Annotated in this window: 44 protein-coding genes and 1 tRNA gene (2 of these 45 cut by a window edge); 26 read left to right on the plus strand and 19 right to left on the minus strand. The window is 39.0% G+C overall.

The annotated features are described in order from the left end of the window. From nuoM to AC2SLT_RS04165, 3 genes are all read left to right on the plus strand, one after another. Window positions 1-1,000, plus strand: the 3' portion of a protein-coding gene (gene nuoM / locus AC2SLT_RS04155; protein WP_486546381.1) for an NADH-quinone oxidoreductase subunit M. The gene continues 803 nt to the left of window position 1, outside the view; the window shows 1,000 of its 1,803 coding nt (coding positions 804-1,803); its start codon lies beyond the left edge, outside the window; its stop codon occupies window positions 998-1,000. Next, complete coding sequence (locus AC2SLT_RS04160; protein ID WP_486546382.1) at window positions 1,000-2,475, plus strand: NADH-quinone oxidoreductase subunit N; 1,476 nt, start codon at window positions 1,000-1,002, stop codon at window positions 2,473-2,475. The genes nuoM and AC2SLT_RS04160 overlap by 1 nt, the downstream gene beginning before the upstream one ends. A gap of 196 nt (window positions 2,476-2,671) precedes the next feature. Then, window positions 2,672-3,490, plus strand: a complete 819-nt coding sequence (locus AC2SLT_RS04165; RefSeq protein ID WP_486546383.1) for a ferredoxin--NADP reductase — start codon at window positions 2,672-2,674, stop codon at window positions 3,488-3,490. 261 nt (window positions 3,491-3,751) lie between these two features. Here AC2SLT_RS04165 and AC2SLT_RS04170 read toward each other — a convergent pair whose 3' ends face one another. The 6 genes from AC2SLT_RS04170 to AC2SLT_RS04195 all read right to left on the minus strand — a co-directional run bounded on the left by AC2SLT_RS04170 (window position 3,752) and on the right by AC2SLT_RS04195 (window position 10,855). Continuing rightward, window positions 3,752-4,528 carry a hypothetical protein gene (locus AC2SLT_RS04170; protein ID WP_486546384.1) on the minus strand — a complete coding sequence of 259 codons (777 nt, stop codon included), beginning with the start codon at window positions 4,526-4,528 and terminating at the stop codon, window positions 3,752-3,754. A gap of 243 nt (window positions 4,529-4,771) precedes the next feature. Next, window positions 4,772-5,590: a MipA/OmpV family protein gene (locus tag AC2SLT_RS04175; protein WP_486546385.1), complete on the minus strand. Its 819-nt coding sequence runs from the start codon at window positions 5,588-5,590 to the stop codon at window positions 4,772-4,774. Window positions 5,591-5,661: 71 nt separating this feature from the next. Next, window positions 5,662-6,408, minus strand: coding sequence for a rhomboid family intramembrane serine protease (locus AC2SLT_RS04180; RefSeq protein WP_486546386.1), 747 nt, complete (start codon window positions 6,406-6,408; stop codon window positions 5,662-5,664). A gap of 315 nt (window positions 6,409-6,723) precedes the next feature. Continuing rightward, entirely contained in the window at window positions 6,724-7,935 is a 1,212-nt protein-coding gene (locus tag AC2SLT_RS04185; RefSeq protein WP_486546387.1) for an alpha-hydroxy acid oxidase, read from the minus strand. A 294-nt stretch (window positions 7,936-8,229) separates the two neighbouring features. Further along, window positions 8,230-9,993, minus strand: a complete 1,764-nt coding sequence (locus AC2SLT_RS04190) for an L-lactate permease (protein ID WP_486546388.1) — start codon at window positions 9,991-9,993, stop codon at window positions 8,230-8,232. 523 nt (window positions 9,994-10,516) lie between these two features. After that, window positions 10,517-10,855, minus strand: a complete 339-nt coding sequence (locus AC2SLT_RS04195; RefSeq protein WP_486546389.1) for a glutaredoxin family protein — start codon at window positions 10,853-10,855, stop codon at window positions 10,517-10,519. Window positions 10,856-11,182: 327 nt separating this feature from the next. Here AC2SLT_RS04195 and mtgA point away from each other — a divergent pair, with 327 nt between their 5' ends. The 5 genes from mtgA to AC2SLT_RS04220 all read left to right on the plus strand — a co-directional run bounded on the left by mtgA (window position 11,183) and on the right by AC2SLT_RS04220 (window position 16,247). Beyond that, window positions 11,183-11,860 (plus strand): monofunctional biosynthetic peptidoglycan transglycosylase, encoded by a 678-nt coding sequence (gene mtgA, locus AC2SLT_RS04200; protein WP_486546390.1) that lies wholly within the window; start codon window positions 11,183-11,185, stop codon window positions 11,858-11,860. 629 nt (window positions 11,861-12,489) lie between these two features. Beyond that, a complete protein-coding gene (gene ppk1 / locus AC2SLT_RS04205; RefSeq protein ID WP_486546391.1) occupies window positions 12,490-14,727 on the plus strand; it encodes a polyphosphate kinase 1 in 2,238 nt (745 codons plus the stop codon). Between the two features lie 364 nt (window positions 14,728-15,091). Continuing rightward, complete coding sequence (locus AC2SLT_RS04210) at window positions 15,092-15,262, plus strand: hypothetical protein (protein ID WP_486546392.1); 171 nt, start codon at window positions 15,092-15,094, stop codon at window positions 15,260-15,262. Window positions 15,263-15,464: 202 nt separating this feature from the next. After that, on the plus strand, window positions 15,465-15,791 hold the full coding sequence (locus tag AC2SLT_RS04215; RefSeq protein ID WP_486546393.1) for a hypothetical protein: 327 nt from the start codon (window positions 15,465-15,467) through the stop codon (window positions 15,789-15,791). 105 nt (window positions 15,792-15,896) lie between these two features. Next, window positions 15,897-16,247 carry a hypothetical protein gene (locus AC2SLT_RS04220; protein ID WP_486546394.1) on the plus strand — a complete coding sequence of 117 codons (351 nt, stop codon included), beginning with the start codon at window positions 15,897-15,899 and terminating at the stop codon, window positions 16,245-16,247. Between the two features lie 129 nt (window positions 16,248-16,376). Here the strand turns inward: AC2SLT_RS04220 and AC2SLT_RS04225 are convergent, their stop codons facing one another. Then, window positions 16,377-17,186, minus strand: a complete 810-nt coding sequence (locus tag AC2SLT_RS04225; protein WP_486546395.1) for a MiaE family protein — start codon at window positions 17,184-17,186, stop codon at window positions 16,377-16,379. A gap of 656 nt (window positions 17,187-17,842) precedes the next feature. On the opposite strand from AC2SLT_RS04225, the gene AC2SLT_RS04230 reads away from it, so the two are divergent. The 11 genes from AC2SLT_RS04230 to ispD all read left to right on the plus strand — a co-directional run bounded on the left by AC2SLT_RS04230 (window position 17,843) and on the right by ispD (window position 32,978). Continuing rightward, a complete protein-coding gene (locus AC2SLT_RS04230; RefSeq protein ID WP_486546396.1) occupies window positions 17,843-20,041 on the plus strand; it encodes a malate synthase G in 2,199 nt (732 codons plus the stop codon). A gap of 517 nt (window positions 20,042-20,558) precedes the next feature. Then, entirely contained in the window at window positions 20,559-21,596 is a 1,038-nt protein-coding gene (locus AC2SLT_RS04235) for a porin (protein ID WP_486546397.1), read from the plus strand. Window positions 21,597-22,068: 472 nt separating this feature from the next. Next, window positions 22,069-23,157 carry a porin gene (locus tag AC2SLT_RS04240; protein ID WP_486546398.1) on the plus strand — a complete coding sequence of 363 codons (1,089 nt, stop codon included), beginning with the start codon at window positions 22,069-22,071 and terminating at the stop codon, window positions 23,155-23,157. 192 nt (window positions 23,158-23,349) lie between these two features. Continuing rightward, window positions 23,350-24,981 (plus strand): CTP synthase, encoded by a 1,632-nt coding sequence (pyrG, locus tag AC2SLT_RS04245; RefSeq protein ID WP_486546399.1) that lies wholly within the window; start codon window positions 23,350-23,352, stop codon window positions 24,979-24,981. Window positions 24,982-25,317: 336 nt separating this feature from the next. Then, window positions 25,318-26,178, plus strand: a complete 861-nt coding sequence (kdsA, locus tag AC2SLT_RS04250) for a 3-deoxy-8-phosphooctulonate synthase (RefSeq protein ID WP_486546400.1) — start codon at window positions 25,318-25,320, stop codon at window positions 26,176-26,178. A 163-nt stretch (window positions 26,179-26,341) separates the two neighbouring features. After that, window positions 26,342-26,593: a hypothetical protein gene (locus AC2SLT_RS04255; protein WP_486546401.1), complete on the plus strand. Its 252-nt coding sequence runs from the start codon at window positions 26,342-26,344 to the stop codon at window positions 26,591-26,593. A gap of 48 nt (window positions 26,594-26,641) precedes the next feature. After that, window positions 26,642-26,866, plus strand: a complete 225-nt coding sequence (locus tag AC2SLT_RS04260; protein ID WP_486546402.1) for a heavy-metal-associated domain-containing protein — start codon at window positions 26,642-26,644, stop codon at window positions 26,864-26,866. 351 nt (window positions 26,867-27,217) lie between these two features. Then, window positions 27,218-29,530 (plus strand): heavy metal translocating P-type ATPase, encoded by a 2,313-nt coding sequence (locus AC2SLT_RS04265; RefSeq protein ID WP_486546584.1) that lies wholly within the window; start codon window positions 27,218-27,220, stop codon window positions 29,528-29,530. Window positions 29,531-30,211: 681 nt separating this feature from the next. Further along, the gene (gene eno, locus AC2SLT_RS04270) at window positions 30,212-31,528 is read left to right on the plus strand and encodes a phosphopyruvate hydratase (RefSeq protein ID WP_486546403.1); all 1,317 of its coding nucleotides are present in this window, start codon (window positions 30,212-30,214) and stop codon (window positions 31,526-31,528) included. Between the two features lie 188 nt (window positions 31,529-31,716). Further along, window positions 31,717-32,070, plus strand: coding sequence for an FtsB family cell division protein (locus AC2SLT_RS04275; RefSeq protein WP_486546404.1), 354 nt, complete (start codon window positions 31,717-31,719; stop codon window positions 32,068-32,070). A 101-nt stretch (window positions 32,071-32,171) separates the two neighbouring features. Next, the gene (ispD, locus tag AC2SLT_RS04280; protein WP_486546405.1) at window positions 32,172-32,978 is read left to right on the plus strand and encodes a 2-C-methyl-D-erythritol 4-phosphate cytidylyltransferase; all 807 of its coding nucleotides are present in this window, start codon (window positions 32,172-32,174) and stop codon (window positions 32,976-32,978) included. Window positions 32,979-33,201: 223 nt separating this feature from the next. On the opposite strand, the gene AC2SLT_RS04285 is transcribed toward ispD, so the two are convergent. From AC2SLT_RS04285 to pyrC, 3 genes are all read right to left on the minus strand, one after another. Next, window positions 33,202-33,277, minus strand: a tRNA-Glu gene (locus AC2SLT_RS04285). Between the two features lie 229 nt (window positions 33,278-33,506). Continuing rightward, a complete protein-coding gene (gene rnt / locus AC2SLT_RS04290) occupies window positions 33,507-34,214 on the minus strand; it encodes a ribonuclease T (RefSeq protein ID WP_486546585.1) in 708 nt (235 codons plus the stop codon). 360 nt (window positions 34,215-34,574) lie between these two features. Next, complete coding sequence (gene pyrC, locus AC2SLT_RS04295; protein ID WP_486546586.1) at window positions 34,575-35,657, minus strand: dihydroorotase; 1,083 nt, start codon at window positions 35,655-35,657, stop codon at window positions 34,575-34,577. A 464-nt stretch (window positions 35,658-36,121) separates the two neighbouring features. Between pyrC and AC2SLT_RS04300 the strand changes: the two genes are divergently transcribed. Beyond that, complete coding sequence (locus tag AC2SLT_RS04300) at window positions 36,122-37,357, plus strand: argininosuccinate synthase (RefSeq protein ID WP_486546406.1); 1,236 nt, start codon at window positions 36,122-36,124, stop codon at window positions 37,355-37,357. 221 nt (window positions 37,358-37,578) lie between these two features. Here the strand turns inward: AC2SLT_RS04300 and accC are convergent, their stop codons facing one another. From accC to AC2SLT_RS04315, 3 genes are all read right to left on the minus strand, one after another. Further along, window positions 37,579-38,928: an acetyl-CoA carboxylase biotin carboxylase subunit gene (accC, locus tag AC2SLT_RS04305; protein ID WP_486546407.1), complete on the minus strand. Its 1,350-nt coding sequence runs from the start codon at window positions 38,926-38,928 to the stop codon at window positions 37,579-37,581. 15 nt (window positions 38,929-38,943) lie between these two features. Beyond that, window positions 38,944-39,363: an acetyl-CoA carboxylase biotin carboxyl carrier protein gene (gene accB, locus AC2SLT_RS04310; RefSeq protein ID WP_486546408.1), complete on the minus strand. Its 420-nt coding sequence runs from the start codon at window positions 39,361-39,363 to the stop codon at window positions 38,944-38,946. Between the two features lie 230 nt (window positions 39,364-39,593). Next, a complete protein-coding gene (locus AC2SLT_RS04315) occupies window positions 39,594-40,952 on the minus strand; it encodes an MATE family efflux transporter (RefSeq protein ID WP_486546409.1) in 1,359 nt (452 codons plus the stop codon). Between the two features lie 223 nt (window positions 40,953-41,175). On the opposite strand from AC2SLT_RS04315, the gene hemW reads away from it, so the two are divergent. The 4 genes from hemW to AC2SLT_RS04335 all read left to right on the plus strand — a co-directional run bounded on the left by hemW (window position 41,176) and on the right by AC2SLT_RS04335 (window position 46,525). Further along, window positions 41,176-42,516, plus strand: a complete 1,341-nt coding sequence (gene hemW, locus AC2SLT_RS04320) for a radical SAM family heme chaperone HemW (protein WP_486546410.1) — start codon at window positions 41,176-41,178, stop codon at window positions 42,514-42,516. A gap of 60 nt (window positions 42,517-42,576) precedes the next feature. Further along, entirely contained in the window at window positions 42,577-44,166 is a 1,590-nt protein-coding gene (glpK, locus tag AC2SLT_RS04325; RefSeq protein WP_486546411.1) for a glycerol kinase GlpK, read from the plus strand. 426 nt (window positions 44,167-44,592) lie between these two features. Then, entirely contained in the window at window positions 44,593-45,618 is a 1,026-nt protein-coding gene (locus AC2SLT_RS04330; RefSeq protein ID WP_486546412.1) for an endonuclease/exonuclease/phosphatase family protein, read from the plus strand. A gap of 217 nt (window positions 45,619-45,835) precedes the next feature. Next, window positions 45,836-46,525, plus strand: coding sequence for a TetR/AcrR family transcriptional regulator (locus tag AC2SLT_RS04335; protein WP_486546413.1), 690 nt, complete (start codon window positions 45,836-45,838; stop codon window positions 46,523-46,525). Window positions 46,526-46,876: 351 nt separating this feature from the next. Here the strand turns inward: AC2SLT_RS04335 and AC2SLT_RS04340 are convergent, their stop codons facing one another. Then, on the minus strand, window positions 46,877-48,847 hold the full coding sequence (locus tag AC2SLT_RS04340) for a TonB-dependent receptor domain-containing protein (RefSeq protein WP_486546414.1): 1,971 nt from the start codon (window positions 48,845-48,847) through the stop codon (window positions 46,877-46,879). Between the two features lie 378 nt (window positions 48,848-49,225). Between AC2SLT_RS04340 and AC2SLT_RS04345 the strand changes: the two genes are divergently transcribed. Beyond that, window positions 49,226-50,926 carry a mechanosensitive ion channel family protein gene (locus AC2SLT_RS04345; protein ID WP_486546415.1) on the plus strand — a complete coding sequence of 567 codons (1,701 nt, stop codon included), beginning with the start codon at window positions 49,226-49,228 and terminating at the stop codon, window positions 50,924-50,926. Between the two features lie 133 nt (window positions 50,927-51,059). On the opposite strand, the gene AC2SLT_RS04350 is transcribed toward AC2SLT_RS04345, so the two are convergent. From AC2SLT_RS04350 to AC2SLT_RS04365, 4 genes are all read right to left on the minus strand, one after another. Then, entirely contained in the window at window positions 51,060-51,791 is a 732-nt protein-coding gene (locus AC2SLT_RS04350; RefSeq protein ID WP_486546416.1) for a Smr/MutS family protein, read from the minus strand. Between the two features lie 73 nt (window positions 51,792-51,864). Continuing rightward, window positions 51,865-52,719, minus strand: a complete 855-nt coding sequence (gene trpC / locus AC2SLT_RS04355; protein WP_486546417.1) for an indole-3-glycerol phosphate synthase TrpC — start codon at window positions 52,717-52,719, stop codon at window positions 51,865-51,867. A gap of 127 nt (window positions 52,720-52,846) precedes the next feature. Continuing rightward, window positions 52,847-53,968 (minus strand): anthranilate phosphoribosyltransferase, encoded by a 1,122-nt coding sequence (trpD, locus tag AC2SLT_RS04360; protein WP_486546418.1) that lies wholly within the window; start codon window positions 53,966-53,968, stop codon window positions 52,847-52,849. Between the two features lie 222 nt (window positions 53,969-54,190). Continuing rightward, a complete protein-coding gene (locus tag AC2SLT_RS04365) occupies window positions 54,191-54,946 on the minus strand; it encodes an anthranilate synthase component II (protein WP_486546419.1) in 756 nt (251 codons plus the stop codon). 648 nt (window positions 54,947-55,594) lie between these two features. Between AC2SLT_RS04365 and glnA the strand changes: the two genes are divergently transcribed. Further along, window positions 55,595-57,004, plus strand: a complete 1,410-nt coding sequence (gene glnA, locus AC2SLT_RS04370) for a type I glutamate--ammonia ligase (RefSeq protein ID WP_486546420.1) — start codon at window positions 55,595-55,597, stop codon at window positions 57,002-57,004. A gap of 236 nt (window positions 57,005-57,240) precedes the next feature. Here glnA and AC2SLT_RS04375 read toward each other — a convergent pair whose 3' ends face one another. Then, window positions 57,241-57,671: the 3' portion of an SIMPL domain-containing protein gene (locus AC2SLT_RS04375; RefSeq protein ID WP_486546421.1), read on the minus strand. The gene runs 301 nt beyond the window's last position; 431 of the gene's 732 nt are visible here — the last part of the coding sequence; its start codon lies beyond the right edge, outside the window — the gene reads right to left on this strand; it ends in the stop codon at window positions 57,241-57,243.

Here is a 57,671-nt window from a genome sequence, read left to right on the forward strand (position 1 = left end):
TGACTTAGCAGGTATTCTGATTAAAACAGCAGCCTATGGTTTGATTCGTTTCGTATTGCCATTTTTCCCAGAGGCCTCTCAACAGTTTGCGCCAATAGCGATGACACTTGGAGCTATCGGTATCTTCTACGGTGCATGGATGGCCTTTGTGCAAACGGATATTAAACGCTTGCTTGCCTATACGAGTATTTCACATATGGGATTTGTGGTATTGGCGATTTACGCAGGTACCTTACTCAGCCTGCAAGGTCTGATGATACAAATGTTAGCGCATGGTCTATCATCAGCGGCGCTATTTATTATGGCAGGGCAGTTATACGAGCGTATGCACACCCGTGAATTACCATTAATGGGCGGCATGTGGGGACAATTCCGTTATTATGCGCCATTTTTAATGTTTTTCTGTGCGGCACTGTTAGGTATTCCTGGTACAGGAAACTTTATCGGTGAGTTTCTAATATTATTAGGATCGTTTGAACAGTATCCGGTATTCGTTGTTATTGCAACCTTTAGCTTAGTATGGGCAGGACTCTATTCATTGATTATTATTTACCGTGCGCTATTTGGGGAAGAAACTGTCCCTAAGTATGCTGTGGTTGCCAATCATTCGAATACGTCAGTAGCAACTCATGATGACAGTGTTGATAGTATGCCAAAACATCATGTGACTAATGAACAACACCCTCACCATCTGCAACCTGCATTAGCCACTTCACTAGATACCGGTGCGGTAAATTCTCATACCTTAAACCCGAGCTATGAGGGTGAAGAGATCCATGATAAGCCAATCAATCTATATGACTTAAATAAACGAGAACTTCTATTACTTTTATTACTAGCCATTGGCTTGGTTTGGCTTGGTTTATTTCCACAGTCAGTGTTGGATACGTCTAGTCATGCGATGCAGTGGATTAATAATGCCTATAACTATCATGAGGTTGTCAATTTTGATGCCACTCAGGCCATACAGTCAACAGTTGTCACAGGGGAGGTTCGTTAATGAATAACGTTATAGAAACGACTTGGCCTGTGTTAATGCCTTTTGCGCCTATTCTGATTGTGGTCGTCACGCTATTGGTTGTTATGCTAGCAATCGCCCTTAAGCGTTCACATTTTTTAACCGGTACATTATCCGTACTTGGATTAAATATCGGCTTATTGGTATTAATAGGTCAGATGCTGGGTTGGTTCGGTGTGCCTGAACAGGTCATAGTCAGCCGCATGTTTATCGTAGATCCTTTTGCCCAGTTTAATATGGTGGTCATCTTTTTATCTTCTTTAGCCTGTTGTACCTTGGCTTATCCATATTTTAGAACCTTTAAAGATCATAAAGAAGAGCTGTACCTGCTGTTATTGTTATCCACTGTCGGTGCGTTACTGATGGTATGTGCGCATAATCTAGCCTCATTCTTTATGAGTCTTGAGCTACTTTCAGTGCCTTTATACGGTATGTTGGCTTATGCCTTTATGCGTGATCGTTCACTAGAATCAGGACTAAAGTATCTGGTCTTATCGGCGACTGCTTCAGCGACCTTACTAATGGGTATGGCGTTCATATATGCTTCAACCGGCACGCTAGAATTTAAAGAAATTGCCTACGTATTATCTGATGTGTTTGAGTCGCCACTGATGATTTTAGGTGCGGCAATGATGACGTTTGCTATTGCTTTTAAATTATCAGCAGCGCCTTTTCATATGTGGACACCCGATGTTTATCACGGTGCGCCTGCACCTGTTGCCACTTATTTGGCCTCAGTCTCAAAAGTGGCAATGATGGCGTTGGCAATTCGATTCTTATTAGACGGTGCCGTGCTTGCGCTGCCTACCGTTAATACGTTACTCATGGTAATTGCCACCTTATCTATCTTATTTGGTAACTTACTGGCTTTACGTCAGACCAATTTGAAACGTCTATTGGGTTATTCTTCTATCGCACACATGGGCTATGTATTAGTCGTTGCTGTTAGTATTGGACCTGGTGCCTACTCAATTACCAATATGTATATGGCGGTATATGCGTTTACTTCTTTAGGTTTGTTTGGTGTGATTACTTTAATGTCTAGCACCTATAAAGAAGCAGGTGAAGCCTCTGAATTAATACATTACCAAGGCCTATTTTGGCGTCGTCCTGTATTAACTGGAGTAATGACAGTGATGCTGCTTTCTATGGCAGGTATTCCGTTAACCGCCGGATTTATCACTAAATTCTTCGCCATCGTAGCGTCTGTCGATGGAAATGAGTGGTTTTTAGCGGCCATGATTATATTAGGTAGTGCGATTGGACTTTATTACTATCTACGGGTTATGTTAACGCTATTTAAACGTCCAACTAAGACCATTGAATTTGATGCGTTGTGGCATTGGGGTATTCAAGTTGGCGGCTTGATGGTCATACTAGTGACCCTGATCGTATTATATGTCGGTGTATTACCTAACGACTTTATTAATATGGCAACACGAGCTATTATCTGGTAATTTAGACAATTTAATTTGCTAGATACAGTTTTCTAAATACAATTCTTTAAGTTCAGTACGTTAAGTTCAGTTCGTTAAATACAGTAAGATGAGTTACTTAGTGTGATATGTTATGCTTGTAAGGCTAATGCTTTACAAGCATTTTTTTTAATTTTATATAAAAGGTATTAAACCATTATCGGGCGGATTATAATTTATGACGGACAATTCTGACACTATTCAAAAGGTACGGGTACTAGATAAAAAGACGTGGACGCCCACTTTATTTAGCTTCACTGTCACGCGTCCAGAAAGCTTTAAATTTACAGCAGGTCAATTTGTACGTTTAGGGGTTAATCCAAGTCGATTAAAATATTATGAAGACCGTACTTTAGAGGTACCTGATGAGGATATTTTTCGAGCATACTCTATCGTATCGTCACCCTATGATGAGACATTAGAGTTTTTCTCTATTGTCATACCAGATGGTGCATTTACATCGCAGTTGCAACATCTGCAAGAAGGTGATGAGTTATTATTAAATACAACGCCCTTTGGTTTTTTAACCTTAGCGCGTTATCAAGAGCCATTGCCTAAAGACTTATGGTTACTCGCAACAGGGACAGGTCTGGCACCTTTCTTATCCATGCTCCAAGATTTAAAAACTTGGGAGGACTATAAGCATATCATTTTGGCTTATAGTGCCCGCAATCAACAAGAGCTTGCTTATGTCGAACGAATTAAAGCGTTGGAAGCAGACTTTGGCAGTCTAGTGGACAATCCTGCTAAACTGACCTTTATACCAATTATCACCCGTGAGGCAGTTGAGGGCACATTAAATCAACGACTGCCTAAATTATTATTAAACGGTGAGTTAGAACGTGTGGCCGGTGAGGCACTAGATGTCGATCACTCGCATGTGATGCTATGCGGCAATCCAGATATGGTAGAGGACACAAAAGAGACGCTAAAACAAATGGGTCTGGTTATGAATAGGCGCGGGGTAGGTAATATCGCGGTCGAAAACTACTGGTAGCCTGTTTTATAGTCAAGACTAAATTTTAATGAGTAATAGTGGTAGCGTGTGGTGAAACCAAACGTAATCCACGGATTTTTAGATGCTGTTAGTTTAGTTCAGGACACATAACCAGAAAGCCCCTAAATTTAGGGGCTTTTTTGGTATAACGGTGGTTTGCGTGAGCTTATGTGATGACCCTTCAGCAGCTTTAAGTAGCTAATGGTACCAGACAGTTCTAGCTAGTTCTAATCAATTCTTACCAGTTCTAACAATCCAGAGCTATTCCTGACTGGGGTTGATCGCATCGCTAATTGGATTGGTCGGACCTTTCATTAACTCAGGAACATCATCTGGTGTAATAATGTCTTCTACACCACTATTGTTTAATAAATCACGCACATTAACCTTAGTTTTTAAAACCATTAGTTCTTCTTCTACTAAGCCATAGTTTACCTGCACCTTGTGTAAGGTGCTGATAATCTTTTTATTACGCTTTAACCAACGGTTTATATCCAAGTAGATAATATTGTCTTTCGGACGTGCAATATTGATTTTACTTAAAATAAAGCCTAAAGGGTCTTTATGTAAAACACTATGGTAAAACCAAATGGCAAGCTTAACACCTTGACGCTTTAAAAAAGACTCACAATGAAGCTTAAGTACATCGGTATTGGTTTGCTGAGCAAAGACGAAGCGTTGAACATCTCTATCAATTTGAACATGAACTAAACCAAAGTTACTGGCAACTTCAGCATAGATACCGGCAGCTTCTATGGTACAAAACAGCCGAAACCAATCATCATGAAGCTCGACTCTGATCTCAAGTATCTGACTGACATTATCAGTGACAAACTTCTTTAAGGCCGCATTCACCTGATCCTGACTGACGGGTATCGAAAATTCATCATCCACCGAGTCTGCCGTTTTATTATATACAGACTTTATTTTACCAGTGATACTAGACCATAAATCGGTGATACTAAAAGTAGAATTATCATCAATATCTGCATAAGAGGGTTCTGCTGTATCAATTAAAGATTGTTGAGTTGATTGCACACATATTCCTCGAATTATCAAAGTTCCAATATAAGCCAAAGATTTAAAAGTATCGAACTTAAAATATTAGACTTAAAAGTATTATACTTAAAAGCGGGAAGGCGACTAGATTAGCAGTTTTTGGTAAATAGTATATAGGGGATACCTAGCGCTTATCCATTATAAAATTTGCCCTTTTAAACGCTACCTTTTTTAAAGGGTATCAGCCTGTCTTAGAGCTAAACAGTATTAAACTAAATAGTGTTAAAACTTATATAGCACGCCTAAAGTCGTCCGATAATCAACATCATCATCAACCATAGGACTGTCTTTTTGTTCATCAGATAAGAAGTTAACACTTTGTCCTAAAAATACATCCCAATCATTATTGATGGTATAAGTACCATTGACACTGATGTAAGGACTTACACTTGAGTCAGGTTTATATTGAGCGACGCCTGATTTAGCGGCTTCTTTTTGGCTAACCCCATAATAATATTCATTATAATTCTTATCTACCCATTCAAGTCCAACACTTGGGTAAATCGTCCATTTACCGGGTGTTAAACGACCTATATAGGTTAATTTAGCAACGGTTCCGTCACTACGCCCAGAAATATCAGTTGCGATCTGTCCCCTAAAGCCACCAACAGAGGTACGACGTAAATAACTGGCACCAATAAGGGCTGACCACTTTCTTTCGTCTAATAGTTCTAAATTACCCTCGGCATCATCTGGATCAAAGTCTCTACCGGCAGGCTGTATAAAACCTGCTATCTCATTGGTGTTATCATTGACAAGGTAACCGCCTAGTTGGCTACCACGGGCGTATACCTTGTTATTGTCATAAAATAAACTTGGCATCACCGTAACGTCATCGTCTATATCGTAAGCACTTTTGTTAGCAATAACATTGATACCTAAGCTAAGGCCAGTTTTATCAACAGCACTGTGGTTAGCAATACCAGTTTCAGGGGCAACGGTGCTTTGAGCATGGGCAACGGGAGAGAAAATAGTGATCATTCCCAATAATATAGGGCTTAACAGCACAGTCCGTTTTATAGCGTGGTTAAATAGGTTCATAATAAACTCGATAGTTAGTTAAAAGGGGTTAAAGGTATTTTGCCATTAAAAATCATTAAAAATCATTAAATTCAATATAGCCCTATTTGCAGATGTAAGTCTAGCCATAATTTATAAAATAACCCTGCGACGATAGCAAAGAGTAGCCAAGGTATCGTTTTGAACAAAGGTTTGTCCGATGTAGAAAAGCGGTACCCTAAACTGATCCCAATTGCCAATATACCACCGGTTATCGCACCACCAATATGCCCGGCGTTATCTATACCGGGTACTGCAAAGCCATATACTAAGGTTAACGCTAAGACAAAAGCTAAACGTTTTAATTGAAGCTGAACCCCTTTAACAGGCAGGCGGTGAACATAAATTCTTAACAGCTCCGTTACTAATAGCGCCATACCAATGCCCATGATGCCACCAGAAGCCCCAGCTGATATACCAGGTGCTCCATTATGGTGAAAGACTTGCCACCATGTCACATAATTATTTAATAAATTACCGCCTATTGCGGATAACAAAAATAATAGCAAAAAATTAAGAGAACCTAAATTTCTTTCAGCCACTTGTCCGAAGAAATACATCGCAAAACAATTAAATAATAGGTGCATCAAGCCGATATGTAAAAAGGCACTGCTAACCAACCGCCACGGTTCGTAGCCTAAACTAAAAGGTAGCGCATTCGCTCCCCATTTAAGGAGGGAGTCTACACTGGGCTGGTTGACATCGACACCGGTGGCAACTTGGATCACAAATAGCCCTATAAAGCTAAATAGTAATAAGGTTGTCACGGGCGCAACTCGGAACAAATTTTGAATAGTCATAGTGTCGTTAAGTGGCACAAAGTAGCGCTATTTTAACATAGGAAGGGTCTGGTTTAATGTAGAGGCGTATAAATGAGACAATTAAAGGAACATACAAGAGGCTAAAAAAAGGATAGGTCTAATACTTTTTAGGATATAGACATAATAATAATTAAAACTAGACCTAAAAAAGTCTCAAATTAATAAGGGTTTCAGAACTCATCTAAAACCCTTATTAGCTATCGTTAGGGATACCGTGGTTACTAATACGGTTAATACTGTCGCCTTATAATTTGTCGGCAATTAAATTTATTAAAGTGCCAGCGTTTTAAAGTATTAGCCCCAGCGTATGGCTGGTGTATAGGGTAATGATGATTTTAAATTCTCAAAAGTTCCCTTGACTAAGATGTCATCCGTCACGTCATTAATATTGGTATGACCGCAAAACGCCATAGTAACATCACACTCTTTATAAAGAATTTCTAGAGCGCGGCGCACCCCATCCTCACCATAAGCACCAAGGCCATATAAAAAGGCACGACCTATCATAGTACCTTTAGCACCTAGCGCCATGGCCTTTAATACATCTTGACCCGATCGAATACCGCTATCAAGCCAGATTTCGATGTTACTATTCTCACTTTTAACGGCTTGAACGATATCGGCTAAACAAGCAATAGAGGAGGGGGCGCCATCTAATTGACGACCACCATGGTTTGAAATCACCATAGCGTCAGCACCACTTCGAGCCGCCTTGATGGCATCTTCAGGCTCCATAATACCTTTAATAATCAGCTTACCGCCCCACAAATCTTTGATGTCGGCAACGTCGTTCCAGCTTAAGCTAGGATCAAACTGCTCAGCAGTCCACGACGATAAGGACGAAAGATCACCCACACCTTTTGCATGACCAACAATATTGCCAAAAGTGCGACGTTTTGCGCCCAGCATATTAAAGCACCATTCAGGTTTGGTCATTAAATTCAAAATGTTGGCGAGCGTCGGCTTTGGCGGCGCCGATAGACCGTTTTTGATGTCTTTATGTCGCTGTCCTAACACTTGAAGATCAGCGGTTAATATAAGCGCAGAACAATTGGCCTGTTTGGCACGGGTGATAAGATTTACCATAAATTCTTTGTCACGCATGACGTATAGCTGAAACCAAAAAGGGTGATTGGTATATTCTGCGACGTCTTCTATTGAGTTAATGCTCATTGTCGACAAAGAGAAGGGAATACCGAAATCTTTAGCGGCTTTGGCAGCATGCATCTCGCCATTAGCCCACATCATACCGGTGAATCCCGTTGGGGCAATGGCAACGGGCATACTGACGTCTTCACCGATCATTTTAGTCGCTAAACTTCGATTGTCCATATCGACTAATACACGTTGACGTAGCTTAATACGATCGAAGTCCGTTTCATTATTGCGATAAGTGGTTTGAGTCCATGAGCCTGAGTCTACATAGTCATAAAACATACGCGGTACTTTACGCTCCGCTACCACTCTTAAGTCTTCAATTTCGGTAATTTTCGTTAAGTCTTTCATCTCATTACTCATATTATAGAATGTACACAATAGGAATGATTACTTGCCAAGGCGGTATACTATTAAACCTTTTTATTTTAACAATCTTATTTTAATAATCTCATTTAAAAAGTATTATTTAAACAGCCTCATTGAACTAGGTCTTAGAAGCGGTATTAACAACCTACAAATGGTTATTTTTGCCTGAAATTAGGATTAAATAGAATGACTATTTAACCCAATGTTGTCCCGTATTGACTTATTCAAACTAAAAACTTTCTAACTTTATCTTATTAATACAGCGTCTGTTTTAGACTAAGCCCTAGGTAGCGCAGGCTTGCTGGTTAAAGACATCGTCAACAAAAATAATAGCGGCCACGCAATCGCCAATATCCACCACAACAATCCACCAAATATAACTGCCATACCTAGGAAGCCGGCTTGCACCACATAATAGATCATAGCGACCAGTGTCTTTCGAATGACAAAGCCTTCTTTATTAATCAGTCCAACGACCGCACAAGCTGCGACCACGTTATGCACAGATATCATATTACCCGCCGCACCACCAATGGCTTGTAAAGCCACAACTTGAGCGGCCAAATCTGGACCAAGCCCAATTTGACTGGCTGTTGACCATTGAAAATATGAAAACATCATATTACTAACGGTATTTGAGCCCGCTATAAACGCACCCATAGCCCCAATCCAAGGCGATACTAGAGGCCAAGTTTGTGCAAAGGCGTCACCCGCACTTTCAGCTAATAGGATGGGCATAGCAGGTAAGCTAGTCGCTAAATCTGTGGCAGAACCTGAATTGATAAATACTTGTACCATCGGTACGGAAAGAAGTAGCGCAGGGGCAGCTGCGACCATTGTCTTAGCGGAACTCGACCAGCTACGTTTGATAGAGCTTTTATCCATTTTATAGATAAAAATACAAAGTAGGGAGGTAATGATTAAAATAGTACCTGGCGAGTATAAAAGCTGTATCTTACTTGAAATACTACTGCCATAAAGATTCGCAAAGTTAATGGTAGCCATATCACCAACCAAAAAGTCTTTTAATGGTGCAATGACACGACTAAGAATGAGTAAGACAATGACAATGGCATAGGGAGCAAAAGCTCTTAGCGTTGAGAATCTAGGGGCAATACTATCATCAAAGGTTTCTTTCGCCAATGTACCGAGCCATTCTTTATCCCAGTGCTCTCTCGGACCAAAGTCAAAAATCTCTTTTGGCATTAAGAAACCACGTTTGGTCAAGGGCACGACGATCAGTAGTCCAATGAAGCCGCCGACCAAGGAGGGAAATTCAGGACCTAAATATTTTGCCACTAAAAAGTAGGGGACTGTAAAGCAAATACCGGCAAATAGGGCGAAAGGCCAGATTTTAAGACCTTCAATAAATGAGCGTTTTTCACCAAAGAAACGGGTTAGAAAAGCACTAAGAATAAGTGGAATTAGCACACCTATTAGGGCATGAAACAGACCGACATTAGCGGTAATCTGCAATAAATAATCAGCCACAGAAGTGGGCTTAATAGATTGGGCTAAGTCTTGTTTATTATCAATACCAGACCAAACACCGACTAATAAGGGCGTACCTACTGCTCCGAAAGACACAGGCGTCGATTGTATGATCAACACGACCATCACACAAGCCATCGCGGGAAAACCAAGCGCTAATAGCAGTGGCGCGCCTACCGCAGAAGGTGTACCAAACCCAGATGAACCTTCAACTAATGAACAAAATAGCCAAGCGACAATGATAGCTTGCACCCGCCTATCAGGTGATATATCCATAAAGCCGCGACGTATGGCAATGACAGCACCGCTCTCTTTTAGGGTATTGAGGAGTAATATTGCTGAAAAGACAATAAACAAAATAGTGAGTGCGACTATGATGCCATTTGTCGTTGCCGCTGCCACTTGAGCGAAGTCAGTGTTCCAAACAAATAATGCCAGTAGGGCGGTTACAATATAGGAGGCTGCCATCGCATATTTGGCAGGTAGTCTCATGACTATTAATAATATAAATACCACCAGAATTGGTGTTAATGCTAGAAAAGTGAACATAAATATCCTTATTACGAGTTACCACCCTTATAACATCCATGTATAAGGTCAAAAAACAGTCTTAAATTTTAATTAATAGGATTAACGCAAAATTAAAGATGCGCGACAAGGACACCTTAATTTCTTGAGTTTGCATGAGAGACGGCTGTTATAAAGACTTCCTAATTTATCCCCAGTTAGGCTAAACCCAATTGCTTTTAATCTAGTTGTTTTTAATAATGAATACTAGTTTTTATAAAAAGTTTGCTTTCATTAAATTATAGCTATTGCGTCATTCCTTTAATACAGACTTAAAACCTATACATGCATTTTAGGGCTAACTCTATTATGTACTTCTGATTTAAAATTTAAGTCCGCATTATACTTATAAGATTTAAGAATATATACAAAAACTTTTAGTTTTTATTAAAGTGTTTAATGAAATATATAAAAATGACTTTAAAATCATACAGTTTTTCATGTATATAATTATCTAAATTTATTTTAAACTTAAATATTATGAATAATAAAATCATAAACATCGCTATTGCTCGGCTAACTTTTGTAAATCTAGCATAGAAAAAGGATAGTTAAGTTGCTGAGTAGGTGTCAATATGACGGGTATAACGGTGGCAAACTGTGCCATAAGACTATCATCGAAATCTGCAATATCAATGTGCTGCACGGATACAGGACAAACCCTTAAAAATAGCCTAAGCATTTTTTCAACATCATCGCAAAGATGGCAGCCAGACGTACCCAATAACCACCAAGCTTGTGGATCAATATCTTTATATTTCGAAGATGTCGAAAAGGTAGAATGCTGTGATGTCGATTGCAGTTGATGCTTAATCAATTGTCGAATCGTTTTAATATCTGTCACAAATGCCATCCTAAATTGGTCTATAAGTTGTTTATCATTTAAGAGCTGAGGTTAGGGGCTGCTGAAGGCTCTAAAAAAACCAAATATATACCCCGTTCTCAACTCATTAGAACTCATTGTGGGCTGGTGCTTTTAGCCCAGCAAATCAAGACCTTTAATCAAAAAATGCTGGGAAAAAGCCACAGCCTACGTTTAGCGTTGAGAATGGGATAATTTATCGATCAAATTTAGGGGAAAAGTAAGCCCTAGTTCAAAAGAGCGCTACCAGTCGCCTGTAAGTTAGTTTATCATTGATTTAATTTAAAACTCTAGCTAGGTCACAATATTATGGCAGTATTATCAACCCTACTTAAGCGTTTAATATTTTCTCTTATCATCCTTGTGGTTATGTTTTATTTGACTGTCGCAGGCTTATTAGTGGTTTGGAAAACACAGCCTATCGAAAACAGTATGTTTATGGTAGCGCATCGTCTAGGTGGCGGCACTGTGACGCAAACTTGGGTTGAATACGGTGATATTGCTAAGTCAGCTAAGCAGGCAGCTATTGCTAGTGAAGATGCAGCTTTTATCAGTCACAATGGATTTGATATGAAAGGTATCGAAGCGGCTATGGAGAAAAATGAGACTTCAGGTAGTGTCTCCGCTGGCGGATCGACCATCACTCAGCAACTCGCAAAAAACTTATTTTTAACCTCACACCGCTCTTATGTGCGAAAAGGCATCGAAGCCACTATTACCTTAATAATAGAAGCGATGTGGGATAAGCAGCGTATCTTAACGGCTTATCTTAATGTGGCAGAGTTTGGAGACGGTATATACGGCATTGAGGCTGCCGCTGAACATTATTTTAATAAGCCTGCCAGTAAGCTTAATCGTAATGAATCTGCTCTTCTGATCAGCATGCTAACCAATCCAAAATATTATGAAGATCATATGGGCGCAAAGCGGTTACGCAATAAGCAGCATATTATTATGCGCCGGATGAGCAGTGCGGTTATACCTTAGGGGTTGTTGATAGTTTATTCACCCTAATGTTGCACTATTAGCCTTTTAAATTCATTAAAATTAGGGTTTGATTGAGCCCGTCAGTGATCTCATCATCACAGCATTACCGCATTCTTTTAATTTTATAGAAAGCTTTTGGATCGACTAAGATTGCCTTATTTATATTTACTTTATGTAGTGAACAATCAAAAGATCCTGACTATTTTAACTAAATGAACTAATTTCTAGCAAATTTCATGGAATTGAAAGCTTTATGAGTTATAACAGAGTATGACGGAAACTTTAAGTACTCAATAAAGCAGGCGTTAAAAAGATCAACTTGATTTAAAGACTTAACATCAAAAGACAAATGAATCAATTAATAGATAATGAGAAAATAGCTAATGTGAAGTTGTTGATTAAAGGTCAACAATTTTGAGGTTTTTAATTTTAGGATAATAATTTAAAGGATATTAATAAAACGTTGCTCGCTAAAACAGACGCAACGAATGATTCATAGTTTAATCGCGTTATATAGGCGACACCCTATTGTGACTTGAACGGTTATCACGTTAGTTCAGTTTTAAAACATCTATAAATTCTTAATCTATCTACTCTATTATCATCATAATAAGGATCTAAACATAATTATGACTAATACAACGACCCCCTCTAAATCGACTACTAAAGCATCTCAAAAAGACCAAACACCATCAAATGATCGCCCAAAACAGAGTAGTACGAATAAAGAATCAAATAATGCTGAGGGTCAGCTCACTACTATCGATTGGCAACGTTATGATGACGGCACTTATTCATCAAATAGCTATATTAATCGCGAATTGTCTTGGCTACAGTTTCACATCAGAGTCTTGTCTCAAGCTACGAACCCTATTCATCCCTTATTAGAAAGATTGTTCTTTTTAATTATATTTTCCTCTAATATGGATGAATTTTTTGAGATACGTGTCGCAGGAGTAATGCAACACTTAAATCACGGCAATATCTCTGATAAACCTGACAAAATGCGTCCCAGTGAGGTGTTGCAAGAGATATCAGATGTGGCGCATAAGGCCATTGATGAACAATACCGTATCTTAAATGAAGACATTCTACCGGCGCTAGCGAAAGAAGATATCCGCTATTTAAAACGCAGTGAGCTAAATGCAAAACAGGCTCAGTGGATGAAAGAGTACTTCATCGATCAAGTCATGCCAGTACTGACCCCAATCAGTATTGACCCTGCTCATCCCTTTCCACGACTGGTCAATAAAAGCCTAAATTTCATTGTCAGCTTAGAGGGTAAAGATGCCTTTGGTCGTGATATTAACTTGGCTATTGTGCCCGCACCTCGAAGCCTACCTCGTGTGATTCGCTTACCCGATGAGCTAACGGGTGGTAAAAATCATCATATTATGTTGTCTGCAGTGATACATGAGCATGTCGGCAAGCTATTCCCAGGTATGTCAGTGACCGGTTGCCATCAGTTCCGATTAACCCGTAATGCCGATCTTGAGTTAGCAGATGATGTCGAAGATATAGCAAAAGCATTAGAGGGAGAGCTAGACAATCGCCGTTTTGGTGACAAGGTGCGTCTTGAAGTCACGACCAATTGTCCCCCTGACATAAGTAAGTATCTACTAGAAGAGTTCGAGCTACATGACAATCAGCTTTATCGAGTCAATGGACCTGTCAATTTAACACGTCTATTGTTTGATTTTGATATACCGAAGCTTCGCTATCAGCCCTTTAATCATGTTGTTCCAAAACCCTTTAGACGAGAATCGTTCGAAAATGGCGAGAGTATGTTCTCCGTGATTCGTCGTGGAGATGTCTTAGTTCATCATCCTTTTGAGTCGTTTAATCCTGTTGTCAATATCATCTGGCAAGCGGCTAATGATCCTAAAGTACTTGCGATCAAACAAACCTTGTACCGTTCAGGCAAAAACTCTGAAATTGTCAAAGCGCTTGCAGAAGCAGCACGAAATGGTAAAGAGGTAACTGCTATTATTGAGCTACGTGCTCGTTTTGATGAGGCGTCCAATATAGAAGTGGCCAACTTCTTGCAGGAGGCTGGAGCAGTAGTGGTATACGGTATTGTTGGCTATAAGACTCATGCCAAGTTGATGCTTATCGTGCGTCGTGAAGACAATAAGATTCGTCGTTATGTACACTTAGGTACAGGAAACTATCATGAAGGTAATGCCAAAGCCTATACGGATTATGGTTTGTTTACGGCAGATCCTGATATCTCTGAGGATGTGCATAAGATTTTCCAAGAGCTTACAGGGATGGGTAAAGCGGCAAATGTGAATAAGCTTCTTCATGCGCCTTTTACCTTACATAACCAATTAATGAGCTTTATTGATGATGAAATTAAGCACGCTAAAGCAGGCAGAAAAGCGCATATCATTGTAAAATGTAACGCTTTAACTGAGCGTCACTTGATAGACAAGTTATATGATGCTTCGCAAGCTGGTGTCAAAATTGAATTAATTTTACGCTCTATGAGCTGTCTTCGTCCTCAAGTAAAAGGGTTATCAGAAAATATCACGGTACGATCGGTGGTGGGTCGATTTTTAGAACATACCCGTGTTTACTACTTCTTTAATGACGGTGAGGAACGGCTGTATTGTGGTAGTGCCGACTGGATGAGTCGTAACTTATTCCACCGGGTTGAAGTTGCCTTCCCTGTTGAAGATCCTAAGCTTTTTAAACGGGTATATAAAGATGGTTTAATCAGCTATCTTAAAGATAATGTTCAAGCTTGGGAGCTACGTGGGGATGGTAATTGGGACCCAGTCAAGCCAAAAGAAGGCGAAGCACCCTTTATCGCTCAAGATTATCTACTACAAAAGATAAATGGCGTATCTGACTTAAAATCTTAGTACTATCCTCAAATTACTAACTAATTTATTCATTAAAAAAGCAACTTTGATTTACAAAGTTGCTTTTTTTTCAACATTTTTAAACACAACGCTACGAGTCAATAATACTTTAAGCCGTATTAAGCCGTTACTATAAGATAAACATCTCAGAACGACTGTTAATAAAACGGCTATTAATAAAACGGTTAAAACAAATAAGGCGATTAAATGGTGTTTGAATAAAAATTTGAATTAATTGACAATCAACATCTATGAATTATAGTTGTTTTTATTACTGTTGGGTTTATTACTATAAATCTAATGACATTAAATATTACTTTAATAGTCATAAAAACTTAATATCACCGAATATAAGGAGTCAATAATGAGTACTAATAAATCTGAAGTTGAACAAGCCGCCGAAGAGGTTAATCCAAGTGAAGTGAATGAAAACTTACAGCAAAATAATGTGAATACTAAAGATACACAAGCTGAAAATCTTTCAGAGGACGAAAAGACGCCTTTTATTGACAATGATTTACGTACAGATAAATAGCTTAAGCTAAAAAGAATAACCACCAGCTTGTTTAAACAGCCATGAGCTAACATAAACAGCCATGTGAAGATATGATCTGGTAGATTTAATTAAAATAATTGGTTTAGTCAAAAGATTATAATTAAATTCTTAGTCCTTAGCTTTTAGTCATTTAATTTATAGTCATGGTTTGAATTCTTAGGATAATTAATAGGGAATAAGTATGTCGATTAATAAAACAATAAAAGTAGAAAATGCTCGCGAACAAGTCGTGGCTGATGATCGTAATCAATCTGTGGGAAGAGTTGAAGATGACAATATTCCCTCTATTGATAAAAGTCATTCAACACAAAGTGATGAAGGCGAGAAAGGAGATTACGAAGGTCGCAAACATCAACCGGACATTGATGGTCCCCAACAGGACTCTCAAGAAACGGATGATGTCTATGCAGATAACCGTGAGTCAGACAGCGAGCTACCTCCTGCTGGAAAAAATGTTGGCGATTTAAATGCATTTGATCTAGGCCGTCATGATAAAGAGTCAAAATAAAGAATAGTTATATATATTTACCTGATTAACTCTCTGATTTATTTGCGATAAAACGGTTTGTTTGATCATAAATGAATATCACTAAATTTAGCTTAAGGACAATGTATGCAAACCAAAGATCCTAATCTTAAGAAAACCCCTAAACACACAACGGCTGATAACACGGTCGGTCATGATAAAATGACTGAGACTGTCGATACGCACACTTATGAAAATAAAGGGACAACTACTTTAGATAAAGAGGTGATGGATTCTAAGCATGTCAAAGACGGTGATAATCCTGCACGCCAACCTGATAGACGAGATCAGCAAGGTGAAACTCCCTTTGATGGGAATGTGAATGCTGCTAATGCAGAAACGAATGAAAACCCTCAAAGTGATGAAATTACTGATATGAATCGCTATGCAACCGTTGATAATGCTCAAACGAGAGTCTTAAATGAAGATTTGAAGTAGTTGTCCTTCATTTGCTGCAACTGACTCTTTATAAGTTCAATATACTATTGATAAAATAAGGTCTACTGGGTCAGTAGACCTTATTTTATTAGTTAACGTAAAACTATAATAATAATATAATGGCTGAAATTACATGGCGGGCACGCCACTATGAAAACGGAGTTCTGTATCAGGACTGGTTATCAACTCAGCTTCTACTTCTCTAAAAAAGGCAATTCGCTCGTCGACATTCAGCGTTTCTGGATTGTGATTGATACTGCCGTTAGTCGCTTGACGTAATGACTCAAAGTCTAGAGGGATAATTTTACCGTTATCAGAAATCTCTTTATTAGGCTGATTATCAAGACTCCGATCATTATCATGACTGTGGTTTGGTTCTAAAGAGCGGGCGAGAGCGATATAGTCCTCATAGTGTCTGCTTTCAGATTTTAAAAGATAGCGGTAGTATTTAGCAAGACGCTCATCGTCTATCACCTCACTTAATGCGGCAAATCTCTCACAGGATCGTGCTTCAATAAACGCACCGATAATGAGTATATCTATCATGGCAGCGGGCTCATAAGTCCGTTTATGTTTTATCATACCTTTTGCATAGCGGCTCGCCGTTAAGTGACGCCATTGCTGTCCTCGCTCTTGCATAATTTCGACCACTTGCTCGTAATGAAGCATCTCTTCCCGAATCAGCTGTGCCAGTTTTAACTGTAAATCTTGATGAAACTCATAGCGAAAAATTAAATTCATCGCAGTACCTGCCGCTTTTTTCTCACAGTTGGCATGATCTTGAAGAAGGGTAGGGATATCCTTGATCGCAGCATCTACCCAGCTTTTTGGCGTCTTAGCGCCCAAAAACGCCAAAATGTGGGAGATGTCAGTTTTAGCCGGTGCGCTTATGGTATTGGTTTTATCGTGGAATAAGTCATCATTCATGGCGGTACTCATGGTTATCTATAAGTTATAGAGTGCATTAATAGCATTACTTTAAAACTGCTTAAGTTATCGAATAAGCCTTAAAACACAAAATAGTATGTATTAATTCAAAACAGCTAAAATAAAACAGCTCAGTTAAAACAAGTATTTTAACAAAACTAGAGCCAAAGCAGGATTTAGTTATCCTACTAAGACCATTATCATGGTAATACGTTTACGAGCTTGGACGTGACCCATAATCATGACGAATTGGTGTTAATGCTAAAGTTTAGGTCTTTTATTTTAAATATTGGCTTTCCAAATAATAAATGTTTATCAACAACATCAAGTGATAAAAGACCAAACATTTTTTTATGAAATGGCAGTTTCTTGTTTATTTTTATCATTGATAGTAGTATGAACGGTGCTAATCCAAACGTGAATTATCAGTTAGTTGTCACTCATCAATTTAGTGATAATATTGACTTAATTCAAAAGGAAATACTTTTCAATACATCACTTTATTCTAATAACAACTTATTTCATTTAAAGCGTTTTAAATTTCTTTTACATTTGATAGCCATTAGTTGGGCTATTAATATCTATGACTAAATTAATAATAATGTCATTTATACTTTATCAACCTTCATTAACCCTTATTAACCCTTATTAAAAAAGGAACATATGATATGAGTAATAATATTAATAACAATCAAAACCGCGTTGAAAAAGGCATCCTTGCTATTGATAGCCAGTTGTATAATTTTATTGAAAATGAGGTATTACCTCGTGTTGGCGTAGAGTCTGATACCTATTGGTCAAACTTTGCGGATATCGTTAAAAAGTTTACACCACGTAATAAAGCATTATTGGCTAAGCGTGATGAATTACAAGCTAAAATCGACCAGTGGCATTTAGACAATCCTGCCAAAGACGGCGAGATCGACTATCCCAAATATAAGCAATTTTTAAAAGATATCGGCTATCTATTGCCAGAAGGCGATGATTTCGAAGTATCTACCGAAAATGTCGATGCTGAAATTGCCAGTATCCCAGGCCCACAGCTAGTAGTCCCAGTACGTAATGCGCGCTATGCATTAAATGCTGCTAATGCCCGTTGGGGTAGCTTTTATGATGCCTTATATGGTACTGATATGATTGATACCGCTGATGGCAAAGATAAGGGCAGTAGCTACAATCCTAAACGGGGTGCCGAAGTTGTTGCTTATGCAAAAGCGTTCTTAGATGAGCATTTTGGATTAGAGCAGGGCAGTTTCACCGATGTCACTGGCTTTAGTGTAGAAGAGGGGGCTCTTAAGGTCGCTCAGGGTGATAAGTCGACGTCATTAGCTAACACGGAGCAGTTCGTTGGCTATGTGGGTGAAGCGTCAAATCCCACGGGTATTTTGCTTAAAAATAACAACCTACATGTCGAAATCCAAATTGATGCCAGTCATCCTGTCGGTAAAGATGACCCTGCCCACATTAAAGACGTGTTATTAGAGTCTGCTATAACGGCGATTCAGGACAATGAAGATTCTGTTGCCGCTGTTGATGCTGAAGAGAAGGTTGAAGCTTATCATAACTGGTTTGGGTTGATGAATGGTGATTTAACAGAGACTTTCTACAAAGGGGATAAAAAACTAACGCGTAAGCTTAACCCAGACCGTGAATATACTACCCCAGAAGGTGGTAAGCTGGTATTGCCTGGCCGCGCGCTGTTGTTGACGCGTAATGTGGGTCATTTGATGCAAAATCCTGCAATCTTAGTTGATTTAGGTGAGGGTCAAGAAGAGATCTTTGAGGGTATCATGGATGCGTTAATCACGCCGCTATTAACCCTAAATGATATTAAAGGCAAAAATGAGCTATCAAACTCTCGTGAAGGTTCAATGTATATCGTTAAGCCTAAGATGCACGGACCTGAAGAGGTTAAGTTTGCCGATGATTTATTTGCGGCAGTTGAAGATGCCCTAAGCTTACCGCGTAATACGCTTAAAATCGGTATTATGGATGAAGAGCGTCGCACGACTATCAATCTGAAAGAGAGTATTCGTCAAGCCAAAGAGCGCGTTATCTTTATCAATACAGGTTTCTTAGACCGTACGGGTGATGAAATTCACACCAGTATGAATGCTGGACCTTTCGTCCGCAAAGGCGATATGAAGTCGCAAGCTTGGCAGCCGGCTTACGAGCAATGGAACGTCGATATTGGTATTGAAACAGGTCTCATCGGACGTGCTCAAATCGGTAAAGGCATGTGGGCTAAACCGGATGAAATGAAAGAGATGGTAGATACCAAGTCTAATCACCCTAAAGCTGGGGCAACCACGGCTTGGGTACCATCACCAACGGGCGCTACGCTTCATAGTATCCACTATCATCAAGTCAACGTACCTGAAGTGCAAGAAAGCTTCAAAGGTCGTGCTCGTGCAAGCTTAGATGACATTCTAACGATACCATTAGCGAAAGACACAAACTGGACAGATGAGGAGAAGCGCCAAGAGCTTGAGAACAATGCTCAAGGTATTTTAGGGTATGTCGTGCGCTGGGTAGATCAAGGAGTTGGCTGTTCTAAAGTACCCGATATCAATAATATTGGCTTGATGGAAGATAGAGCCACGCTACGTATATCAAGTCAACACATTGCAAACTGGTTACATCATGGCGTAGTGACTGAAGAGCAAGTCATGGATGCCTTAAAGCGCATGGCTAAAGTCGTTGATGAGCAAAATGCTGGTGACTCAAGCTATATGCCTATGGCCAATAACTTTGATCACTCTATTGCTTTCCAAGCCGCTAAAGATCTTATTTTCAAAGGTCGTGAGCAGCCAAGTGGCTATACTGAACCCTTGTTGCACCAAGCACGTCTAAAGTTAAAAGCTTAACATTATAGCTTATAGCCTTATTGTCTGATGGTTATTGATAAGGCTCTATAGTCAGTTAATCGTTATTAAGAAGATAATGAATGACGACTATTAACCTAAAGTTTATGCTTTATTATGCCCTACTAAATAATATATTTAGTGGGGCTTTTATTTGAAGGTTCAGCAACATAGGAAATATGAGATGTTGAAACCTTATCTAAAGTTTCTAAATAAGTGTTGCAAATTATTTCATAGTTGTTATGATGATTTGCATAGTATGAATTTAGTAACACTATTTTTCTAAAAAGTAATTAATTATATCTATATGTAATAGTTCATTTATAAGAATAGTTTGACTAGAACTGACGGTTTAATTTTACACTGAATATATATTTAATCCGTTTATCAAGCATGCTGAGGATAGATGAGTTTTAGTGATCTCAAACATAGTGTTTTATATGCTAGAGAGTATTGAAATTTAATCATTGAAGATCGTTAGGATAACGATTAATAACTTAATAGTAAAAGGACTATTACTATGAAAAAACTACTGTTAGCATCTGCTATTGCTGCTGTATCTATTACTGCGACTCATGCTGCACCGACAATTTATGGTAAAGCGTATGTGACTACTGACTATGTCGATGCTGAAGATACCAATGGTGATGACTCAGACTCTCTACAAATAAACTCTAATTATTCTCGTATTGGCTTCAAGGGTTCTGAAGCTATGACAGATAGTACAGATGTTATTTACCAACTAGAGTATCAAATTGACATTGATAATGACGCTGGATTTGGGTTTAAAAATCGCGATACGTATCTCGGTCTTAGTAATGATAATTACGGTCAGCTTCGCTTAGGTCATCAACATTCGACGCTTCAGCACATTAATAATGTAACCGTTGGGACGGGATTCTGGGACAGAGGTTTCACAATGATGGCAGACAGTCGCCGTGTTAAAAACTCTGCTATGTGGCATTCACCACAATTACAGTCTCTTCCAGTAAAAGTTTATGCCATGTACGGTGCCGATGAGAATTTTGTTGATAGCAATGGTGATCGAAACAATGGCTATGGTGTCGCAGCAATGTATAATGCGGGCAGCGGATTTACCTTAGGTCTAGCTTACGATAAAGACTTAAATATTAATGCTGATATTGCTACTGGTATAGATCCCATAACAGGTGATCCTTTGATAGCTGGATTTTATGGTGGAGAGGTAATGCGCGGAACGGCTACCTATGATATGTCTAATATGTCTGGTTTACCGCTCAAACTTGGAGGCTTATACCAAGTCTCAGATTATGATGGTCAAGATGACGATGAAAAGGCATTTGCGATAAGTGCTACGATGGGTCTAATGGGTTTTGCAAAGCCAGCTGAAGTATATGCGCAGTATATCAATACCACGGACTATAAAGGCTATAAAGATGTAGACGGCGATCAAATAGTAGTAGGTGGTAAATACAAGTATCAACCAAACATGATTATGCACCTATATGCAGGTAAAGAAGATATTGATAAATTTAGTGATATTACTGCTATAGGTGGCGGGTTAGAATATTTATTCTAAACTTTTGAATTTATCGAGTATTAAAAACCCTCTTCACAAGTGGGTTTTTTTATACAAGAATGAAATTTATTAGAAAATGTAATAAATATAAGATTTGTAGCTAATCATGAAGCTTAGTTTGATTCATTAATTAAGAAAAAATAAATATAAAGTATTAAATAAATGTTGCAAATTATTTCAAAGTTGATATCCTTATGAATGAGGTATGAGTTTGGTGAATTGTGTAACAGATTTCTATGCATTATTGTTGTATATAATTTCTTTTTAAAAAAAGTTGTTATATAAAATTCAGAAAGTTTGTTTTAAACAATTTAATAGAACTGTAACAATAAATTGCCATACTGCAATCAAATCTGATTGATAGTTAAATCAGGAAATTCTCAACGAAAAACTGGTCTTTTGACTAATCATCCAATGGGCGTTAGCTTTTTAGGGCAGCCCATAACTAAAATTGTAAAGTGGAGAACCACCCATGAAAAAACTACTTTTAGCATCAGCCATCGCTGCTCTATCTGTATCAGCTGCTAACGCTGCACCGACCGTATATGGTAAAATCTTTATGACAGCTGATTATGTCGATGAAGAGTTTGATTCATCGATCGCCGGTGTAGCTGATTATAATGAAGATGGTGTTCAAATTAACTCAAATGGTTCACGCATTGGATTTAAAGGCTCTGAGCCAATGACTGCTAATACCGACGTTGTTTATAAACTTGAGTATGGTATTGACGTAGATGCTGATGACGACAAAACGTTTAAAAACCGTGATACGTATCTAGGTGTTAAAAACAATGCTTTTGGTGAGTTCCGTGCCGGTCACAACCAGTCTACTACTGACTACATTAACAACGTAATCGTAAATGAAGGTTTTTGGGACAACTTAGGCACAACTAAGCTTGATGATGAGCAACAAGTTGCTGCTTTAAATATGGCTGACAGTGGTCGTATCGAAAACTCTATAGTTTGGATTGCACCTAAGTATGCAGACCTTCCAATTGAGTTTGCTGCTATGTACGGTAACGACGATAGCATCGGTAATAGTGATAGTGGTTGGGGTGCTTCGTTAATGTTTGACCAAGGCACTGGTTATACACTAGGTGTGGCTTATGATAAAGATTTAAACATCCGTGACAGCTTTGAAGTTGAAGATGCTAATGGTAATGTTATTGATGAAGAATTCATAGGTGGTGAAATCATTCGTGGTACTGCTACTGTTGATCTAGCTAAATTTAATACTGGTTTACCATTGACGTTAGGCGCTTTATATCAAGAAGCTGATTATGATTACGATAATTCTGAGAAAGAAAAAGGCTTTGTCGTAAGCGCTTCTATGGGCTTAACTAACTTCAACAAGCCAGCTACTGTGTATGCTCAGTACAATAACACTTCTAACCTTTATGGTGTTGACGATTTAGATTCTGATCAAATCGTTGTAGGTGGTAAGTATTACTATCAAAATAACATGATCATGCACGGTTATGTTGGTCAAAATGATGCAGATTACAATGGTGATGATGCCAAGGTATTTGCTGTTGGTGGTGGTCTAGAATATAAATTCTAATTTGAATATATATTAGATCATTATTCTTAAAAGCTCATTCCTTAGGGGATGAGCTTTTTTTATTGACTGTTATTTAATTTTACCCAATAAGCTCAAATAGGACTTAATAAAAAGTCAACCCTATAAATTTACACTCAAATTTAGTAAAATCTCTTTTTACCAACTGGCGACAGCCACATTAAGATAAAAATTATGACTAAATTTATATTTGTGACCGGTGGGGTAGTGTCCTCACTTGGAAAAGGTATTACTGCAGCCTCATTAGCAGCCATATTAGAAGCCCGTGGCTTAAATGTTACCATGACTAAAATGGATCCTTATATCAATGTTGATCCAGGTACCATGAGCCCTTTCCAACATGGGGAAGTATTCGTTACCGAAGACGGGGCAGAAACAGATTTAGACCTTGGTTATTATGAGCGCTTTTTACGCCACTCTAAAATGAGTAAAACCAATAATTTTACCAGTGGTCGTATCTATCAAACTGTCCTCAATAAAGAACGTCGTGGTGATTACCTAGGGGGTACAGTACAGGTTATCCCTCATATTACTGATGAGATCAAATATCGTATCCGCGCTAGTGGTGAAGGCTATGATATTGCCATTATTGAAATCGGCGGCACCGTTGGCGATATCGAATCACTCCCCTTTATGGAAGCAGTGCGTCAATTGCAAGTTGAGCTTGGTCGTAACCATGCGATGCTAATACATTTGACTTTAGTACCTTATATCTCAAGTGCCGGTGAAACTAAGACTAAGCCTACACAGCACTCAGTTAAAGAGCTTCGTTCTATTGGATTGCAACCCGATGTGTTAATTTGTCGCTCAGAACATGCCATTGGTGAAGACAACCGCCGAAAAATTGCTTTATTTACCAATGTCGAAGAGCGTGCCGTAATTACCTGTGAAGATGCTGAAACGATTTATCAGATACCTCGTACCTTATATGAGCAAGATTTGGATGACATCGTTTGTGAGCGATTTGGCATCGATGCGCCAGAAGCGGATTTAAGTGATTGGGATGCTGTCGTTGACAGCTTACTCAATGCTGAGGGTAACGTTACTGTAGCCCTTGTCGGTAAATATGTTGAGCTTCCAGATGCGTATAAATCAATTAATGAGGCGTTGCTTCATGCCGGTATCACTCACAAAACGCATGTTGAAATAGATTATATCGATGCCGAAGCATTAGAAACGGATGACCGCTTAATGGACCGCGTGCAACAAGCGGATGCCATATTGGTCCCAGGTGGATTTGGGGAACGCGGTAAACTAGGTAAGATGCGTGCCATTACCTATGCCCGTGAACAAAAAGTACCCTACTTAGGTATTTGTTTGGGAATGCAATTGGCGGTGATTGAGTATGCGACGAATGTTTTAGGTCTAGAAGCGAACTCGACTGAGTTTGATCGCAAGGCAGCTGAGCCTATCATTGGTCTGATTACTGAATGGTTAGATGAAAGAGGAGAGCTGCAAATACGTAGCGATGAGTCGGACTTAGGTGGCACTATGCGCTTAGGCAGTCAAAAAGCAGAACTGGTACAAGGCACTAAATTGCACCAAATCTATGGTTCTACCTTAATAAAGGAACGTCATCGCCACCGTTATGAGATGAATAATCGCTATATAGAGCCTTTAGAGTCAGCAGGTATGATGATTTCTGGATATTCTGCGAAGCAGCACTTAGTTGAGTCTGTTGAGTTACCAGAGCATCCTTGGTTTATTGCGGTACAGTTCCATCCTGAATTTACCAGCTCACCACGTGCCGGTCATCCTTTGTTTGCAAGCTTTGTCAAAGCAGCAATCGATAAGAAAAACGTTTAATAAGTAGCTTTTATAGTATTGACTTACCTATTCAAAATTTTTTGAGTATTAAATATGAAGCGTTTTAAAAGAGGTTGGGTTATCCCAACCTTTTTTGTATTATTAATAGATACTTACGGTGTTTTATTTAATTAAACACATAGTTAGTTACAATTATTCAAGCCAGTTTGTATCATTTGTCGTTTAAAAATTAAGTATAGTTTTTCATGTGTTAACAGAATAAAGCCTAAACATCTTCAGGGCTTCTTCATAAATTCAATATTTCAATGTCGATGACAACTCGATATAATTTTGAAGATGCATCGATCCCAATATTAAAACAACTAAGAGAAAAGTATGAGTGAATTCATCAAAGCACAATCTCATTTAAAACTTAACGATATACACATCGGTAATGATAAGCCATTTGTATTGTTTGGTGGCATGAATGTCTTAGAGTCCAAGGAGTTGGCCTTTGAGATTGCAGAGCAATATATTGATATTTGTGAACGACTGGGTATTGGCTATGTGTTTAAGGCCAGCTTTGATAAAGCCAACCGCTCAAGCCTGCACTCTTATCGTGGCCCCGGTCTTGAAAAAGGGGTGGACTGGTTGGGTCAAATTAAAGAGAAATTCAATGTACCCATCATTACAGACGTCCACGAACCCTATCAAGCACAACCTGTAGCAGAAGTGGCCGATATTATTCAATTACCCGCGTTTTTAAGTCGTCAAACGGACTTAGTACAAGCTATGGCAAAAACAGGCGCTATTATCAATATTAAAAAAGCTCAGTTTTTGGCACCGCATGAGATGCATCATATTATCAATAAATGCCTAGAGGCGGGTAATGACAAACTGATATTGTGTGAGCGAGGAACGGCGTTTGGTTACAATAATTTAATAGTAGATATGCTGGGCTTTGATACTATGAAGAAAATGGAAGTTCCTGTTTTCTTTGATGTTACTCATAGTTTACAGCAGCCTGGGGCACGAAGTGATAGCGCTGGCGGCAGACGAGAACAAATTACGACGCTTGCACGTGCAGGTATGGCTACGGGACTTGCCGGACTATTCTTAGAGGCGCATCCTAATCCAGATCAAGCCAAATGTGATGGCCCATGTGCACTAAGAACTAGTCAACTAGAGCCTTTCTTAGCACAGTTAAAACAAATTGATGACCTAGTTAAGGGCTTTAGTGAACTAGATACTCATTAAACAAGATAGTTACTAACAGTTAGGTTTAAAAGTTAAGATTAAACGTTAGGAGTAAAAGAGAGAATGAAAAATAGGGGCTATTGAATACTCAAACGACTGTCTTAAAACTTAAAACATACACGGTAAAAAACATACAAGGTAGAAAACATAAAGGGTAACAGGTATGGCGGTACAACAGGTTCAGTTTAATTTTGAAAATATTGATGATCAGCAGGGTATAGAAAGTATTATGACCGCTTTACTTAATATTGATGGAGTGAGCAGTGTTGAACTCATGACAGATAAAAACACCGGTCTGGTCAAGTATGAAGATACTGATACCTCCTTCCATGCGATCAAAGCGGCAGTGAATACGGTAGATTATGTAACACAGCCCTTTCCAGAAGATGCGCCACAGAACCCAGATAACGAGTAACAACTAAAGTGTTAGTTTTCATAAATTTAAATGAACAAGGAGGATAGAATGACCACTGAAACGCGTACTATTAGTGTATTAGGTATGACTTGCGGAGGCTGTGTTAAAAGTGTCGATAATGCCGTCTCGCAGCTCAATGGTGTCCAAAGCATTGACGTTGATCTTAATGGCAATAAAGCAACTGTTACCTACGATACTGACGCTACCTCAATAGAGAGTATTATGGAAGCTATTGAAGATGCCGGTTTTGACGCTAGCGCAGATCAGCTTTAATAAACGGCTAATCTGGATTAACGAATAAGTTTAACCCATACGTTTAACCCATAAACTTAGCTTAATTGATTAATTATTGCGTTAATATATCAACCTAAAGCCAGCTTGCAAGCTGGTTTTTTGTTATATTAATCTTCAAATATCAGCTAAAACGCATTATTTATATAGGCTGGAAATCCCTATCTCCTGTCCCCATAGACATAATATAAATAACATTATCTAAAATTATTAGTATTCTCATGCCAATCTAAACTAGGTGATCCTATGTCAGCGCAGCACGCTCCAACCCACAATGACAAACCTAAAATAGCACCTGACTCCTTAAAAACAACCCAATTTCAAATTGAAGGGATGTCTTGTCAAGCGTGTGCTACGCGTATAGAAAAAGTGCTGAACAAAAAACCAGCTATCGATTCGGCTAGCGTGAGTTTCGCAGGAGAAACGCTAAATGTCGCCTATGATGGGACACAGGTCAATGAAGATCAAATTAGTGAGTGGGTAACTAAAACCGGATTTACCGCACTACCTTTGTTAGATAACCAAATATCCCAGCCTCAAGATAAAGCCATGGATTGGCGTTTATTGCTGATTTGGCTGTGTTTAATTCCTTTTTTGATTGGGATGGCGGGTATGTTGTTTGGACAAGGTATGCACTGGATGCCCCCCTTGTGGATACAGTTTATTTTGGCCACCATCGTACAGTTTGGATTGGCAGGGCCTTTTTATCGCAGTGCTTGGGCATCGGTAAAAGGTGGCTTGGCCAATATGGACGTATTGGTTGTCATCGGTACGTTTACCATTTGGGCATACTCTACCTTCGTATGGTTACAAAGTTTAGGGGTTCATTTTGCTGATAGCAGCACCTTTGCATTAAGTCTCACTGATATCATCAATCATCATGGTGTCCATGTCCCCGTCTACTTTGAAGCTGGGGTTATGATTATTGGCTTTGTGAAACTGGGTAAGTACCTCGAGCACCGTACTAAAAAACATAGTCTAAACAGTATCAATATGCTGCTTGAGCTGACACCAACCACCGTTGAACGACTCATCAGTAGCCCTAAAGTTAGTAGCTCTGATAGTAACCCTGATACTAACCATAATAGTAACCATAATAGTAACCAAAAAGTAAGTGACCTTGAAACGAACGGTCATAAAGAGAAGGCTTCTAAGTCACAACATAAGTCACTCAATAATGTTGAGCAAGTTAACTTAGAAGATGTTCATAAAGGTGACATCTTGCGGGCTAAGCAAGGATCTCGTATCGCAACCGATGGGGTAGTGATATCAGGTGAAGGCTGGTGTGATGAAAGTCACTTAACAGGCGAGTCGGTACCTGTCAGTAAGGCAGTGGGTGATATCGTATTGGCGGGTGCTATGGTGGATAATGGCAGTTTAAATTATAAAGTGACCGCTACCGGAAGTGAAACGCAGCTTAGTGATATGGTCAAAGCACTGAGTGAGGCGCAAGGTAGTAAGGCTAACTTAGCACGCTTAGCGGATAAGGTTGCAGCCGTATTCGTACCGGTTGTCGTTACGATTGCGCTGATAACTTTTGGTTTGACTTGGTGGATAACCGGTAATACAGATGCCGCTATATTGCATGCGGTTTCTGTATTGGTCATCGCTTGTCCTTGTGCGCTTGGGTTAGCCACACCCGCTGCAATTATGGCGGGCATGGGAGTAGCTGCGCGTCACGGGGTATGGTTTAAAGATGCCCAAAGCCTTGAGGTCGCAGGGAGTGTCGATACGGTTGTATTTGATAAAACAGGAACATTAACCAAAGGTAAACCGCATATTGTCGATGAAATGATGGTTAATAAAACCATCATTAATGATGATGTGTTGCAATTAGCGGCCAGTGTAGAAGCACATGCCAGTCATCCTCTTGCGACAGCAGTGGTTAATGAGGCGAAGGCCAAAGGACTGACATTATTAGAGGCCACAAAAGTGGACGTCGTTGCGGGTATGGGTATCCAAGCAGAGGTGGCTGACTTTGGGACAGTCAAGGTTGGGACACCAGAATTCGTTGGCCTGAACCTTCCGAAAAAGTTACCTAAAGTTTGGAAAATAGCCAGTACTATTGCTGTCAGTGTAGAGGGTATCCCCCTTGGTATATTTGCTTTAGCAGATGAGCTAAAAGAAGAAAGTCCGCAAGCCGTTCAAGCGCTTCAAGACGATGGCTTGGAAGTCGTATTACTTAGTGGTGACAAACCTTCTGTGGTTGAGCAAGTGGCAAAGCAGTTGAATATCGATGTGGCAGATGGTCATTTAAAACCTCGGGATAAAGCACAGTGGATTGAGGCTCATCAAGCGGTAGGTCACAAAGTGGCTATGGTGGGCGATGGTGTCAATGATGCCCCAGCAATGGCGACTGCTTATGCCAGCTTTGCGATGCTTGATGGCACAGAGGTTGCTAAGCATAGTGCCTCTGCTCGCTTAATGGGTGATTCGATCATGCAGGTTCATTCGGGGGTAGATATAGCCCGCGCCACTGTACGTAATATTAAACAAAATCTATTTTTTGCGTTTATTTATAACTGTTTGGGTATTCCATTAGCAGCGTTTGGTTTCTTAAATCCGATGTTAGCTGCTGCCGCTATGGCATTAAGCTCAATTTCAGTCCTTATGAATGCATTACGTTTAACCCGTTATAAAGTATAATAGATTGACGCTGTATCAAATAACGTGATATTTAATTATTTAGGATTTAATTTTTAAGAGGTAACCTCAAAATTTATACTGAGAGTCATTATTTAGACTCATTACTTAGACTCGTCATCTAGAAATAGTACAGATGCTTACTACAATAGAGAACTTTAATTACCGATTACGAAGTTAGTTTTTTAACGTTTTAGTACAAGGTCATAAGTTTTTAATAGAGACTTTTAAAATTTAAATCAATAGAGCGGAAGCTCCCAAGAAATTGCCAAAATATGCTATGATTATGCTCTGATTCAATTGGCGGTATCTGTCATTTTTGTCACATCATAGGCTCTATTAATTAGACCCTATAATAAGATCCTATTTATAATTTCCATACTAGGGTCTGTTGAACATTCAAATATTAGGACTGCTGATAGCTAAAATTGTTCCAAACTAGGCGTAAACCGACGATAATGTCTAGACCTTAGCTAGGTTTATAACGACGTTTGGGGCAATTTTAGCATCAGCCCTGCGGGGCAGAGCTGTTTTTTGTCAATATATTGCGAAATTTTTTAACTTAGGATGACTAAGCGTCAAAAATTTCCCTGCATATTGCCTAAAAAACAGCCTCTGCCAGTTCCACATTTGAATGTTCAATAGACCCTAAAGACTACTCATTCAAAGAGGCTTGTAGACGCTATGTACGCAGAAGAATTTAATAATGCAACTGAAATTCAAGACATCCGTGCTCGTGAGATTTTAGACTCACGTGGTAACCCTACCATAGAAGCGGATGTGGTATTAGCGGATGGCTCTATGGGTCGTGCCGCCGCACCTAGTGGCGCTTCTACAGGCTCTCGTGAAGCATTAGAATTACGCGATGGCGACAAATCACGCTATATGGGTAAAGGGGTCAAAAAAGCGGTTGCAAATGTCAACAGTCAGATTAGGACTGCTTTAATTGAAAGCGATGCCATTGATCAACAGGCTATTGATGATAAATTAATTGAATTAGACGGTACTGAGAATAAAGATAACCTAGGTGCAAATGCGATGCTAGCAGTATCATTAGCAACCGCAAAAGCTGCGGCAGTATCGCAAAATATCCCATTACACCAGTATATCGCCAATCTACGTAATCAAACCTCTTTAACCATGCCAGTACCCATGATGAACATCTTAAATGGTGGCGAACATGCGGATAATACGGTTGACATTCAAGAGTTTATGATTGAACCAACGGGCTTTAGCAGTTTCTCTGAAGCCTTACGGGCCGGTGTCGAGATTTTCCACAGTTTAAAATCTGTCTTAAAATCTCAAGGTCTAAATACAGCAGTGGGTGATGAGGGCGGCTTTGCCCCCAACCTTCGTAGTAATGAAGAAGCCATTACAGTGATACTACACGCTATCGAGAAAGTAGGCTACACAGCAGGTAAAGATATTCATCTTGCATTAGACTGTGCTGCTAGTGAGTTTTATAACAATGGTCAGTATATTCTAGCGGGTGAGGGGAATAAGACCTTTGATAGCCAAGGATTTTCTGATTACCTCGTTAAGCTAACTGAGCAGTATCCCATTATCTCTATTGAAGATGGTTTAGATGAGTCAGATTGGGAGGGTTGGGCTTATTTGACCAGTAAGATCGGCAAAAAAGTTCAGTTAGTTGGTGATGATTTGTTTGTTACTAATCCTGCTATTTTACAAGAAGGTATTGATAAAAATATAGCCAATGCCATCTTAATTAAGTTCAACCAAATTGGTACGTTATCAGAGACTTTGGATGCCATCTATTTGGCTAAAAAGAATGGGTATGCCACCGTTATCTCACACCGTTCAGGTGAGACTGAGGACAGCACCATTGCAGATTTGGCAGTAGGAACAGCAGCGGGTCAAATCAAAACTGGATCTTTGTGTCGCTCAGACCGTGTTGCTAAATACAACCAACTATTACGTATTGAACAACAAGTTCGTGCCAGCTACCGTGGTGGTGACGAGTTTATCGGACTGCGCGGTTAATAGCGTTTAGTCAATAAAAACACTGAGCTGATTGCTTGGCTCAGTGTTTTTTATGTTTTTAAGGTATATTATTATTGTTGAGATTGGCATAATATATTTTAAAATGCTAGTTATAAAGATCTCTTTATCTGAATAGAAAAAGTCATTATCTTAGCCCATACTCATTCGTCATTATCATAAGTCTTACTATGAAATATTTTAGCCAATTCATGTTGTTTTTAATTGCAATTTCAATTTTGTTGGGATTGCAATATCAATATTGGATGGGCAAAAGTGGACGTGCTAGCTTGGATGCGTTGCATGCTCAGATTGATGCTCAACAGCAGCTTAATGATAAAAAACTTAATGATAATAAGGTACTCCGTGCCGATGTCAATGATCTTAAAACAGGGTTAGAGGCAGTAGAAGAGCATGCACGTTTGGACTTAGGGCTAATAAAACCGGGTGAGACATTTGTCCAATTATCTACCGCCCCTGTGACTCATACGACTCAGTCAGAAGCTCCTATCAATCCTGATGATGCCATTGAAAGTGTGCCATAGTCTAAAAAATCAGTTTTATTCCTCTTTTAATAATTCCTTGAACGAATTGGATAGTAGCAATATCCAAACTTTAACCTGATAATTCATTCATTAAGTAATTTATGGTTTCTATAACTAGTAATCTTAACGGTCTCAGTAAAGATCTAAGTAAAGATCTAAGTAAAGATCATAGTACTGAAAATCTTACAAAAGACGTCTCTGATAATGCCCTAAATCATTTTCCGCATGTCTATAGCATGGTAGTGGCAGCCGGAAAGGGTAGTCGCTTTGGTGCATCGATACCTAAACAATATACTCAAATTCATAATAAAACTATCTTAGAGTGGACTGTCTCAGCATTGAGTCAAAGTCGCCATATCAATGACTTGTTTTTAGTCATTGCAAAAGAGGATAGCTATGCAAAGGGTCTAAGCTTTACATTACCGATTCATTTTGTAGAAGGGGGTGCTGAGCGCTGGCATTCGGTGCGGGCAGGTGTCGAGGCTATCCTAAGTGCAGGTGCTAAAGCTGATGACTTGATACTGATTCACGACGCGGCTCGACCTTGTGTGCTCAGGCCACATATCGATGCCGTTATTGAGGTGGCTAAACAGACTGAGTTTGGGGCTATCTTAGGTGTGCCTGTGGCGGATACTCTAAAAAAGGTAGATGAAAACCTAACTATTAATACCACGGTGGATAGAAGTGGACTGTGGCAGGCACAAACACCACAGGTATTTAGAACGGGCACGCTTTATAAGATGTTGCAACAAATTGCAGAACAAGGGCTGATGATAACCGATGAAGCCAGCGCATTTGAGATCCTAGGCTATCCTATCCAAATGGTACAAAGTAGCCGTCTAAATTTAAAACTCACTTATGCTGAAGATTTGTCATTGATTCACACTATTTTAAGTAGTCGCGACTGACATCCTAAGCAAAACTAACCCAAAAAATATAATAAAAAAAAGCCTGATTCGTTAGAATCAGGCTTTTTTAATATAAGCAGTATCAACTGGATAACGCTTAAAATACCTTTTCTATAAAATAACCTATCTTTGTCAGTCTCGCTGGACCTACTTTTTGTAGGGTTTGCAGCCGTCTTCTTCGATAGGTTAATTTCAAGATTTGGTATAAGATATCACAAATTAGTGGTATCCCGTAGGGGATTCGAACCCCTGTTACCGCCGTGAAAGGGCGGGGTCCTAGGCCTCTAGACGAACGGGACACAGACCACTTCGACCGCTTTCACCGTTAATGTCGAAGTGGTGCGTATTCTAATAATAAAGGATAGACGTGTCAACCTTTTTATTAAAATTATTTGAAATAAATTAAGAAACTAGCAACAGATTTATAATTAGTGCTATTCGGAAAATAATTTAACCTCATACTAAGCGTAAAATGAGAGTTATGATGGATAACAACCTGATCTCGTTCTGATAATGCTTCACTCAAGATTATTCTGCAATCGCATTAGCTTCTGAGTTTTGCTCTTGGCTTTCTAATAACGAGCTTTTTAACATAGGGTAACTGTTGAGAATATGGCAGAATAACTCGGCAGTCTTTTGGGTATCATACAGTGCGGAATGAGCTTCTGAACCACTAAAGTCAATACCCGCTTCTTTGCAAGCACGTGCCAGTACAGTTTGTCCAAACGCTAGGGCGGATAAGCTGACCGTATCAAGTACTGAGAACTGATGGAAGGGATTGTGGTTCTTGCTGTTGGTTCGCTCGATAGCGGCATTTAAGAATGATAAATCAAAATGCGCATTATGACCGACCAAAATACATTTTTGGCAGCCATTGTCCTTACGCACTTCTTTTAGTGCTTTAAATATACGGCGAAGGGCTGGTTTTTCTTCTTCAGCTATGGCTTTTCTTAATGGGTTGTTCGGATCAATGCCAGTAAATTCTAACGCACGCGGTTCAAGATTGGCACCTTCAAAAGGTTGAAGATGCGCGTTTAGTGGCTCACCTGGATAAAACGTGCCGTGTGCATCCATTAAAATAGGAATACAGGCAATTTCCAATAGTGCATCGGTTGCCGCATTAAAGCCTGCGGTTTCTACATCGACGACGACAGGTAAGAATTTACGAAATCGATCGACCAGTTTTATAACAGGTTGTTCGGCAAATCCATCGGCTGGTGTGTCAGCTTTTGAAATACTAGACTCAGTGTTAGCTTCATTCGCTTTAGGCGTATTTAATAAATCAGTTCTCGACTTAATTTCTTTATCATCAGAGACTAGAATAGTGGAATCGCCTACTTTTGTGTCGATTTCAGAGGTATGATTAGGGTTCATATCATAGTTCGCATCAGTGTTCTCTTTATTATTCAGATCACTATCATTTATATTTTTATTACTAGGAGTCATTTTAGAGTCAGGCATAGATCAGATATCGCATTATAAAAATAAGTGAGAACTAAGATAGGTTAGAGTATTAGTACTCACTCGTTTAAACCAAAGTTAGAAAATTAGCATTCAACTAATATTTTAGTATATCAATAGTTGTTCCATTTAAAGCTACTGTGTTATAGACCAAGGAATCGTTTCTCCAGCCATTAAAGGCGTTAAAGTTTGATCAGTCATATAGCGATAGCTTTCAGGGACTTGCATCGGTTCATTAACCAAAGTAATGGTGTCTTCATTAATAGGTAAGCCATAAAACTTAGCCCCAAAATGACTGGCAAACCCTTCAAGTTTCTCAATCTTACCCACACTATCAAAAGCGGTTGCATATAGAGGAAGGGCGATTGATGCAGAATAACACCCCGCACAGCCGCAAGCATTTTCTTTGGCATGAGTGGCATGGGGCGCTGAGTCGGTGCCTAAGAAGAATTTAGGATTACCACTGGTAGCAACATCCAACAGTACTTTTTGATGTTGCTGACGTTTCAAAATAGGTAAACAATAAAAATGAGGTTTTATACCACCTACCAGTAAGTCATTTCGATTAAATAGTAAATGTTGAGGGGTAATAGTGGCCGCTACCAACTCATTTTGAGACAGTACAAAGTCAGCGGCGTCCCCTGTAGTAATGTGCTCGACCACAATCTTAAGTTCAGGAAATTGTCGAACCATATTATTGAGCGTGGTATCAATAAACTGCTTCTCACGATCAAATATATCAATATGAGAGTCTGTCACCTCACCATGGATGAGTAACGGCAATCCATGCTTCTGTAGCGCATCAAAGACGTCAGCTCGTGAGGCTAAATTGGTAACGCCATCATCTGAGTTAGTAGTCGCTCCAGCAGGGTAGAGTTTCACAGCTTGCACAATACCAGTTTCGGCAGCTAGTTTGATATCTTCGGCAGTGGTAGTGTCTGTCAAATACAAAGTCATACGTGGATTGAACGCGTCTTTATATTTATTCTCAATATTGGCGTGTTGCAACGCATCCAAAATACGCTGGCGGTAGGCAAGTGCCTCAGTCGCATTTTTAACAGGAGGAACCAAATTTGGCATACATATAACACGGCTAAAGCTTTTAGCAGCATGTGCCACAGTCGTACTTAAAGAGGCACCATCTCGCAGATGAATATGCCAGTCATCAGGACGAGAAATGGTGATCTGCTTAACGGGGCTTGATTGTTGAGTCGTCATTGGCATAGTTGATTTTTTAAGATTTGGAGTGTTATCAGTCATAGTGAACAGCCATTATTTAAAAATTTTTTAGTTGGAACTTTATTAATGTCTGGCAAAATTAAGGTGTTGTGATTAAAGGATTATTTTTAAAAAATTAAGTATGCTAATAATAACAGGTTTTAGTGCTTAAATCGGTTATTCAACCCCATATTTGCTAAAATGACGATACAAAACGACAACGGGTGACTTGTTCAGCGAATAAGATGCTATCATTTGATAAGAGCCATAATGAAACGACCTGTAATAGGCTTTTGTTGCAACTTTAAATAGTGTAAACTGAAATGTTTAATGCTAAATGTCATTTAGATTGTCATTTGTGCTTTATATTAGCCACAATAATACATTTAATAAACTATAAAAGATCCTAAACCTTTTATTTTATACACTAATTGACTCACTCATATATTAATAAAGGATGTACTATGTCGATAGAGAATAAAGACAATATTAACAAAATTGTTTTGGCATACTCAGGCGGTCTAGATACCTCAATTATCGCTAAATGGTTGCAAGATACCTATGATGCTGAGGTCATTACCTTCACCGCAGATATTGGTCAAGGTGAAGAGGTTGAGCCTGCACGCGCTAAGGCACAGGCTATGGGTATCAAACATATTCATATTGAAGATTTACGTGCTGAATTTGCGCGTGATTATGTATTCCCAATGTTCCGTGCAAATGCCATCTATGAAGGTGAGTATCTACTAGGCACCTCTATTGCTCGTCCTTTGATTGCAAAACGGTTAGTAGAGATTGCAAAAGAGCACAATGCAGATGCTATCAGTCATGGAGCCACTGGTAAAGGAAATGATCAAGTCAGATTTGAGTTAGGTGCTATTGCCTTAGCGCCAGAGGTCAAGACAATTGCGCCTTGGCGTGAATGGGACTTATCAAGCCGTGAAAGCTTAATGCAATATGCCAAAGAGCATAATATCCCCATTGATTTTGCCGCCAATAAGAAGAAATCTCCTTACTCAATGGATGCCAACTTACTGCACATATCTTATGAGGGTGATATTCTAGAAGATCCTTATACTGAAGCGGAAGAGGATATGTGGCGCTGGACGGTCAGTCCTGAACAAGCACCAGATACGCCAGAGTATATTGAATTAGAATACGAAAAAGGTGATATTGTTGCTATTGATGGCGAAAAGCTTGAACCATATGAAGTGATGATTAAGCTCAATGAACTGGGTGGTAAGCATGGTATTGGCCGGTTGGATATTGTAGAAAACCGCTATGTCGGCATGAAGTCTCGTGGCTGTTATGAAACACCAGCGGGTACAATAATGTTAAAAGCTCACAGAGGTATTGAGTCCTTAACGCTAGATCGTGAAGCGGCGCATCTAAAAGATGAGCTCATGCCACGCTATGCCAAAATTATCTATAATGGTTACTGGTTTAGTCCAGAGCGTCAAATGCTACAAGCTCTTATCGATAAGTCTCAAGAGTATGTGACAGGTACGGTACGTCTAAAATTGTACAAAGGGAATGTCAGCGTGGTGGGTCGTAAGTCTCCTTACTCGCTATTTGATGAAAAAATTGCGACCTTTGAAGATGATGCAGGTGCCTATGATCAAAAAGACGCCGAAGGTTTCATTCGCTTAAACGGTTTACGTCTTTCTATTGAAGCCAGTAGAGGTCGTGATTTGTCATAATCGTGATCTGTCATAATGTTATCATGAATCTATTATCATTAATTATAATGGATAGATGATAGATGATAGATGATTGATTCTAGAAATTGTTTTTATGATATTAAACCTGTTTTAGGTTATCACTCAGACTTTACTTTATTAAACAAAACAGATCCTAATAAAAAAAAGCAGACGTTTACATAACGTCTGCTTTTTTATGAAGCTTTTAATAGCATCAGCTATCACTTGTCTTCTATATTAAGTAAGCACTGCTCTAGATAGTGTATGTTTTGAGCTTGTGAGGCAAACTCTGGGTCTTTTAAAATGACGTCTCGATGCAATGGTATGTTGGTTTTGATGCCCTCAATAATAAGCTCATCTAAGGCATGTAACGTTTTTGCAATTGCTTGTTCACGTGTCTGACCATGACAAATCAGCTTGCCCACTAATGAATCATAGTATGAGGGAATGACATAACCTGGATACAAATGAGAGTCAAAACGTACCCCAGAGCCACTTGGAATAAAATACTGAGTAATTTTACCAGGGGAGGGCGCAAATGTTTTTGGATCTTCAGCATTGATACGGCACTCAATGGCATGTCCATGCACACTAATCTCATTTTGACGATAAGACAGGCCATAGCCCGCGGCAATTTTAAGTTGTTCAACGACAACATCAATGCCAGTAACCATCTCCGTAATGGGATGTTCAACTTGTACTCGAGTATTCATCTCGATAAAGAAGAACTCTCCATCTTCAAATAAGAATTCAAAAGTACCTGCACCCCTATAGCCTATATCCTCGCAAGCTTTAACGCAGGCTTGTAAGATAGGTTCACGAATGTCGTCGGGAATATCAGCAGCAGGGGCTTCTTCCAATACCTTTTGATGACGGCGTTGCAAAGAGCAGTCACGGTCGAACAAATGAATCGCGTTACCGTTTCCATCGCCTAGAACTTGTACCTCAATGTGACGTGGATTTTGTAAATAGCGTTCCATATACACGCTATCATCCCCAAACCACAACTCAGCTTCTTGTTTAGCAGCTTGAACTTGTTCGTTTAACTGATCAAAACGATCGACAATCCGCATACCACGACCGCCACCACCGGCAGCCGCTTTAATCAATAAGGGAAAACCGATATTTTTGGCTTGCTCTTCGGCATTGTTTAAAGTCACTGTACCCACTGAACCAGGTACAGTGGGAACACCAGCTTGTTTCATCGCATTAATCGCTGAAACTTTATTGCCCATCAGGCGAATATGATCAGGGTGGGGACCGATAAACGTAATACCTGCTTCTTCAATATTCTCAGCAAATTCAGCATTTTCAGCCAAAAACCCATAACCAGGATGGATGGCATCACTACCTGTGATTTCAGCCGCAGTAATAATAGCGCCGATATTTAAATAACTTTGATTGGCGTTCGGTTTGCCAATACACACAGCTTCATCCACGAAACGTAAGTGCATCAGATCTTCATCCGCTGTCGAGTAGACACCGACTGTCTGGATGCCTAACTGTTTACAGGCACGTACTATGCGAAGAGCAATTTCGCCACGGTTGGCAATAAGCAATTTTTTTATCATTTAGTTGCCTTTGCCTCAGCTTTTGTAACGAATGACTGGTTGACCAAATTGAACGACGTCACCATTTTCAACTAAGATAGCATCAACAATGCCACTTTGAGTCGCTTCCAGGGGGTTCATGATTTTCATGGCCTCTATGATACCTAAGGTATCACCAGCCTGAACTTTTTGACCTGGTGTGACAAAAGGGGGATCATTTGGACTAGGTGCAGCATAAAATACCCCGACCATAGGCGAATTTTCGATACTTCCTGGGTGCACTGCTTCTACAGGGGGTTCAGTGATATATGCTGGATTAGCAGCCATCATTGAAGGTATTGGGGTGTTGTAGTGTCTCGTTAGACTTACACTGTCATCCCCAGTTTTAACTTCAAGATTAACAAGGTCTTTTTCTTCCATTAGCTCAATGAGCGTACGAATTTTTTCAATGTCCATACGGTTGCCTACCGGTATTCTTATAATATTGCCCATATTGTAACAAATTTTGTCACCTCTGATGAGTAACAAATGATGTATTTAGGTTTAAATAACTTATTCATACCTTAAATTTTATACATTATGCCCTGTTTTATACCAGCGCTTAACTTAATTGGGTAACGACTAACTATTTTATACTTTCAGTTTATAAAGGTTTCGATAGATCAATAAGGTCGAGGTCTTCATGCCTAGTTAAAAAGCTGACGTTGGCGATGGATGAGTCGCCAGGTTAATAACACCGAAGATAAAGTCAATCCAGCAACTAACGCAATCCAAAAGCCTTTGGCGCCAGTATCTGTATAGCGAACCAAATAAACCCCTAATGGTAGGGCTACTAGCCAATAGCAGAATAAAGTAATCCACATCGTAAATTGAGTGTCTTGCATACCCCTTAAAATACCTGCCATGTTAACTTGCCAGCCATCGACCAGTTGATAAGCAATTGCAAATAGTAATAAAAGCATCGCCTGAGTTTTGACAGCTGGATTATCAGTAAATGCGTTAGCCAAGTTTTCTCTAAATATCCAAACCCCAAGCATACTACATAAGGCAATACAAACCGTCCAAAATAAACCTGTTCGCTGAACTTGTTTTAAAGCGAGCCAATTTTGTTCACCATATCTATTAGAAACCATGATAGTCAATGCCATGGCAACTGATAATGGAATCATAAATAATTGGGAGGTAACTGCCAGAGCTACCTGATGAGAAGCGACGGCAACTGCCCCTAATGGGCTAATGACGATCGAGGCTAAGCTAAATAAACTGGCTTCAAAAAATATTGAGATACCGATGGGGATACCTAAGCGGAATAATTTACCGATTTGTTTACGATCGGGTCGTGAGAAATTGTAAAAGAAGCGGGTCTCATCAAATGTCTGATGATTCGATAGTTTCAAATAAAGGGATAGTAGGAGTACATTACTCCACAGTACACAAGCGGTTGCAAGCCCGCATCCCGCACCACCTAGAGCAGGCATGCCAAATAAGCCGTGGATAAAAATATAATTAATAGGTATATTGATTAGTAGACCAATCAAACTGATAACAGTGACAGGCTCTGGTCGACCTAATGCCTCACAATAGCTGCGCAGTACGGCGTAACACGCAATAGCTGGGAACCCCCAAGCTACAAAACGTAAGTATTGTCCTGCCTTAGGTTGTATGTCGTCAGGGACACCCATTATGCCTAGAATATTGGGCATTAAAGAGACAACAATCAATCCAATAGACCCAATTAAAAGAGCTGCCCATAACGATTGCTGAGTGATATGGGGGATATGGTGATGAGATCTTTGACCTATTTTCTCACCAATTAAAGGTGTGGTAGCGATCAAAATCCCGGTTGCTAATAAAAATAAAGGCAACCAAATACCAGAACCAATAGAGACCGCTGCTAAATCTAGTGCGGATACTGCGCCTGCCATGATAGCGTCTACTACGCCTAATGCAGCTTGGCAAAATTGAGTTATTAAAATGGGTAATACTAAGGTGCTAAGCCGCTTACTGTGTTGTTTAAATTCATTGAATGATAAATCTGGCAACATAAGGAAACTTCTAAATAGGGTTTTAGGACTTTGGGGTTATCATGAGAAACGATAAAATATGATTTGGCTAATAGGGCTATTAAGCTAATAGTTCTATTAACTAGACAATGAATACGTATAATAAGCCCAACATTGGCTGCAAAATATGCTCACATACCGAATACGACTTATATAAAGTCGAGACTATATCACTATCTGTAAAAGAGTTTAATACTATATCCTTATGTCCTCATCAATTAATGTAAATGAAATCCCTTTGGCGCTATACATTCATATCCCTTGGTGTGTTAAAAAATGCCCTTATTGCGATTTTAACTCCCATACCTTACCCCTGTCTATTGAGAGTAAAAATAATGCTACAGACAATAATAAGTTTAATGAAAACAAAAATTTAACTGGAAATAACACTTTAACAGGACAAGAAAAAATCAGTCAAATAAACAGTAATCACTTTGACGTTTACGTGGATGCGTTAATCGATGACATAGACTCTCAGCTTGCGTTAATACAAAATCGTCAGATAACTTCAATTTTTATAGGAGGAGGTACGCCATCCTTACTGCCGATTAATCAATATCAACGCCTGTTTAAACATTTAAAAGCAGTCTTGCCATTTGCCTCAGATATCGAAGTCACTATGGAGGCAAATCCTGGTACCCTAGAACATGCCCCGTTTGAAGAATATTTGGCAGTAGGGATAAATAGATTGTCCATCGGGGTACAAACTTTTTCAGATAGTAAACTTAAGGCTTTAGGCCGTATTCATAACGCTGAACAAGCCAAAAAGGCAACTCAAGCGGCTAAAAAAGCAGGATTTACCCGCTTAAATATTGACCTTATGCACGGTCTACCACAGCAAACAGTAGCGGATGCTTTATATGATATTACGATGGCAGATGAGGTGGGGGCAACCCACATATCTTGGTATCAGTTGACCATAGAGCCTAATACGGTTTTTTTTAGAGACACCCCAATCTTACCTGATGATGAGCACTTAGCGGATATCGAAGAGCAGGGTAGTCTGCTATTGAATAAATTAGGCTATACAAATTATGAGATATCCGCTTGGGTAAGCCCTAACGATACTGGCTGTCGACATAATATAAACTATTGGCAATTTGGAGATTATCTAGCCATTGGAGCGGGAGCACATGGCAAAATAACACTTGCAGAAGATATAAAGAATATTCCTTCTGAAGGTGGACACAGTGACTTGACGAGTCGTCATAATTCTTGCTATTTAGAGAACTCAGGTATTTATCGGTTTAGCAAAAGCCGAATGCCAAAAGATTATATCAACTATACGGATTATCCAAAAATGGTTGGATTTAATGGCATTGCGAAAAATGAGCTAACGAGTGAGTTTATGCTTAATGCGCTGCGTCTAACCGCAGGCGTGCCGTTAGATATGTATCGCTCAAGAACAGGTCTTAGCGTCTCTGAGATAAAACCCATCCTTAATAAGCTTAAGAAGCAAGGGCTACTGGTCAATCAAGAGGATTTAATCCAACCAACGTCACTTGGACGCCGTTATTTAAACCAAGTGTTGCAAGCTTTTTTATAACAAAGTGAATTATTGTTTAAATATCTTCATCGTTAAGTGTCATTTCAGGGAGAATATATTATGGCAGGTTATGTATTAGCTTTAGATCAAGGTACCACTTCAAGCCGAGCCATTATTTATGATGAGAAAGCCAGACCTATTCAAATATCCCAAAAACCAACCACTTTGCTAACCCCAAAAGCTGGATATGTTGAACAAGATGCGATGCAGATATGGCACACACAAATAAGTTGTGCACATGATGCGATTAACCAAGCCGGACTACTGGCAACTGACATCTCAAGCCTTGCGATCACCAATCAACGAGAGACCATTGTCATTTGGGATAAACGAACGGGCAAGCCTTTGGCACCTGCCATAGTGTGGCAAGATAGACGATCAGACAGTTGGTGTCAGAGCCTGCAACAACAGCGTGTGCCAGAGTCTGACGTCAGTATGCAACAATACGTGCAATCTATAACAGGGCTACGTATAGATCCCTATTTTAGCGCCAGTAAAATAGTATGGATGTTAGACAATCATCCAAATCTAAGAGATAAGGCGCAACGAGGTGAGGTGGCTGTAGGAACCATTGATAGTTGGCTTTTGTTTAAACTAACGGGCGGTGAGCATGTGATAGACATCACCAATGCGTCACGAACGTTAATCTATGATATTAACAAGCTTGAATGGTCTGAGGATCTCCTCAACCGCTTTGATATTAGTAAACAAATACTGCCTAAAGTCGTGCCATCAGATGGGGACTTTGGTAAAACTAAAAAAGGGCTGTTTGCTAAGCAAATACCCATTCAAGCAGTGTTAGGAGATCAGCAGGCCGCTTTATTTGGGCAAGGGTGTGTCTCGATAGGTATGGCTAAAAATACTTATGGCACAGGATGTTTTATGCTCATGAATATCGGTCATGAGGTGCAGCTCAGTCAACATCAGTTACTTAGCACTGTCAGCTGGCAACGCCGCTCAAATGCATCACTGTTAAGATCAGCGACGAGCGAACATAAATCACTTTCTCAGTTAATGAAGTCTGGTAAACGTATCTTAAACCCGTCCAAGCGCGAAGTAACGTATGCTCTTGAGGGCAGTGTGTTCATGGCGGGTGCAATCGTACAATGGCTAAGAGATAACCTTGGCCTGTTTTATAAGTCTGAAGATATTGAGCAGTTAGCCAATGAGGTTAAAAGTAGTGAAGGGGTTGTTTTAGTTCCTGCCTTTACAGGTCTAGGGGCGCCTTATTGGCGTTCTGATATTACTGCCAGTATATCAGGCATGACCCGCGGTACTACAAAGGCCCATGTCGCTCGTGCCGCGCTTGAATCTATTGCCTTTCAAACCTATGATGTATTGTCAGCGATGCAAAAAGACAGTCCAAGTCCTTTGACAGAGCTTCGAGTAGATGGCGGTGCGTCCAATAATAACTTACTCATGCAATTTCAAGCTGATATGCTTGGCGTACCAGTTTTGAGACCCAAAGATACTGAAATTACCGCCAAAGGGGTGGCTATTATGGCGGGTATAAATTCAGGGCTATATGACGAGTCTACTATTGAAGACTCCTGGCATCTAGACCACTGCTTTGAGCCTAAGATGTCTGAAGATGAGCGGGAACACTATTTGCATCATTGGCATCAAGCCATTGGCAAAACGCTGCAATAAGGGCTCGTTTTTTACTAGAGTCATTAAAAGGAGCTGAGCGTTTTAAAGCGTTTTATATCTTGTCTATAAAATAACTTACCCTTGTCTATAAAATAACCTATCCTTATCAGACTCGTTCATGTTCAACAAATCTGCTAATCATAGCGATTGATTTGTTGCTTTAGGACTTGCCTTCCTCGATAGATTCTCTTCAATATATGGCATTCAATACATACCGCTAAAATTGAAACTCGCACTTAAGTAAAATTATCAATAGCTTCTTTTTAAGTAATTTAAGATATTCAACAGACCTTAGATAAATAATTAAATCAAATTAAATTAAATTTAATCAAATCAAATCAAATCAAATCAAATCAAATCAAATCAAATCAAATCAAATCAAATCAAATCAAATCAAATCAATGTCAATAAGTAAGGATAAACCAAATGTCAAATAATCATAAAAAACATGACGAAAAACAATTCTATATTGCGACCAATAACACCTTAAACTTAGCACTACCCAATCGGCACTATTATTCAAACATGGAGCCTTATAGTAATAGTGAATACGAGCGTAAAGTCAATGGCTTATACCAGCTATTAAACAATGCCAAATCAGATATATATGCCTTCCAAGAAATATGGGATGAAAAAGCTTTACAAGACTTAGCACATAGGCTTGGATTTGAACCTTCTCAAGTTTTAGCGCCTTTGGCCAGTAACGATGTCTCAAGCACACTGACTTTAGGTAAAGGTGCACAACAGACTCCGGCTATGGGCATTGTCTCAAAATTTAAAATTATAAACTGGGAGTTACTGACCAAGTTTAATCCTTTAGCGGTGGTGGATGTACCAGATCAGGGGTTGTATCAGCAATTTAATAGACCACCATTAGTCGCCACTTTAGATATTTATGGTCAGCCCATTACAATTATAACCGCACACTTAAAAAGTAAACGACCTCATTACCTACGTGATGCTCAGGGCAATCGTCTTGAAGATTACGATGACCCTCAATTAAGAGTCCGTGCTAAACTAAGAAGCTTGTGTATGCGGGCGGCAGAGGCAACCGCATTAAGGGTATATATTATAGATATTTTAAAAAGTACTCGACATCCGGTGATTCTGTTAGGCGATATGAATGATGTGACCGATAGTGTGACCACCCAGCTTTTAGCAGAAACGAGTGAAGTGAATTATGATAAGGGGATGCGTGACATTGCTTTGTTCGATGCTGCTCGTGTACAGACTAGCTATGGGTGGATGAAAGGCGTTGCTTATACTCATTTATATCAAGGAATGCCTGAAGTCATTGATCAACTATTTGTGTCAGAGGAGTTTATTGTAGACGGTAAGTACTCTTTAGGAGAAGTAGTGCGTGTTGACTATTTCAATGATCATCTTAAAAAAGAGTATGAGGAGAGGGTTACCGATCACGGTGTTGTGAGAGCTAAGATTAAATTAATATAATTTAATAATATTGACAAATTAAATATTAAGCTTTAAATTATAAGTAATGATTAATTTTATTAAATAATGTTATCATTATATACCCCTTACTTTTTAACTAATTTTAAAGTATTTATTACCAACCAATTAATTTATTTTTAATAGAATTTTAGTGAGTGTATAACCAATTAATTTCTTTATTCAGACCAATTTACGTAAGTAGTTTAAGAGGACATTAATGTTATCCAATCCAGATGATTTAATTCAAGATATATTAGTTGATTCAGAGCTTGCTAAAACTCTTGTTCCCAATAAATTTAAGCACACCAGTAAACAGGGACGTGTTCGCCGTCAAAAGCTACTATTAAGCGCTCAAAAGCTTGGTAAGTCTCGTGATATTACTACCATAAGTCTTGCAGAAGTCTGTAAGGAGGCTGGCATACCACGGGCGTCTGCCTACCATTTCTTTCCCAATGTAGAGTCTATTTTTTTAGCCTTACGGTTTCTAAATTATATGGAAACTTATCAGAGCCTTGAGAAAATAGACGTAGCAGAACTGGATACGTGGCATGATTATATCGCTGAGATAATCTTACAGTCTGTAGAATTGTTCAATCTTGACCCTATTAAATTGAAACTTATGTACAGTGCAAATTTGCCAGATTTTGACGTTAGTGAGTTTGAGGATCTAGTCGATATTAACATTATCGAAACGATTGTCGAAAAAATCTCAAATTATTACGATGTATCTGAATATAAAGATATTCATGAACATGTATTAATTACTTATGTGATGATACATAGTATTTTCTCTTTATCATTTAAGAAATATAATAAAATTACTGAAAAAATGGCAAAGGAGGCATTACTCGTGTCTAAGGTCTATCTACGTTGTCATTTACCTGAGCATTTACCCCGTAAACTATAAATTTAAATTAAATCGTTGAGGTTGATTTTGAATCTATTTTATATAGGTCTTTTTGTTGAAATATAAATACTGAATATCGAAATTGACCTATCAAGGAAGATGAATGTAAACGCTGCAAATAGTAGGTTTAATGAGCCTGAAAAAGATAAGTTATTTTTAGAAAAAGTATAAAACCAAAAAGCCACTCATTTAATGAGTGGCTTTTTTAGGTGAAAATAGCTAATAATAGGGCGTATAGTGAATCTAATTTAAGTGTACTACAATGTGACCGAATCTAAATATTACTGCTGTAAGCTTAGTTAGGTCTACATTGTAGTAGTTTCAAATCAATTTCGCTATAAATACAGGTGTTTACTTCCAGTTATAAGTCAGTGATGTCATAAAGTTTGTGCCATCAGTGTTATAACCTGGTGCCGTCACATATTTTTCATTAAATACGTTATTTAAACGAGCTGACATAGATAAGTTTGGTGATAGCTGATAGTTACCACTTATATTAACTAAATTATAGCTATCAACTTTCTGATTTGCGGAGTTATCGATATCATAGTAGTAATCATCAACATACTGATATTCAGCTCGGACATCTAAGTCGGCAAGTTGATAACCAACATAGATCAATCCTTTATGTTCAGGACGAATAGGTAAAAAGTTACCATCATTTGCCTTGCCACTATCGTCTTTAGCTTTTTGGTAGTCATAACTTAAGCCAAATAGGTAGTCGTCAACGTTCCAGTCTGAGGTAAAGGTTACCCCTTCAACTTTGGCTTTTTCAATATTTTCCATAACACCTGCCCACGGATTTTCTTTAGTAGGCACACTTTTAAAACTGATTAGGTCATCAACCTTATTATGATAACCAGTGATTCGTGTTGACTGCATTGATGTAGTATATTCAACGAAGGCCTCATAGTTATCACTGGTTTCGGGCTTTAAGTTTGGGTTACCTGATCCAGGATAATACAAATCATTAAAGGTCGGTACTCGATAGCCTTTGGCGTAGTTAGCACCAACACGTAACTCTGGAGTAAAGTGATACGCAGCACCTAGGTTATAGGTTGTTTCGCTATCAAAGTCTGAGTAGTCGTCATAACGTACGTTCGCTTGAGCATCAAAATTTGATTCAGAAACATTATAGCCAATAAATCCACTGTTAACTTTTCGATCATCAGCATTATATACATTCGAGTCAAGCTCTTGTTTTAAGTGCTCTGCCCCGTATATAGCTGTGCCAACCGGAAGATTATAGCTACCCGTTAAATTGACTTGTTGCTGCTTAGTTTTGTATTGGCTTGGGTCATGAAGATGAGAAACATTTCCATATGATTTAGAATCATCGATACTATACCCATAAGACAATTTGGCAGTTTGATCCTCTGTTGCATATTGGATATAGGCATTTGCTGCGCCATTTTTTTGGTCTGCATGAGCATTGTCTAATGCAGCTGCACCTGTTTGCCAGTCGCTATAAGCATCAAAATCCGTAGTAGATTCTGAGTATAAGCCACTGGTTCCAACTGTTATCGTATCATTTAGTTTTTGCTTAAGGTGTAGGCTATAGTTATCACTCTCAAAGCCATCTTCATCTTTATGATAGTTACCAACTTCTGGCTTGAGTGAATTAAAACCATCGGTTTCATTATGACTGGCGGATAGACTTAAGCTTGTCCCTTGATCATTACTAAATTGAGCGGTTGCACCATATAAGTAATGGTCATGTGAACCGGCACCCGCTGTCACCGAAAAATTACTTTGATCTACATTGCTGCCTTTGGTGAAAATTTGAATAACACCGCCCATAGCATCAGTACCATAGAGACTTGATCCAGAAGCACCATATAGTACCTCAATACGTTCAATCTGATTGGCGGGTAATAGACCTAAATTCGCACCACCTCCGCTAATAGCACTATAACGAACACCATCAATCAATACTAATATGCTGTTTTTACCATAGCCACGTAGATAGAAGTTATCAGTAGTGCCCATGCCACCATTAGTAAAAGAGCTAAAACCTGGTTGACGTTTGATGACATCAAGTACAGTTTGACCTTGATAGCGCTTTAACGCCTCACTATCGATTACACGTACTTGAGCAATGGTATTATTAACCGCAGTAGGCGTACGCGTTGCTGTAACCGTTATAGCGGGGAATTCTGCAGTAGGATAGTTAGCTTCTGCATCTATGTCAGAGGTAGCGGCGAAGACTGAAGTACAGGCAAAAGAGCTGGCTAATATAGCGATGGCTTTCTTATTAAATGGCGCTATATGTATTGAAGAACAAAAAAGGCTTTTGTATAAGTTGTTGTACGAGGTTTTCATAATCAGACCCAAAAAGTAAATAAGTTAACCATTAAGTAATAATGGCGTTATTATCTCTTATTAATGCTAGAAATAAACCTTAATTAGACGAATTTTACTCATGGTTTATTAAATTACACTCATCTCGATTTCTTTTAGCGTGTTTTGCGCTATTGATAGTTTTAAAGTGACCGTTTTAAAGCTATTTTCAAACAATCCAAGATTGTGCGAATTTAGAAGAGTATTTTACTAAACCATTTTATAAGCTTGTCAGGTATTAAACTCATGCTAAAATTGTCGTTCTGAATATGTATCTGATTTTAGTACCCTATCACTATATTTCGATTATTCTTATCATTCTTATTCTTATCTCTAAAACAAAAGCATTAGGTTGCCAAAATGTCTTTTATTAATAGCGCGACTGGACAGCACAGTGTCAAAAACGGTACTCCAAATCTAATATTTAAAATACTTATTTTAGTATTATGCCTTGTTATTTCGTTAATTTCTTCCATAAGTGCTTTAGCAGCAGACCCTGATGCATCAACACAAAATAACTCAGTTACTGAAGAGATTGTAGATCCTTTTGGCAGGCAAACACCAAGGAGCACTATTCAAGGATTTATCAAAGCGTTAGGGGAAAATAATACGACATTAGCCTCTAATTACTTAAGTCTTAATCCGGGCGAGAACTCTGTTGAAGTGGTTCGTCAGGTTAAGTTGGCGCTTGATAAAGGCGGTAGACTTGATGCTGAATTACAAATTAACAATACACCAACAGGTAATTTAGCGGATCAATTACCTCCTGAACTTGAAAAAGTAGGCACAATAACCACACAAAACCAAATTATAGATATTGTACTTGTTCGTAAAACAGCAGAGCATGGTAACTCTTATTGGCAGATGTCAGCGCAGACTTTACAGTCTATTAAAAATGCTAACTTATCGACTAACTCGACTATTATTGATAAATATACCTTAGATCCCTTAAAAAATAAGATGCTAGGGGGTTATAATCTTGCCGATATATTTGCGGTTTTTTTGCTGGCTCTATTTTGTATCTCGGTGTCTTATATTTTCTTTGGAATTTTATATTTATTCTTAAAAAACTACTATCCAAAAGTTCGTCATAGACCGCTACCTATTAATGCCAAATTCATTCTCCCTTTAGCCTTGGTAACCACCTCAATCATACTTTATGAAGTTATGGTCTATGCGGGAGTATCCGTGACGGTTCGAGAGCCAGTTAACCGTATAAAAGATATTGTTGGTTGGTTTGCTTCCACTTGGCTGCTATTAAGAATTGTGGATGCCATTTTCAACCGCGCAGAACGCCAGAGTTATAAACGCAATCTGACGGAAAGAGTATCGATACTAAGCTTAATGCATAAAATAGTTAAAGCGCTATTATTGATACTGGCATCGATATTTATTTTTGGGAATTTAGGCTTTGATCTAACAACAGGTATTGCAGCCTTAGGTGTGGGTGGTTTGGCACTGGCCCTTGGTGCGCAAAAGATGATTGAAAACTTAGTCGGTAGTGTGGTTGTCGTTGCAGATCAGCCAGTTAGAGTAGGGGACTATTGTAAGTTTGGACAGCTTGAAGGCACGGTGATAGATATCGGAATACGCTCAACTCGGCTGCGTACTTTAAACCGTACTGTGGTAACCGTGCCAAATGGCGACTTTTCATCCATGTCGATTGAGAATTTTGCGTCACGTGATATGTTCCATTTTTTACATAATATTTATATAAAAAGAGATGTTGATGCCGCCACTATTGAACAGTTTTTGAAAGGAATGAATCGATTTATTATTGATCATGAATATACAAACTCTGAATGGAATCAGGTCAGAATAGCAGAGCTACGTCAAGACTCTATGATGATTGAGATTCGTGCTTATGTTTATGCCAGTGGTGGACTAATGGAGTTTTATGAAATGCAGTCACAGCTTATCATTGAGATATTAAAAGAAGTAGAAAAGTATCCAGTTGAGCATGCATTAGCGACTTCAAGGGTAGTGGTAGAACCTACAGATTCGAATAAGCCAATTTCTAATGACCATCCTGATAGCGTTAATACAACGCCATTAAATTAAGCAGTCTACTTAATTCAGACTACTTAATTCAGACTACAAGGTTTAGAACGCTAAAAAGCAGCGATTTAAAAAGCCATTACGTCCTACAGTTAAAAGGACATAATGGCTTTTTAATACTCGTATCAAACATGTATTAGCTTAGATCAGGCTTTTTCTTTTTTAACAAAACCAGTACCGCGCCATTGCCGCCATCTTTAGGAGGTGCGGAACAAAATCCTAATACTTCAGGTAATTGACGTAGCCAGCCATTGACACATGTTTTTAAGACGGCGTCAGCACCCTTACCGTGAACAATTTTAACCACATTCTCATTGTTTTTCTTAGCTTGTGAGATTAATGATGTCATCGCCTCACGCGCTTCATCAATGGTACAACCATGAATATCTACTGCATCATACCAACGTAATTTACCCTGCTTAAGTTGGGTAAAAACTTTATTTTGGAGGGTAGGCGTTTTGTAAAGAAGATATGAATCTCCACTAACGGGATTAAGTAGTGCCTGCATATCTGACAAGCCAGCTTCAAGAGTATCAGACTCAGCCCCTTGTGCAGCTGCACGTTTTGATAACGTAGCAACATCAGGCTTAGTGCCTTTGGGTTTAGTCACATCTGATATGGTGTTATTGTCCTTTATAGGTTCAACCCCTGCCATCGCTTGCATAAACAGAACCTTGTCATCATCGATATGGGCACTGTCTAGTTGCTTGACTGTTTTTTCGACTTGTTTTTTAGTTGGTAGGGGAACTGGATCCGTTGGTTTTTCGTTCTCTGGATCAGACGGAGACGTGGCTCGACCTTTACTTAGCTCACTTTTTAGTGACTTGAGTTGTTCTTGAACTTCTTTTGAAAATAATGAGTTTGCCATAGTATGTACCGCTTAGATTAAATATGTGAATAAGTGGACTTTGTCTTAAAGTAAATAGTGTAAAGTCATAAATTTAAAGTGATTGTAGTAGTGTCGCTAAAGTCTGACCCGGGTTATCTGTTTTCATAAATTGTTCACCGATTAAAAAGCAGTTTATTTGATTATTCAACATCAGCTGCATATCCTCAGTATTATGAATGCCACTTTCAGTGACTAACAGACGTGGTCGTGAGTGAGTTGACACGTGATTATCAATGATGTCTTTTAGTTTAATGGACGTTTGCAGATCAGTATGAAAAGTATTCAAGTCTCGGTTATTGATACCGTAAATATTGTGCTCAGACTCTGGTAACTTTAACGCCCGCTTAAGCTCAGCTTGAGTATGTACTTCAATTAACACATCCATACCAAGACCAGTTGCAACTTGATGTAACTCCAGTAACGTCGCATCATCTAAACAGGCTACAATTAACAATATACAGTCTGCACCCATCAGATAAGACTCGTACATTTGATAAACATCGATCATAAAGTCTTTACGTAGTACAGGAAGCTGGCAGGCCTCTTTGGCTTCCTTTAAATAGTGTGGGTGACCTTGGAAATACTGCTCATCGGTTAACACTGAGAGACAAGCCGCCCCTGCGTTTTCATATTGTTCGGCAATCAAGCTTGGGTCAAAGTTTTTTGAAATAACCCCTTTTGACGGTGAGGCTTTTTTAATTTCAGCAATAATGCCCGGCTTTCCCTCAGTTTGTTTACTAAGTAGCGCTTTTGCAAAGCCGCGTCTAGGACTAGTATTAGAGGCAAACAACTGTTTTGCCTCCGCCTCAATAGTGTCACTGTCTTTACTTGCTTTAGACGCCTTAATTTCAGCTTGTTTGGTAATGACAATCTGCTTTAGTATAGAGGGAATAGCATCCTGTGTCATATTTTTGCTCGTTATCTGTCAATAAAATTAAAATAAAAAAAGTATTTTCAATAGTGATAAACGTAGGGGGTTTAAGAGTACGTAGTCGCTGTAAACATAACGTGCACAACTCCAAACGTAGATAAACCTATGCTTTAAATGAGTGGGTATATTCAGCCAATTCTTGCATCTTCTCTAATGCTTTACCGCTATTGATAATGTTTTGAGCTTGATTGACCCCATTTGGAAAATTGCTGGCTAAACCTGCTACATATATAGCAGCGCCGGCATTTAGGGCAATCATATCGCGGGCTTTATTAATTTTGTTTTGATGAATACCGAATTCATTAGTGTCTTTTCCTGATAATGCCGATTGGATAAGCTGAAGGCTCTGTGTGGAAGAGTCGACACTGAGTCCTACTAATGTTTGAGATTCAATTCCTGCATCTTCAGGGAATATATCATAGATAGTGACTTCACCATCTTTTAATTCTGCCACTTTGGTACTTGTTGCTAAGCTAATCTCATCAAGACGGTCTTTTGAACCCACAACCATAACATGGTTCGCACCAAGGTTTTTTAGGACATGCGCAAGCGGCTCACACATGGTATCGGTAAAGACACCGACCACTAAGTTTTCAACACCCGCTGGATTGGTTAAAGGACCTAATATATTAAAAATAGTGCGTACTTTTAAAGCGCGTCGTACCGGAATCGCATATTTCATCGCGGTATGATGATTCGGTGCAAATAAAAAGCCAATTCCTTTGTCTTCAATACATTGACGGGTTTGATCTAAGCTGATATTTAAGTCAATGCCCGCTTGTTCCAATAAGTCAGAACTTCCCGATTTAGAAGAAACGCCACGGTTACCATGTTTGGCAACGGTTGCGCCGGCGGCAGCGGCCACAAAAGAGGAGGCAGTTGATACGTTAAATAAGTTACTACCATCCCCGCCAGTACCGACAATATCAACCATATTGCTACGGCCGTTAATCTCAAGTTTATTAGCAAAGTCGAGCATGACGCTGGCTGAAGCGGTTATCTCATCAATAGACTCACTTTTCATATTAAGGCCAGTGAGTAGGGCGCCTAACATAGCCTCAGAGCATCGACCATCCATAATGATTGTCATAACTTGACGCATTTCGGCTTGGGTTAAGTCGATACGTCTTAGAATACGAGACAGTGCGGTAGTTAAAATGTCGTGAACTTGATCATCCGTCATATTAGATGTGGAGTAGGGTGTAGTAGGGGTTGTTATCGTCATAATTTTATTTCAGTCATGGTTTAATGGAATGGAAGGCTATGTATTTATTGTTTTCTATTACGGTTTTCTATTAATGGTTTTCTATTATACATACTCAGGAACCGTCATGTTTTATCGCAAGTGTATTTATGAGTCTAAAAGGTCTAAATTACACCTATTTGTTTAAGAAGCTTATTTTAGGAGTTTGCCCAACATACCGTATTAGAGGCTAATACAAAAATCTTATAATAAGTTATGGTGAGTTAAAAAGTTATTAAATAACTGTAACCCAGCTGTGCTTAGTATAGATTCAGGATGAAATTGCACGCTTTCAATAGGGAGGTATTTATGCCGAAGGGCCATAATTTCCACTTGATCCATTGGCAGCTCATGAAAACTGCTAATACAACTGCTCATACTGTCAGTTGATGTATTATTGTTAGAAATATCTTTAATTAATAATCCATCAACCAATGCTTCATTTTCAAAAGCTTTAGTATTTTGGTGATTTTGTTGAAGTTTATACTCTGTCGTTTTATTAGTATTTTGATTCACAGTCGTCCAGGCTGTCACAACGATATCATCTGGTACGGTATTGTTATCGACAATTAAGGAATGGTATCGGGTAAAAGGTGTCGGATTGTCTAACCCCTTAAATACTCCAAAATGGTCATGATAAATGAGAGAAGTACGGCCGTGCATGACTTTTTGAGCACGAATGATACTCGCCCCAAACACTTGAGCAATGGCCTGATGTCCTAGACATACTCCTAATAAAGGCAGCTTATCGGCAAAGTATTCGATACACTGCAGCGTAATGCCAGCGTCATTTGGTGTTCCGGGACCTGGACCAAGTACAATGGCTGTAGGCTGTAAACTGATAATATCTGTCAACTCAATTCTATCATTTTGATAGACGACTACTTCTGCGCCCAATTTCTGTAAATACTGCACTATATTGTAGGTGAAGCTGTCGTAATTATCTAAAAGTAGAATCATATAATAGGGTCGCAATAATTATAGCAAGTGAGCAGTATGGCACATTGTGACTTTTGCAAAGACCTCAAAAATGCACTATAAAGTTTTATAGTTATGTAAATTGAACCAAAATAGTGCGTTAATTAAAGATTCGCACTATTCTGTTATGCACTATTTATGTACACTGTACCTAAATGGGGGCTAATACAAAAGCCTAATGAATGTGCTCATATGATAGAGATTTTTCTTATTAGCTAAGTTTTATAAGGGTACACCAACGCACTGACTGTGACTGGCTATAATTTATAATTATCTATTAACTAACTGGCTGAACAACAATCTAAAGAACGAACACTCTTACCAAATCACTAAAAGTTAAATCTGCTGATTTAAAAATGGCACGTCTATTGCATTACTATAATATATCAAAGTAATGCGTGGATGAGAAACGTGTTTTAGGATGATGGGTAGATTTTTTAATGCTACTATTATTTTTGGACACTGTCACCTATACTGATTTTTGATAAAATGAAGATGATGTGCAAGTTTCCATAACTTATAAGCCTAAGTATAAGCCTAAGTACAGCATATTAATTTTACTTTGGTTGATTACTATCAACCTCATTATCAAGTTTTCTTGTTACTAATAAATAAATGGAGAGACATACAATGTCGAACAAACTATTTGACCTAATCAAAGAGTCTAATGCTAAATGGGTAGATTTTCGTTTTACGGATACCCGTGGTAAAGAACAACATATCAGCTACCCTGCAGACACCATCGATGAAGATGTCCTTGAAGATGGCAAAATGTTTGACGGTTCTTCAGTAGCAGGCTGGAAAGGCATTGAAGCGTCGGACATGATATTGCGTCCAGATCCTGAAACGGCATTTATTGATCCATTTTTTGATGCAACTACTGTGGTCGTTACCTGCGATATCATTGAGCCAACGACCATGCAAGGCTATGAGCGCGACCCACGTTCAATCGCTCGCCGTGCCGAAGAATATTTAAAATCAACAGGTATTGGCGATACCGCATTCTTTGGTCCAGAACCTGAGTTCTTCATTTTTGATGATGTGAAGTGGTCAATCGATATGTCAGGTGCTCGTCACCGTATCACTGCTGAAGAAGCAGCTTGGTCGACTGATAATGACTATGAGTGGGGCAATATGGCTCATCGTCCACGTGTTAAAGGCGGTTATTTCCCAGTACCTCCCGTTGATAGCTCACAAGACTTGCGTTCAGTCATGTGTCAGCGTATCGAAGATATCATGGGCCCAGACCGTGTAGAAGTGCATCACCATGAAGTAGCATCTTGTCAGTCAGAGATTGGTGTCTCTTTTAATACAATGGTTCGTAAAGCTGATGAAGTTCAACAATTCAAATACGTGGTTCATAATGTCGCGCATCAGTTTGGCAAAACAGCAACCTTTATGCCAAAACCCATCGTTGGTGATAATGGCTCAGGTATGCACGTCCATATGTCAATCTCAAAAGATGGCGTCAACACTTTTGCTGGTGATGAATATGCTGGACTTTCTGAAACAGCGTTATACTATATTGGTGGTATTATTAAGCACGCACGTGCACTTAATGCGATTGTTAATCCATCAACAAACAGTTATAAGCGCTTAGTGCCTCATTACGAAGCGCCTATTATGTTGGCTTATTCAGCGCGTAACCGTTCAGCGTCTATTCGTATCCCATACGTGAGCTCGCCAAAAGGCGTTCGTGTTGAAGCTCGCTTCCCAGATCCAACCGCTAACCCTTACTTAGCATTTGCTGCCCTATTAATGGCAGGCCTTGACGGTATTCAAAATAAAATACATCCAGGCGATGCAGCAGATAAGAACTTATATGACTTACCTCCAGAAGAAGAGGGTTCAATCCCAACGGTTGCTGAAAGCTTAGATGTTGCTCTTCAAGCCCTTAAAGATGACCATGAGTTCCTACTTAAAGGCGATGTATTCACTAAGAGTATGTTAGATGCCTTTATTGCTTTGAAAGAAGAAGAGTGTCAACGTTTGAATACCACGGTCCATCCTGTCGAATTTGATATGTACTACAGCTGCTAATTGTAATTAAAAATCACTTTAGATTATCTGCATTGTTATGTTTTGATGTAGGCAATGGTTTAATTTAAAAAGTGACTTTAAAAGTTAAAGATACTAAAAAACAAAACCCAGATCTCTTAGAGGTCTGGGTTTTTGAGGTATTAGGTTTAAAACCTTCAAAAGCTTACCGAACAGCTTTTAAGTTGGCAAAATTCTTAGAATAGGATTGAATAAAACTTATACGCTATGTCATTTCTCTATTTCAGCCAAGGTATTAGCTCAATAGTACCATTAGCAGTGACACTCAAACGGCTATTGCCTGCTTCAAAGTTTTGGGCAGGCACATTATTATTTGAACGTTCCATAGCTGTGGCAGATACCGCTAACATAGGCGGGTTATAATGGTTATTATTATTGATTGAGACATTTATAATTTTATAACCACTCATATCCCACGTTTGAGCTAATGATGACGCTTGTGCCTTAAATTCTAATGAAGCCTGTTTAATTAACTCCTTTTCGAGCTCTTTTTGTTTTTTCTCTGAGACGCCAAAATTAATATTTTGAATAACTAGGGTGTCTTGTAGCTTAGCAACCAGCTCGCTGGTCTTGGCAAAGTCATTACTCTTTAAGTTAATATTAACCGTACCTGTCCAGCCAGTAATCTTTCCCTCATCATTATATTGGG

This window comes from Psychrobacter sp. CX18, from assembly GCF_057396215.1.

Excerpts from the sequence above, each read along its gene's own strand:
- AC2SLT_RS04160 (WP_486546382.1), top strand. The coding sequence starts at position 1,000 with ATGAATAACGTTATAGAAACGACTTGGCCTGTGTTAATGCCTTTTGCG.
- AC2SLT_RS04165 (WP_486546383.1), top strand. The coding sequence starts at position 2,672 with ATGACGGACAATTCTGACACTATTCAAAAGGTACGGGTACTAGATAAA.
- AC2SLT_RS04175 (WP_486546385.1), bottom strand. The coding sequence starts at position 5,590 with ATGAACCTATTTAACCACGCTATAAAACGGACTGTGCTGTTAAGCCCT.
- AC2SLT_RS04180 (WP_486546386.1), bottom strand. The coding sequence starts at position 6,408 with ATGACTATTCAAAATTTGTTCCGAGTTGCGCCCGTGACAACCTTATTA.
- AC2SLT_RS04185 (WP_486546387.1), bottom strand. The coding sequence starts at position 7,935 with ATGAAAGACTTAACGAAAATTACCGAAATTGAAGACTTAAGAGTGGTA.
- AC2SLT_RS04190 (WP_486546388.1), bottom strand. The coding sequence starts at position 9,993 with ATGTTCACTTTTCTAGCATTAACACCAATTCTGGTGGTATTTATATTA.
- mtgA (WP_486546390.1), top strand. The coding sequence starts at position 11,183 with ATGGCAGTATTATCAACCCTACTTAAGCGTTTAATATTTTCTCTTATC.
- ppk1 (WP_486546391.1), top strand. The coding sequence starts at position 12,490 with ATGACTAATACAACGACCCCCTCTAAATCGACTACTAAAGCATCTCAA.
- AC2SLT_RS04210 (WP_486546392.1), top strand. The coding sequence starts at position 15,092 with ATGAGTACTAATAAATCTGAAGTTGAACAAGCCGCCGAAGAGGTTAAT.
- AC2SLT_RS04215 (WP_486546393.1), top strand. The coding sequence starts at position 15,465 with ATGTCGATTAATAAAACAATAAAAGTAGAAAATGCTCGCGAACAAGTC.
- AC2SLT_RS04220 (WP_486546394.1), top strand. The coding sequence starts at position 15,897 with ATGCAAACCAAAGATCCTAATCTTAAGAAAACCCCTAAACACACAACG.
- AC2SLT_RS04225 (WP_486546395.1), bottom strand. The coding sequence starts at position 17,186 with ATGAGTACCGCCATGAATGATGACTTATTCCACGATAAAACCAATACC.
- AC2SLT_RS04230 (WP_486546396.1), top strand. The coding sequence starts at position 17,843 with ATGAGTAATAATATTAATAACAATCAAAACCGCGTTGAAAAAGGCATC.
- AC2SLT_RS04235 (WP_486546397.1), top strand. The coding sequence starts at position 20,559 with ATGAAAAAACTACTGTTAGCATCTGCTATTGCTGCTGTATCTATTACT.
- AC2SLT_RS04240 (WP_486546398.1), top strand. The coding sequence starts at position 22,069 with ATGAAAAAACTACTTTTAGCATCAGCCATCGCTGCTCTATCTGTATCA.
- pyrG (WP_486546399.1), top strand. The coding sequence starts at position 23,350 with ATGACTAAATTTATATTTGTGACCGGTGGGGTAGTGTCCTCACTTGGA.
- kdsA (WP_486546400.1), top strand. The coding sequence starts at position 25,318 with ATGAGTGAATTCATCAAAGCACAATCTCATTTAAAACTTAACGATATA.
- AC2SLT_RS04255 (WP_486546401.1), top strand. The coding sequence starts at position 26,342 with ATGGCGGTACAACAGGTTCAGTTTAATTTTGAAAATATTGATGATCAG.
- AC2SLT_RS04260 (WP_486546402.1), top strand. The coding sequence starts at position 26,642 with ATGACCACTGAAACGCGTACTATTAGTGTATTAGGTATGACTTGCGGA.
- AC2SLT_RS04265 (WP_486546584.1), top strand. The coding sequence starts at position 27,218 with ATGTCTTGTCAAGCGTGTGCTACGCGTATAGAAAAAGTGCTGAACAAA.
- eno (WP_486546403.1), top strand. The coding sequence starts at position 30,212 with ATGTACGCAGAAGAATTTAATAATGCAACTGAAATTCAAGACATCCGT.
- AC2SLT_RS04275 (WP_486546404.1), top strand. The coding sequence starts at position 31,717 with ATGAAATATTTTAGCCAATTCATGTTGTTTTTAATTGCAATTTCAATT.
- ispD (WP_486546405.1), top strand. The coding sequence starts at position 32,172 with ATGGTTTCTATAACTAGTAATCTTAACGGTCTCAGTAAAGATCTAAGT.
- pyrC (WP_486546586.1), bottom strand. The coding sequence starts at position 35,657 with ATGACGACTCAACAATCAAGCCCCGTTAAGCAGATCACCATTTCTCGT.
- AC2SLT_RS04300 (WP_486546406.1), top strand. The coding sequence starts at position 36,122 with ATGTCGATAGAGAATAAAGACAATATTAACAAAATTGTTTTGGCATAC.
- accC (WP_486546407.1), bottom strand. The coding sequence starts at position 38,928 with ATGATAAAAAAATTGCTTATTGCCAACCGTGGCGAAATTGCTCTTCGC.
- accB (WP_486546408.1), bottom strand. The coding sequence starts at position 39,363 with ATGGACATTGAAAAAATTCGTACGCTCATTGAGCTAATGGAAGAAAAA.
- AC2SLT_RS04315 (WP_486546409.1), bottom strand. The coding sequence starts at position 40,952 with ATGTTGCCAGATTTATCATTCAATGAATTTAAACAACACAGTAAGCGG.
- hemW (WP_486546410.1), top strand. The coding sequence starts at position 41,176 with ATGTCCTCATCAATTAATGTAAATGAAATCCCTTTGGCGCTATACATT.
- glpK (WP_486546411.1), top strand. The coding sequence starts at position 42,577 with ATGGCAGGTTATGTATTAGCTTTAGATCAAGGTACCACTTCAAGCCGA.
- AC2SLT_RS04330 (WP_486546412.1), top strand. The coding sequence starts at position 44,593 with ATGTCAAATAATCATAAAAAACATGACGAAAAACAATTCTATATTGCG.
- AC2SLT_RS04335 (WP_486546413.1), top strand. The coding sequence starts at position 45,836 with ATGTTATCCAATCCAGATGATTTAATTCAAGATATATTAGTTGATTCA.
- AC2SLT_RS04340 (WP_486546414.1), bottom strand. The coding sequence starts at position 48,847 with ATGAAAACCTCGTACAACAACTTATACAAAAGCCTTTTTTGTTCTTCA.
- AC2SLT_RS04345 (WP_486546415.1), top strand. The coding sequence starts at position 49,226 with ATGTCTTTTATTAATAGCGCGACTGGACAGCACAGTGTCAAAAACGGT.
- AC2SLT_RS04350 (WP_486546416.1), bottom strand. The coding sequence starts at position 51,791 with ATGGCAAACTCATTATTTTCAAAAGAAGTTCAAGAACAACTCAAGTCA.
- trpC (WP_486546417.1), bottom strand. The coding sequence starts at position 52,719 with ATGACACAGGATGCTATTCCCTCTATACTAAAGCAGATTGTCATTACC.
- trpD (WP_486546418.1), bottom strand. The coding sequence starts at position 53,968 with ATGACGATAACAACCCCTACTACACCCTACTCCACATCTAATATGACG.
- AC2SLT_RS04365 (WP_486546419.1), bottom strand. The coding sequence starts at position 54,946 with ATGATTCTACTTTTAGATAATTACGACAGCTTCACCTACAATATAGTG.
- glnA (WP_486546420.1), top strand. The coding sequence starts at position 55,595 with ATGTCGAACAAACTATTTGACCTAATCAAAGAGTCTAATGCTAAATGG.